The sequence below is a fragment of the Micrococcaceae bacterium Sec5.7 genome (assembly GCA_039636785.1).
GTDB lineage: Bacteria > Actinomycetota > Actinomycetes > Actinomycetales > Micrococcaceae > Arthrobacter.
The window spans coordinates 1,725,077-1,782,580 of the sequence record CP144169.1 but is presented as its reverse complement, the minus strand read 5'-3'; the positions used below and the strand labels follow the sequence as shown (position 1 = coordinate 1,782,580).

At 62.3% G+C, this 57,504-nt stretch carries 52 protein-coding genes and 2 pseudogenes (1 of these 54 running past the window's edge); 21 read left to right on the top strand and 33 right to left on the bottom strand.

Annotated elements, in window-relative coordinates; all coding sequences use genetic code 11:
- The first annotated feature begins 206 nt into the window (after positions 1-206).
- Entirely contained in the window at positions 207-1,451 is a 1,245-nt protein-coding gene (locus tag V3C33_08465; protein XAS69268.1) for a DUF4158 domain-containing protein, read from the top strand.
- A gap of 812 nt (positions 1,452-2,263) precedes the next feature.
- Here V3C33_08465 and V3C33_08460 read toward each other — a convergent pair.
- A complete protein-coding gene (locus V3C33_08460) occupies positions 2,264-3,199 on the bottom strand; it encodes an NAD(P)-dependent oxidoreductase (protein ID XAS69267.1) in 936 nt (311 codons plus the stop codon).
- Positions 3,200-3,263: 64 nt separating this feature from the next.
- Between V3C33_08460 and V3C33_08455 the strand changes: the two genes are divergently transcribed.
- Positions 3,264-3,935 (top strand): ScbR family autoregulator-binding transcription factor, encoded by a 672-nt coding sequence (locus tag V3C33_08455; protein ID XAS69266.1) that lies wholly within the window; start codon positions 3,264-3,266, stop codon positions 3,933-3,935.
- Here the strand turns inward: V3C33_08455 and V3C33_08450 are convergent.
- On the bottom strand, positions 3,838-4,842 hold the full coding sequence (locus V3C33_08450) for a ScbA/BarX family gamma-butyrolactone biosynthesis protein (protein XAS69265.1): 1,005 nt from the start codon (positions 4,840-4,842) through the stop codon (positions 3,838-3,840). The genes V3C33_08455 and V3C33_08450 overlap by 98 nt on opposite strands.
- 554 nt (positions 4,843-5,396) lie before the next feature.
- Between V3C33_08450 and V3C33_08445 the strand changes: the two genes are divergently transcribed.
- The 7 genes from V3C33_08445 (at position 5,397) to V3C33_08415 (ending at position 12,874) form a co-directional block, all read left to right on the top strand.
- Positions 5,397-5,711: a lactococcin 972 family bacteriocin gene (locus V3C33_08445; GenBank protein XAS69264.1), complete on the top strand. Its 315-nt coding sequence runs from the start codon at positions 5,397-5,399 to the stop codon at positions 5,709-5,711.
- A 91-nt stretch (positions 5,712-5,802) separates the two neighbouring features.
- The gene (locus tag V3C33_08440; GenBank protein XAS69263.1) at positions 5,803-7,803 is read left to right on the top strand and encodes a hypothetical protein; all 2,001 of its coding nucleotides are present in this window, start codon (positions 5,803-5,805) and stop codon (positions 7,801-7,803) included.
- A gap of 27 nt (positions 7,804-7,830) precedes the next feature.
- The gene (locus V3C33_08435; GenBank protein XAS69262.1) at positions 7,831-8,505 is read left to right on the top strand and encodes an ATP-binding cassette domain-containing protein; all 675 of its coding nucleotides are present in this window, start codon (positions 7,831-7,833) and stop codon (positions 8,503-8,505) included.
- A 1,033-nt stretch (positions 8,506-9,538) separates the two neighbouring features.
- The gene (locus tag V3C33_08430; protein XAS69261.1) at positions 9,539-9,814 is read left to right on the top strand and encodes a hypothetical protein; all 276 of its coding nucleotides are present in this window, start codon (positions 9,539-9,541) and stop codon (positions 9,812-9,814) included.
- 60 nt (positions 9,815-9,874) lie between these two features.
- Positions 9,875-11,431: an IS21 family transposase gene (gene istA / locus V3C33_08425; GenBank protein XAS69260.1), complete on the top strand. Its 1,557-nt coding sequence runs from the start codon at positions 9,875-9,877 to the stop codon at positions 11,429-11,431.
- Entirely contained in the window at positions 11,428-12,177 is a 750-nt protein-coding gene (locus V3C33_08420) for an ATP-binding protein (protein XAS69259.1), read from the top strand. The genes istA and V3C33_08420 overlap by 4 nt, the downstream gene beginning before the upstream one ends.
- 133 nt (positions 12,178-12,310) lie before the next feature.
- Positions 12,311-12,874, top strand: coding sequence for a hypothetical protein (locus V3C33_08415; protein XAS69258.1), 564 nt, complete (start codon positions 12,311-12,313; stop codon positions 12,872-12,874).
- Between the two features lie 270 nt (positions 12,875-13,144).
- Here V3C33_08415 and V3C33_08410 read toward each other — a convergent pair whose 3' ends face one another.
- Together V3C33_08410 and V3C33_08405 are read right to left on the bottom strand one after the other, a co-directional pair.
- The gene (locus V3C33_08410) at positions 13,145-13,282 is read right to left on the bottom strand and encodes a hypothetical protein (GenBank protein XAS69257.1); all 138 of its coding nucleotides are present in this window, start codon (positions 13,280-13,282) and stop codon (positions 13,145-13,147) included.
- A gap of 16 nt (positions 13,283-13,298) precedes the next feature.
- Positions 13,299-14,039 (bottom strand): hypothetical protein, encoded by a 741-nt coding sequence (locus V3C33_08405; GenBank protein XAS69256.1) that lies wholly within the window; start codon positions 14,037-14,039, stop codon positions 13,299-13,301.
- Between the two features lie 120 nt (positions 14,040-14,159).
- Between V3C33_08405 and V3C33_08400 the strand changes: the two are divergent.
- A pseudogene (locus V3C33_08400) lies at positions 14,160-14,532 on the top strand (transposase).
- A gap of 251 nt (positions 14,533-14,783) precedes the next feature.
- Here the strand turns inward: V3C33_08400 and V3C33_08395 are convergent.
- From V3C33_08395 to V3C33_08370, 6 genes are all read right to left on the bottom strand, one after another.
- Positions 14,784-15,083, bottom strand: a complete 300-nt coding sequence (locus tag V3C33_08395; GenBank protein ID XAS69255.1) for a hypothetical protein — start codon at positions 15,081-15,083, stop codon at positions 14,784-14,786.
- Positions 15,084-15,195: 112 nt separating this feature from the next.
- Entirely contained in the window at positions 15,196-16,077 is an 882-nt protein-coding gene (locus tag V3C33_08390) for a TniQ family protein (protein ID XAS69254.1), read from the bottom strand.
- Positions 16,074-17,102, bottom strand: coding sequence for an ATP-binding protein (locus V3C33_08385; protein ID XAS69253.1), 1,029 nt, complete (start codon positions 17,100-17,102; stop codon positions 16,074-16,076). The genes V3C33_08390 and V3C33_08385 overlap by 4 nt, the downstream gene beginning before the upstream one ends.
- Complete coding sequence (locus tag V3C33_08380) at positions 17,093-19,198, bottom strand: Mu transposase C-terminal domain-containing protein (GenBank protein XAS69252.1); 2,106 nt, start codon at positions 19,196-19,198, stop codon at positions 17,093-17,095. The genes V3C33_08385 and V3C33_08380 overlap by 10 nt, the downstream gene beginning before the upstream one ends.
- Positions 19,192-19,836, bottom strand: coding sequence for a TnsA-like heteromeric transposase endonuclease subunit (locus V3C33_08375; protein XAS69251.1), 645 nt, complete (start codon positions 19,834-19,836; stop codon positions 19,192-19,194). Before V3C33_08375 ends, V3C33_08380 begins: the two co-directional genes overlap by 7 nt.
- Before the next feature lie 443 nt (positions 19,837-20,279).
- Positions 20,280-21,062 (bottom strand): DoxX family protein, encoded by a 783-nt coding sequence (locus V3C33_08370; GenBank protein ID XAS69250.1) that lies wholly within the window; start codon positions 21,060-21,062, stop codon positions 20,280-20,282.
- A gap of 60 nt (positions 21,063-21,122) precedes the next feature.
- Between V3C33_08370 and V3C33_08365 the strand changes: the two genes are divergently transcribed.
- From V3C33_08365 to V3C33_08355, 3 genes are read left to right on the top strand one after another with little or no spacing between them, the layout of a single operon-like run.
- Positions 21,123-22,307 carry a type III polyketide synthase gene (locus tag V3C33_08365; GenBank protein ID XAS69249.1) on the top strand — a complete coding sequence of 395 codons (1,185 nt, stop codon included), beginning with the start codon at positions 21,123-21,125 and terminating at the stop codon, positions 22,305-22,307.
- A gap of 7 nt (positions 22,308-22,314) precedes the next feature.
- The gene (locus V3C33_08360; GenBank protein ID XAS69248.1) at positions 22,315-23,016 is read left to right on the top strand and encodes a class I SAM-dependent methyltransferase; all 702 of its coding nucleotides are present in this window, start codon (positions 22,315-22,317) and stop codon (positions 23,014-23,016) included.
- Positions 22,955-24,142, top strand: a complete 1,188-nt coding sequence (locus tag V3C33_08355; protein ID XAS69247.1) for an NAD(P)/FAD-dependent oxidoreductase — start codon at positions 22,955-22,957, stop codon at positions 24,140-24,142. The genes V3C33_08360 and V3C33_08355 overlap by 62 nt, the downstream gene beginning before the upstream one ends.
- 31 nt (positions 24,143-24,173) lie before the next feature.
- On the opposite strand, the gene V3C33_08350 is transcribed toward V3C33_08355, so the two are convergent.
- Positions 24,174-24,602 carry a nuclear transport factor 2 family protein gene (locus V3C33_08350; protein XAS69246.1) on the bottom strand — a complete coding sequence of 143 codons (429 nt, stop codon included), beginning with the start codon at positions 24,600-24,602 and terminating at the stop codon, positions 24,174-24,176.
- Between the two features lie 534 nt (positions 24,603-25,136).
- On the opposite strand from V3C33_08350, the gene V3C33_08345 reads away from it, so the two are divergent.
- Positions 25,137-25,349, top strand: a complete 213-nt coding sequence (locus V3C33_08345; GenBank protein XAS69245.1) for a hypothetical protein — start codon at positions 25,137-25,139, stop codon at positions 25,347-25,349.
- 9 nt (positions 25,350-25,358) lie between these two features.
- Positions 25,359-26,039: a peptide deformylase gene (locus V3C33_08340; protein ID XAS69244.1), complete on the top strand. Its 681-nt coding sequence runs from the start codon at positions 25,359-25,361 to the stop codon at positions 26,037-26,039.
- Here the strand turns inward: V3C33_08340 and V3C33_08335 are convergent.
- Positions 26,036-28,087, bottom strand: coding sequence for a S9 family peptidase (locus tag V3C33_08335; GenBank protein ID XAS69243.1), 2,052 nt, complete (start codon positions 28,085-28,087; stop codon positions 26,036-26,038). The genes V3C33_08340 and V3C33_08335 overlap by 4 nt on opposite strands.
- 106 nt (positions 28,088-28,193) lie before the next feature.
- On the opposite strand from V3C33_08335, the gene V3C33_08330 reads away from it, so the two are divergent.
- The 4 genes from V3C33_08330 to V3C33_08315 all read left to right on the top strand — a co-directional run bounded on the left by V3C33_08330 (position 28,194) and on the right by V3C33_08315 (position 31,353).
- Positions 28,194-29,066, top strand: coding sequence for a methyltransferase domain-containing protein (locus V3C33_08330; GenBank protein XAS69693.1), 873 nt, complete (start codon positions 28,194-28,196; stop codon positions 29,064-29,066).
- A 138-nt stretch (positions 29,067-29,204) separates the two neighbouring features.
- Complete coding sequence (locus tag V3C33_08325; GenBank protein XAS69242.1) at positions 29,205-29,666, top strand: NfeD family protein; 462 nt, start codon at positions 29,205-29,207, stop codon at positions 29,664-29,666.
- Between the two features lie 121 nt (positions 29,667-29,787).
- A complete protein-coding gene (locus tag V3C33_08320) occupies positions 29,788-30,735 on the top strand; it encodes an SPFH domain-containing protein (protein XAS69241.1) in 948 nt (315 codons plus the stop codon).
- A gap of 270 nt (positions 30,736-31,005) precedes the next feature.
- Complete coding sequence (locus V3C33_08315) at positions 31,006-31,353, top strand: RNA polymerase-binding protein RbpA (GenBank protein XAS69240.1); 348 nt, start codon at positions 31,006-31,008, stop codon at positions 31,351-31,353.
- Between the two features lie 297 nt (positions 31,354-31,650).
- Here the strand turns inward: V3C33_08315 and V3C33_08310 are convergent.
- From V3C33_08310 to V3C33_08220, 19 genes and pseudogenes are all read right to left on the bottom strand, one after another.
- Positions 31,651-32,860 (bottom strand): annotated as a pseudogene (locus tag V3C33_08310) (IS4 family transposase).
- 45 nt (positions 32,861-32,905) lie between these two features.
- On the bottom strand, positions 32,906-33,652 hold the full coding sequence (locus tag V3C33_08305) for a polyprenol monophosphomannose synthase (GenBank protein ID XAS69239.1): 747 nt from the start codon (positions 33,650-33,652) through the stop codon (positions 32,906-32,908).
- A 339-nt stretch (positions 33,653-33,991) separates the two neighbouring features.
- On the bottom strand, positions 33,992-35,656 hold the full coding sequence (locus V3C33_08300) for an amidohydrolase family protein (GenBank protein XAS69238.1): 1,665 nt from the start codon (positions 35,654-35,656) through the stop codon (positions 33,992-33,994).
- A 59-nt stretch (positions 35,657-35,715) separates the two neighbouring features.
- Positions 35,716-38,637 (bottom strand): DEAD/DEAH box helicase, encoded by a 2,922-nt coding sequence (locus tag V3C33_08295; GenBank protein ID XAS69237.1) that lies wholly within the window; start codon positions 38,635-38,637, stop codon positions 35,716-35,718.
- A gap of 24 nt (positions 38,638-38,661) precedes the next feature.
- A complete protein-coding gene (gene tatC, locus V3C33_08290; GenBank protein ID XAS69692.1) occupies positions 38,662-39,456 on the bottom strand; it encodes a twin-arginine translocase subunit TatC in 795 nt (264 codons plus the stop codon).
- A 48-nt stretch (positions 39,457-39,504) separates the two neighbouring features.
- The gene (tatA, locus tag V3C33_08285; protein XAS69236.1) at positions 39,505-39,783 is read right to left on the bottom strand and encodes a Sec-independent protein translocase subunit TatA; all 279 of its coding nucleotides are present in this window, start codon (positions 39,781-39,783) and stop codon (positions 39,505-39,507) included.
- A 32-nt stretch (positions 39,784-39,815) separates the two neighbouring features.
- Entirely contained in the window at positions 39,816-40,166 is a 351-nt protein-coding gene (locus V3C33_08280; protein ID XAS69235.1) for a hypothetical protein, read from the bottom strand.
- A 10-nt stretch (positions 40,167-40,176) separates the two neighbouring features.
- Positions 40,177-42,171 carry a WYL domain-containing protein gene (locus V3C33_08275; GenBank protein XAS69234.1) on the bottom strand — a complete coding sequence of 665 codons (1,995 nt, stop codon included), beginning with the start codon at positions 42,169-42,171 and terminating at the stop codon, positions 40,177-40,179.
- Positions 42,172-42,274: 103 nt separating this feature from the next.
- Positions 42,275-42,670 (bottom strand): FKBP-type peptidyl-prolyl cis-trans isomerase, encoded by a 396-nt coding sequence (locus V3C33_08270; GenBank protein XAS69233.1) that lies wholly within the window; start codon positions 42,668-42,670, stop codon positions 42,275-42,277.
- Between the two features lie 68 nt (positions 42,671-42,738).
- Positions 42,739-43,674, bottom strand: a complete 936-nt coding sequence (locus V3C33_08265; protein XAS69232.1) for an FKBP-type peptidyl-prolyl cis-trans isomerase — start codon at positions 43,672-43,674, stop codon at positions 42,739-42,741.
- A gap of 109 nt (positions 43,675-43,783) precedes the next feature.
- Complete coding sequence (pafA, locus tag V3C33_08260; GenBank protein ID XAS69231.1) at positions 43,784-45,148, bottom strand: Pup--protein ligase; 1,365 nt, start codon at positions 45,146-45,148, stop codon at positions 43,784-43,786.
- A gap of 1 nt (position 45,149) precedes the next feature.
- Entirely contained in the window at positions 45,150-45,857 is a 708-nt protein-coding gene (gene prcA, locus V3C33_08255) for a proteasome subunit alpha (GenBank protein XAS69230.1), read from the bottom strand.
- Position 45,858: 1 nt separating this feature from the next.
- Positions 45,859-46,686 carry a proteasome subunit beta gene (prcB, locus tag V3C33_08250; protein XAS69229.1) on the bottom strand — a complete coding sequence of 276 codons (828 nt, stop codon included), beginning with the start codon at positions 46,684-46,686 and terminating at the stop codon, positions 45,859-45,861.
- A gap of 89 nt (positions 46,687-46,775) precedes the next feature.
- The gene (locus tag V3C33_08245) at positions 46,776-46,979 is read right to left on the bottom strand and encodes a ubiquitin-like protein Pup (protein XAS69228.1); all 204 of its coding nucleotides are present in this window, start codon (positions 46,977-46,979) and stop codon (positions 46,776-46,778) included.
- 85 nt (positions 46,980-47,064) lie between these two features.
- Entirely contained in the window at positions 47,065-48,684 is a 1,620-nt protein-coding gene (gene dop, locus V3C33_08240; protein ID XAS69227.1) for a depupylase/deamidase Dop, read from the bottom strand.
- Between the two features lie 50 nt (positions 48,685-48,734).
- Positions 48,735-50,486, bottom strand: a complete 1,752-nt coding sequence (gene arc, locus V3C33_08235; protein XAS69226.1) for a proteasome ATPase — start codon at positions 50,484-50,486, stop codon at positions 48,735-48,737.
- 82 nt (positions 50,487-50,568) lie between these two features.
- The gene (locus tag V3C33_08230; GenBank protein XAS69225.1) at positions 50,569-51,642 is read right to left on the bottom strand and encodes a tRNA (adenine-N1)-methyltransferase; all 1,074 of its coding nucleotides are present in this window, start codon (positions 51,640-51,642) and stop codon (positions 50,569-50,571) included.
- Positions 51,643-51,721: 79 nt separating this feature from the next.
- Positions 51,722-52,909: a site-2 protease family protein gene (locus V3C33_08225; GenBank protein ID XAS69224.1), complete on the bottom strand. Its 1,188-nt coding sequence runs from the start codon at positions 52,907-52,909 to the stop codon at positions 51,722-51,724.
- Positions 52,906-53,694: an HAD family phosphatase gene (locus V3C33_08220; GenBank protein ID XAS69223.1), complete on the bottom strand. Its 789-nt coding sequence runs from the start codon at positions 53,692-53,694 to the stop codon at positions 52,906-52,908. Before V3C33_08220 ends, V3C33_08225 begins: the two co-directional genes overlap by 4 nt.
- A 152-nt stretch (positions 53,695-53,846) precedes the next feature.
- Here V3C33_08220 and V3C33_08215 point away from each other — a divergent pair, with 152 nt between their 5' ends.
- On the top strand, positions 53,847-54,752 hold the full coding sequence (locus tag V3C33_08215; protein ID XAS69222.1) for a PAC2 family protein: 906 nt from the start codon (positions 53,847-53,849) through the stop codon (positions 54,750-54,752).
- A 31-nt stretch (positions 54,753-54,783) separates the two neighbouring features.
- Here the strand turns inward: V3C33_08215 and mshC are convergent, their stop codons facing one another.
- Positions 54,784-56,061 carry a cysteine--1-D-myo-inosityl 2-amino-2-deoxy-alpha-D-glucopyranoside ligase gene (mshC, locus tag V3C33_08210; GenBank protein ID XAS69221.1) on the bottom strand — a complete coding sequence of 426 codons (1,278 nt, stop codon included), beginning with the start codon at positions 56,059-56,061 and terminating at the stop codon, positions 54,784-54,786.
- 15 nt (positions 56,062-56,076) lie between these two features.
- Positions 56,077-56,910 carry an undecaprenyl-diphosphate phosphatase gene (locus tag V3C33_08205; protein ID XAS69220.1) on the bottom strand — a complete coding sequence of 278 codons (834 nt, stop codon included), beginning with the start codon at positions 56,908-56,910 and terminating at the stop codon, positions 56,077-56,079.
- A gap of 51 nt (positions 56,911-56,961) precedes the next feature.
- Between V3C33_08205 and V3C33_08200 the strand changes: the two genes are divergently transcribed.
- Positions 56,962-57,504, top strand: the 5' portion of a protein-coding gene (locus V3C33_08200; protein ID XAS69219.1) for an aldo/keto reductase. It continues 393 nt past the right edge of the window; only the first 543 of its 936 coding nucleotides appear in the window; its start codon is at positions 56,962-56,964; its stop codon lies beyond the right edge, outside the window.

Genomic DNA, 57,504 nt, shown 5'->3' with positions numbered 1-57,504 from the left:
ACTGTTGGTGCAGAGGACTATTGAGCGGAATGCGGTTCCGTGCACGGCACTTCTGACATTTCCGTTGTCAACACTCGTCTGCACAACCCCGGAATTCCGCGGGAGCGTGTGCAGTCGACTTCTGAAAATGACAGCCGCTGTTTGGTGGCTCGTCTGGTTCTTGGTTTCCTCCGTTTTCGAGAAGAGCGTATATGCCGCGTCGGTCCGTGTTGTCACCTGTCGAGTGGGAGAACCTGCTAGCCATTCCGGTCGCGGAGGCGGACCTCGTCCGCGCCTATACGTTCACGTCGGAGGAGCTCGCCTTGATCGGGATGCGGCGTGGCGCTGCGAACAGATTGGGATTCGCGGTCCAGCTCGCTTACATGCGGCACCCCGGAGTGGCGTTGGGCATGGACGTACCCGAAGGGGCCGTTGTCGATGTCGTGGCGTCGCAGGTGAAAGTGGCGGCTACCAAGTGGGAGCAGTACGGGGCACGGGACGCAACCCGGCGGGAGCATGCGCTGGAGCTGCAGGCAGCATTGGGGTTGCGTACCTTCACGGACGAGATCAGCGGCACCCTTGTCGACAGCCTGGAAGAGATCGCAGCGCAGACCACCAAACCCGTCGTGGTAGCGACCGCAGCGGTCGGGCATCTGCGCGCTCGGGGTGTGCTCCTGCCCTCGGTGAATGTGCTCGACAGAGTTACTGCGGAAGCGATCACCCGCGGAGACCGCCGCGTGTATGCGGCATTGACGGATTCGCTGACGGCGCAGCACCGGCGCGGGCTCGATGGCCTGTTATCGGCCGCCGGCCAGGACGGTGGAACGAGATTGGGCTGGTTGCGGCAATCGCCGAAGAAGCCGGACTCGAAAGCGATGCGCGAGCACATCGAACGGCTGCAGCGCTGGCGGGATCTCGAGCTGCCCGTGGAGGTCGGGTTCGCGGTGCATCAGAACAGGTTGCTGAAGCTGGCCCGTGAAGGCGCGCAGATGACGGCCGGGGATCTGGCGAAGTTCGAGCCCCAGCGCCGTTATGCGACCTTGGCGGCGTTGGCGGTTGAGTCGCAGGCGACCGTGACTGATGAGGTCGTAGACCTCCACGACCGCATCCTGGGGAAGGTGTTCAACGCGGCGAAGAACCGTCATCGGAATCAGTTCCATGACGCCGGAAAAGACATCAACGACAAAGCCCGCCTTTACGGGCGACTTGGGGAACTGCTCGTCACGGCACGAGAGACCGGCGAGGACCCGTTCGATGCAATTGACAACATGATCGGGTGGGAAGCGTTCATCGCGAGCGTGAACGAAGCTCAAGCTCTTGCCCGCCCCAAAGACTTCGACTTCCTGCCTGGCATCAGGGAGAACTTCACCATGCTGCGCCGCTACAGCCCCCAATTTCTCGACGCGCTCGTGCTGCGGGCGGCACCTTCAGCCGAAGACCTGGGGGTCGAGGACCATTGCGCGGAAAAGTAGCGCTAAGCATCAAAAATGACCAAGTTGGAGGGGCTTCCCTTGCCGCGATGGGAGGTTCGCCTTGTTCAGCCTGAGCAGTCACCTAAACGTCCGTAGGCGTTGCGCCCGGACATGGCATGCTTTACAGCCGTACGCCAACCGACAATGGCTTGGGCGCTACTCTTCCACGAGTTGGTCCCCAAGCCCGCACCTACGCGCCGCTGTTCGTCGAAGCGGACGCGGGTCCGGCCAGGTCGAATGAAGAGTCTCCGTGAGTTCTCGGTCATCAACAGGCTCAACATCTCAGCCAAGAAAGACCGCCCGGCCGCTCGAAAAAGAACAGATGGACACCCCTGACGGCTATATCCCGGGGGCTCATGCGGTCACGAGCCGGCCTCGGTACCATGTTTGGGCCTGGGGCGCGATTTGAAAACCGGTCGACGGGATAGGGGGTCGAGGACCATTGCGCGGAAAAGTAGCGCTAAGCATCAAAAATGACCAAGTTGGAGGGGCTTCCCTTGCCGCGATGGGAGGTTCGCCTTGTTCAGCCTGAGCAGTCACCTAAACGTCCGTAGGCGTTGCGCCCGGACATGGCATGCTTTACAGCCGTACGCCAACCGACAATGGCTTGGGCGCTACTCTTCCACGAGTTGGTCCCCAAGCCCGCACCTACGCGCCGCTGTTCGTCGAAGCGGACGCGGGTCCGGCCAGGTCGAATGAAGAGTCTCCGTGAGTTCTCGGTCATCAACAGGCTCAACATCTCAGCCAAGAAAGACCGCCCGGCCGCTCGAAAAAGAACAGATGGACACCCCTGACGGCTATATCCCGGGGGCTCATGCGGTCACGAGCCGGCCTCGGTACCATGTTTGGGCCTGGGGCGCGATTTGAAAACCGGTCGACGGGATACGCGCAAGGTCCCATAGCTGCTGTGACTCGTAGTGATGGTTCATGCCCAGCATGTTTATAGTGTGAGGGCTGAATCCAGCTGGTTCCAGGGCCCGTACAGCGTCTTCAATTGTCGATGTTCCCTTGATATTCAGGGGGATGATCTGCTCGCTGATGGCTCCGAGGAGCTGGCCAAGCTCCAGCGGTGTCTGGCATGCGGCATGGTAGGCCCCAGGCGCCGCAGTCGGCTCGACCGCCGCGGCGGCCGCTAGTAGACCGAGGTCCGTAACGTCGATCGTGGAGAGCTGCGCGCGGCCGCTGTCTATGGTGGTGCCAAGGGTTTTGAACATTCGCGCTGCTCCCGGGATGAACCAGCGGTCTCCGGCGCCGTGGACGAGGTTCGGCCTAATGACGATCCCACCCGCAGCGATCACTGCCCTGTCCGCTGCCGCCCGGCTGCGGCTGGCCGGAGATTCAGGGCGGTACTCTGCGTCCCCGGGACGCAGTGAATTGTGGGGTCCGGATCCGTAGACCGCTGTGGTGCTGATCTGCACGAGTCTTCCTGCTCTCGCAATTTCACAGGCCCGGATGATGGACAGGGTGCCCAGGTGGTTCACACGGTCGGCTATGTCCCCGTCTGGTCCGACGTACGAGGCTGCGTTGATGACGGCGTCCGCATGTCTGACCGCACGGCGGACCGATGCCGGGTCCGTAACATCACCGAACAGAGCAGTCGATGAGGCCTCCAAAAGCAAGCCGGTCGGCCGTCTTGCTAGAATCGATACAAGGACATCGTCCCTTAGCTGGAGCGCCTGGAAAATTCGGCTGCCAATGAAACCAGTGGCCCCGATCAGCAAGACCCTGGTTAGATGGGGCGCCTTCATTTCCGGGCCTGCCGAGTGCTGGGGTCCGTCCAATCTACGTTCTGACTAGAGTTGAGGTTCATTTATGGTCCTTCAGGATCGTGCAAAGGCAACCCGTGAGGCGATCCTCGAAGGGGCTGCAGTCGTTTTTGAGGAGCATGGCTACGGCAGTGCCAGCCTGACCCAAGTATCCGAAGCGGCCCAGGTAACGAAAGGCGCGCTGTACTTTCATTTCCAGTCCAAGGAAGAGCTTGCAAGAGCGGTGATTGAGGAACAGCACCGCGTCGTTCTTGAGCACAGCGCAGCGATTCTGGCCGGCAATCACTCCGGCCTGACGACCATGATCCTGATGTGCCGGGCGTTCGGACTCCAGTTGATCAACGAGCCGGTGGTCAAAGCCGGCATCCGACTGACATTTGAAGCGGAGACCTTTGGCCAGCCGGTGCGAGGCCCCTATGACGACTGGATTGCCGTGATGGAACAACTCGTAATTCAGGGCAAAGAGGAAAACCAGATCCGTCCCACGGTGGACCCTGCCGTCCTTGCCAGGTATGTGGTGGCGTCCTTCACCGGGGTCCAGATGGTGTCCGACGTCCTGACCGGACGAGCGGACCTCATGCAACGCATCGAAGAGATGTGGGCGCTCCTGCTGCCGGGAATTATGCATGCAGATTCTCACGAAGATCCACATACCCTGTCTCGGCTGGTTTCCGTCGGGGACTTGGGGCCAGAACCGAATCGGGCTGCTGGTTCGTAGTGATGCTGGCGGTGGCGTGCATCCGGACCGTACCGGAGGCCTGGATATTTGCGAGCACGGTTGTTGTATCCGTATCAGCCGTCACCGACTCCAGAACCACCACGGCTTCATCTCCGAACTCGGCGATGGACATGAACCGGGCTTCGAGTGACGAGAAGTCCAGCAATGGATCCAGCAACGCCAGGCGAACTGATTGCCGCACTGCTTCGATGAGCAAGACGCCAGGAATATGATCCAGCGGGTGATCAAACAGGATCGGGTTTGAAACATCGACGCGCAGCGGCCAGCAACCTGCTGCGGAGCTCTCGCCCAGGACTACATTCCACGCGGTGGAATGCCCGACGTCGGCCGCCGGGACCGGGGGAACAATCCTGTGACGATCAGCGGCGGGGGAGCGGGAGCGGATGCGGACGTAAGCTTCGGGATCCACGATCCGCGCCCCGGCCGCACCGTCGGCAATCATCTGTCCGTCCACCCGGAATATGGCACTGGTCCGGAATGCATTGACTCCCTGTACGGAAGCCTTGACCTCGGAAACCATGACTTCGGCGGTCACTTCTGCCGGAGCAAATGGATTCCGCATCGCCCCGGATGTCATGGACACTGAGATATCGGGCATGAGGAATTGCATGCCCAGAGGAACGTGCAGCTGCGTGTGCGCTATCAGAACTGTCAGTTGGCGCAGCGTCTCGACGACGAGTGCCGAGTCGAAGCCTTGGCCGATGGAGCCAAAGAATACGTGCCACCGCGGCCACTGTGCCGAAACCGTGTAAATAGTGCTTTCATTCCTCTGAATCCCGGTCAAGAAGACTTCCGAGATCGCACGTCGGTGCACGAGCTCACGGGGCACTGGAGCGCTGAAGCGGTGCCCCGTGCGCTGGTCGTGCTGTCGAATATTATGCGTCATTGCGTTCCCCCTAGTTCCGGCAGACCAAAGCATACCGGTCGGACGGTTTCTCCACGTAGAGCACGCGGATCTGGGGACGAAGAGGCCGCGGGGAGCGTCCCGGGTCGGTCAGCCTGACGGCCCAAGCCGAAGACGGCCGGGCAAACACCACATTGTCGCGGGTCACTTGGTAAAAAGCATGTAACAAGCAGGTCGTCCGGCTTGTTTTGGGACGAGAAGCGATGTGGAATGGGAACCGCGGGACTCCGGGTTTCGTCGTTGGGGGACTCCCGCCATGCCCGCAGCGGCTGGCATGCCGTTCGAACGGTTTTCTAGTATCCGTTCTAAACCGGTCGCCCGTCTTGTTTTATACGCTGGGACGAATTACTCTATGTGACAGGTGGCCCATGACGCCTAGCAGGGGCCATGCCGAGCACTTGGGTATCTTGCCGCGGAGCGGTATTCGGGTCATCGTCCACGGGTGAGTTGTGGCTGTCCAAGAAGCGAATTTTGGGAATGCACTACTTCACTGGCATAACCAATATTGGGGGATTTCGCTTGGAAAGGCGTCCCGCATGAACACAAAAGATGGGACTCAGATGAATGTCAAGAAAGTAATGGCTGGCGTAGCACTAACCGGCGCGCTCGTTACAGCGGGCGCTGGAGCTGCCAATGCATGGACGCAGTGGCCTGTAGAAGGGGGCACATGGAACTATGGTTACAATGCCGGCGTCTATTCCGACTACATCAACAGCACTTGCCACGGTTCCTCTGTCTACACTGATTGGGGTAACAGCATCAGTGTTAACACCCCTCCCGACAAATGGGCGAACGCTTGGCACACCGGAAATACATGGACGCACAACTCGTGGTACTACCGGACCTGTTAGTTTGATCAGTCCATAAGTAATACAGTGCCACCCGGCGAAACAGTATTTTTCGTCGGGTGGTTCCACGCCTTTGTGAGGACCTGTAGTAAAAATGTTGAAATTGCTCGTGAGGATTACATCTTTAGGCATTGCTGTCTTCCTGTCGGTTTTGGGTGGAATCTATATCTCCACCGCCGAAGAAGCATTTCCCAGGGGTAGCGATTTCACTGCGAGCCTGGATTTCTCAAAGATTCAGCTGCCCAAAGACCAGGTCATCTCCCAGCTCGACGCCATGGCTGGTGAATCAGGGCTTCACCTGGCCAAAGTTGTGGCCGATCCAGAGGATTTCTTCAACGGTCGCTCGCTCTATGTGTTCGGCAACGAAGCGCCGAAGGCGGCACAGGACCTTGCGTGGTTCAAGTCCGGGATGCATGGCCAATTGCTGCCTGCTCATGAGTTGGGGCCGGCTCCCCTGAGTGGGCCTTACGTCTATTCAGGACCTAAGGTTGCCACGACGCAGCTCGTGCAATGGTTGGACGCCCATGGTGTGAAGCGTGTCATTACGGAGAAGAGTGCCTCGGCCGTGCTCAGTCAGGCGCTCTTGAGTACCGGCGCCTGGCTGACTTTTCTGACCTGTCTGGTCCTGCTTGTTACTCTCGTTATCTCTTGGTACGTCCTGCGCGCACGGGCCCGCTCACTAAAAGTCCTGTGTGGAGCTCCTGCCGGCAAGGTGGTCCTTGAGGACCTCCTTTCCCTGCTGCGGGTCGTGACTGTTCCTGCTCTCGTGGGATTAATCGGCGCCTTGGCTTTCGTGGCCTTACAGGGCAAGATCTCGTATCTAATGCCGTTTGCACTCACGAGTGCGGCGTTCATCGCCTGCGGCTTGGCGATGATGATGCTCTGCGCTTGGCTTGTGAGCATGATGACTTGGCCGTCCGTGGACGGAATAGCCTCGCGCCTGCCTCCTGAGAAGCATTTCCAACGCATTAGTGAAGTACTCAAGGCGGCAACACTGGTCCTCGTTACGGTGACCCTTCCGGTCGTGGGGGCGTCCATAACTGAGGCGACAAATCTGTCCAACCAGAATGCACAATGGGAATTCCTCAAGGACAACGTTTCGCTTCGTGACTCCATCCGCTCTGACGCTGAGTTTGAGACTCGCCTAGCCGAAAAGCACGATTTGGTGAGCGAGGCTTCAAAGGCCGGCAAATTGACGCTCTCCTACGCTGTCAAACCGGAAGATCTGGGCCTCAAGGGTGCAGCGCCATCCGACTTGGGCGGCTATGACGGCGTGATCTTCGCAAATTCGAGCTACTTGCAGGCGATCTCTCCCGTCGTAGGATCCACTCCATCGTCTGGAAACCCTCTAGGTGGGCGAGGGGAGAAGATCGCCATCAATGCTCTCCCCACCCCCCTGGTGAACTACCTATCTCAGCAGTACCCCCTCTTGAATCGGGCGGGCACAAACCTCGACGGCATCGAAGAGCGACTGGTGCCCTTCCGCTACACGGGCCAAGAAGACTTCCCCGCCCTGACTCAGGTCCTTGGCGAAATGGTGCATTTCGCCAACCCGCTCGTCATCGTCGTGGACGATCCATCGGAGACTTTCAACGATCATACGATCGGGGCCATGATGTCGACTTCGAATCTTACGTTCAGTGATTCTGAGTGGTTACGCGGCTATCTCGCAGGCCACCCGCTGGGAACCGTCGTTCTTTCCGTCGACCGAATCTCCGACGCCGCACTGTACAACAGCCAGCTACAGAACCAATCTGCAGGCATGAAGAGCCTTTCCTTCACTCTTGTCTTGCTCGCCCTCACTATGAGCACAGCCGTCTCGGCGCTCGTCTACGCCATCTCGAAGGCACGGCGCCTCCTCGTGCAGCGCACCTCCGGGTGGACGTGGCTGAAGTCCCTTGCACGTCGACTCGCGTGGGAAGGATCAATGGCTATCGTTTTGGCTGTCTCAATGGTCTTCGCTTTGGGAGCAGGCGCCCGACCCGAAGTCTGGTGGGCGCTGACCACCGTGCCGCTCTATCTAGCCGTCACGGTCATACTGCATGTCACCTCGGCAAGGGGAGTCTTCACAAGAGTTCTCGCTCGCGCGGCGTGACCAGAAAATTTTCAGGAAAGGATCTCAATGGAAATCACAGCAGAGAACGTTACTGTCGCAATCGCCCACAAGAACATCCTCGGAGGACAGAGTGTCACCGCCGTTCCCGGCCGCACACTGGCCTTGGTCGGACCTAGTGGATGCGGGAAAACGACTCTTCTCAATGTACTGGGGCTTCTCCGTCGCGCCGACGGGGGGCGGGTACTTGTCGGCGATCAAGACGCAACCCGCTGGGACGATCGGCGGCGGCGGAAGTTCTGGCAGCAGCACGCAGCCTTTGTCTTCCAGGACTACGGACTCATCGATGAGGAATCAGTTGAGTACAACGTGGCCCTATCCCAGATATCTCTCTTCGGTCTTCGTAAGCGGCAGAAGAGCCGAATTGAAATTGCGCTCGACCGGGTTGGGCTCACTGGTCGTGGTGGCGAAAAGGTCTCAACTCTCAGCGGCGGGGAGAAACAGCGTGTCGGTCTCGCCAGGGCTATGTTCAAATCCGCGGACGTGATTTTCGCCGACGAGCCTACCGCTTCCCTTGACCTATTCAACCGGAACCTCGTGACCGGTTTCCTCCAGGAAGAGGCAGCGCGCGGAGCTACCGTCGTCATCGCCACCCATGACGAGGCTCTTATGAACGCTTGTGACCTAAAGCTGCGGCTCGGCTCTGTGGTTGAACCAGTTATGGCGGGTTACGTCGCCCACTGACCCGGTGATACTACGGGCGCGCCCTTCGGGGGACGCAGATCCTCACGCTTGATATATAGGCGGCTTATCCAATTTCCCCCTTCGGCGGCCATGGGCTTCGGCCCGCGGCCGCCGGTGTCGCTTAGTACGCATTCAAGTCTCAGAAGCAACCAACCACCTATAGCGGCCGGTTGCTGGTCCGGAGACAGGGCTATTTCAAGTCCGGTGAGGACCTTCGCACAGCTCTCTCTGCAACTGCTGCCGCGAACGGAACCGGCGCTTGGGTAAGCCCGGAGCATCTGGCATTCACATGCACCGGCACGTTCGACGAGGCTCAGGCCCTCGAGGGCCCAAGCATCTCGATGATCCTTCTGAATGACCACGCCGCGCAGTCCATAACTGGAACCTACGCCCCAGTCTTCGCGTCGTGGGCCGAAGCTGGGGCTTGGAAACTCGCCCAAGATGCACGGGCATCTGTGAGTTGACTGCGCCGGGGGCCTGTGAGTAGCCCAGATCCTCGATGATTTGGGGGCTTGGGGACCAACTCGCGGAAGAGTAGCGCCCAAGCCATAGTCGGTTGGCGTCCGCTAACGTTCGTTCGCAAGACACCGTTTGAGATCCCTTCCGGCCCAAGGAATACAAGGGCCCGTCGTGTAACGGTTGCCGCGTACGCACCACCGCAACGGGTACCGGCCTTCGCGATACACCAACCCCGCGAAGGGCAACGCTTACTGGCTACGAACCGGCCCGGTTGCCAGGCAGGCCAACGGCTGATCGTTTCTGGTGAAAAATCGCTAACGTCGGATATTTCACTTTTTCACAAGCCACCCCATCTACGACCTGAACCCGACCGACGACAGCTGGGCATCGGGCGGCGTCGGCAAGATCAGCGGCGGCGGTAAGTGGGATTTCAAGTCCGTCGACATCGACCTGCACGCAGCTCTGAACGCCCCACTCCCCCCGGATCCCGCAGACGACTGACCCGCAGTACGGAAGATGCCGGAACCCACGCGGGTGCCCGGCATTTTCCGTCTCCGCCGCACACATCACAGGCATGACCACTGACACCGCAGCACGCCAGCCCAAAGGCATCCCAGTAGGCGGCCAATTCGCCGCCACCGCCCACGCCGAACCGACCGTCGGCCTCACGGACCAGGGCGTCACCTCCCCGAAGACCATCGCGGACCGTTACCTGGAGCGCGACGCCGTCCAGAACCGCCGCCGGCGCCTCCATGAATATTGGCCTTCAGGGGGTCCAGAGGTGGTGCGGGTGAGCGCCGTGGTCGGAATCCCGATTGGCGTCGGTGAGCGCCAGCGTCGGTGTGGGTGAGCGCCATCTGTAAGGCTCCTTCCACCACGTGAGGGCCACGTGGCGGAAGGATTACCGGCAATGGTACGGAAGATCAAGGCGATACTGGTTTTGCAGTTTCGCAATCAAGGCCTATCGGGCAGGGCTATCTCGTCTGCTCAGGGCATGTCTCGGCACAGCGTTCAGGCGGTGATCGAGGCTGCTGATCGGGCAGGGCTCGGCTGGGATGACGTTGCTGATTTGTCTGATGGTGAGGTTTATCTGGCGCTATTTCCCGGCCGCGGGGTGCGGGAGAGCGTGTTCGCGCAGCCGGACTGGGGCCAGGTGCACCGGGAGCTGGCCAGGGTTGGGGTGACGTTGAAGCTGCTGCACCAGGAGTATGTCGACGCATCCGGTCGGGCGGGGCAAGCGGCGATGAGTTATGACCGGTTCTGCAGGCTTTATGGCGATCACGCGATGGTCACTGGCGCCTCGTCCCGGGTCGGCCACAAGGCCGGCCGCAGCATCGAGGTCGACTGGTCTGGGCCGACGATGCAGCTGGTCGATCCGGCAACGGGAGAGGTCTCGAAGGTGTATTTGTTCGTCGCGTGTCTGCCGTTCAGCAGGTATGCGTTCGTGGAGGCGTGCCTGGATATGCGGCAGGATTCGTGGCTGCGCGCGCATGCGGAGATGTTCGCGTTCTTCGGCGGCACGGTCCCGCGGCTCGTGCCCGACAATCTCAAGACCGGGGTGATCTCTCATCCGCGCGAGGGCGAGGTCGTGCTCAACGACGCGTATCGGGAGATGGCGGCGCATTATTCAGCGGCGGTACTACCGGGCCGAGTGAGGCACCCGAAGGACAAGGCGAGCGTGGAAAACACTGTCTCGCACGTCGCCACCTGGGTGATTGCCGGGTTGAGGAAAGAGGTGTTCACGAGCCTGGCGCAGTTGCGGAGACGGATTCGGGAGCAGATCGATGCCTATAACAGGCAGCCGTTCCAGAAGCGGGAGGGCTCCCGGCTGAGCGTGTTCACCGCCGAGGAGAAGCCGGTGTTGCAACCGCTGCCGGCGGTGGCGTTCGAGATCAGCACCTGGACCTATGGGCGCAAAGTTGGGCGCAACGGCCACGTGGTCTGGGCGAAGAACTTTTACTCCGTGCCGTTCGCCCACATCGGCTCGAATGTTGATCTTCGTGTCACGGAGACCATGCTGGAGATATATCGCAGCGATGAGCGCCTCACCAGCCACCTGCTGCTGCCAGCGACGACGGCGAACCAGCATCAGACGAACGAGGCGGACCTTCCGGAGGGTCGCAGCTGGCAGGCGTGGGACCGGGCCCGGATCGATGAATGGGCGTTACGGATGGGCCCGGCAACCGTGACGGTGATCAGCAAGATCTTCGAGTCCGTGCCCGTCGAGGAGGCCGGCTACGACCCCGCGCTGGCGGTGCTGCGCCTGTCCCGCCGGTTCTCCTCGGCCCGGGTGGAAGCGGCCAGCCAGCTCGCGCTGCGGGGGCCGATACGATCGCCCCGCTACGCCCACCTGCGGCCGATCCTGGATACCGGGCAGGACAAAACCGGGATCGTCCCTGATGAGCCGGAGGGAGACGATGGCGGATACGTGCGGGGCGGCGCCTACTACGCCGGAGGGGCTCGATGAGCCGCCTGGATGCGGAGACCAAACGCAAGCTGCGCGAGATGAACGCGGGCGAGTTGCTGGAGGCCATCGATACCCAAGACGAGAGGCTGAGTATCAGCTTGCCGTTCGAGGATCGTGTCCGGCTGGTCGTCGATGACGCCTATTCGTCGTTTACGCATTCCAAGGTGACCGGCTTGATCCGGCGGGCAGGACTGCGTTATCCGAACGCGGATTTGCGCCGCATCGATCTTCTCGACGAGCGCGGTCTTGACCGGCAGCTGCTGACCCAGCTGGGCACCTGCTCGTTCGTGGGCAGGCAGCAGAACGTCGTCTTGCAGGGGTTCACCGGGTCGGGGAAGTCGTATCTGGGATGCGCGGTCGCCAAACGCGCCTGCGAGCACCGAATCCGCGCACATTACGTCCGTATGCCAGACCTCGAGGAAGAATGGGTCGCCGCGCAAGACAGGCCCGGCGGTTCCGGTAAATTCCTGCGAAAGTATGCGTCATTCACGCTGCTGGTCATCGACGAGTGGCTCCTGGACCGACCCACGGAACCGATGCGAGGCATGCTGCTGGAACTGATGGAGCGCCGCTACGGCGAGACCTCAACAGTGTTCTGCACTCAGTATTTGCAGAAGGACTGGCACCAGCGGCTCGGCTCCGGCGTCCATGCGGACGCGATCATGGACCGGATCATCCACAACACGATCTGGGTCGAGACCGGCAACTACAACATGCGCGAACACGCAGCACTCGTGAGCGCCTAATCCTGTGCCAGAGAGCGTCAGCGGCGCCAAGCCACGCGACTGCTGGCGCTCTCTGGCACGATCCCCGGCGCTCAACCGCACGAATGGGTGGCGCTCAGGGCTTCAAATACTCATCCAGGAACAATTGGACCGGGTGGACAAGATCCAGGCCGCCCACTCCCTCCGCAGCGTTGCAGCGCTCATCCAGGCCCGCTACCCGGGCGCCACGACACTGCGGATCGCCGAGGACCGCGACGGCCATGACTCGTACGAGCCCATTTCGATCGCTGACAAAGACGGCGCGCTGCTCCAGCTCGTGCTTGAGGATGATGACTGGGTGTACGAGGAGATGGTCCAGGACGGACCGAACATCCGCGAACTGGTCGAGGACCTGAGCTACCGCGACGACAGCTGGACCGAGGGCGTCGGCAATATCCATGGCACCCGCAAGCACCAGACCAAGATGGTCGACATCGACCTGGCCGCTGCCGTGAACACCCCGGACCCGTTCATCGCAAAAGAGCACGATCCCCGCACCCGAACCCTCTCCGAGGACGAGCAGACCGAACTCGTCGAGGCCGCCAACCACGGCGTGGTGGCCATGGAAGACATCCTCGATGACACCAACAGCTTCGACGAGCACCGACAGCACGAAGAAATGGCGTACCTCAAAGACCGGGTCAACACGCTCCTGACCGTGACCAAGCAGCCGGAGTAGCCACCAACGCAAAGGGGCAGTCCGGCAATTGCTGTGAGGGCCCACAGTCCTCTAAGGCATCATCGACGCGACAGCCCCGGTCAGACATGTCCGCGGGTCTGGTGCATAGTCGTTCTCCGGTATTCGCAGCGTGAAGGTCCGGGCGGAATGACCTGCAGCAGTTGAAGGAGCATTTCTCAAGAAAAAAGCAGGCCCTCCGCGAATCGTTTCGGAGGGCCTGCTTCTTCTTGAATAACTCGACACACTAAAAGGGCAACGGAGAACCGTCAGCTAGCTGTCATGCTTCGAATCCATGCCATTTTTTTGGCTTTTCCGCAAAACAGTCACCACGATCCAAGCTATGGTGCTGATGAATGCAATGGCCATGACAACGAGAAGAATCACTGTCATCCAGTTCAGTTCGCGCATGACCCCATCCTACTCATCATGGCGAGGTGTCCCACCGTGAGCCGTTTTGAGCGTAGAAGGTCAGCGATGCCGTCGTGGAGTACCAGCCCATGTTCACGCTCGTGCTCGCGCGTGCGCGCGCGGGCCCCGAGCAGCTCTGCGTCCCTTGGAGAACTTGCTGGGTGATTGTGCTTGCTGATCCGACACCGGTGTACCAGGCGCCGTAGATGTTATAGATCTTGGCTGCAAAGGTAGGTGAGCAGCTGGAGCCGCGGCGACCGTCAGATTCGAAGGCCATAGTGAACGCGAACTGGTCAGTTCGTACGTCACAGCTTCTGAACTCCCACGTGCCTACGCCACTGTAGTCCACGCAGTTACTCACGGACATGGGAGTGACGTAATCCTTCGGTCGTCCGGTCCTGTGCTCGGTGGCGTTCTGGAAGGTGGTCAGAGAGACAGAGCCATCCTCAAACTCCTTCCTGATCACCATCTTGTCCGGTTGATTCTTTGTCTTGGAGCTGATTGGAGCAGCACCCGTCATGGACTGGGGCACGATTCCCTTCTCCAGGTTGGCAATTAAGCGGTCCCTGACTGGCGGTGCAATGCCCAGTCTTTCGCTTGATTCCGTGACAAAGGCAAGGTCTGCCTCGCTTAATGGCGTTCCGACAGCAGCTTGAGCCGGCGGCGATAACAACATCGATGCTGCCACCATGGCAGCAGCAAGTAAGGCTGCTTTGACTTTCAAACTTCCCCCCGATGAGTAATGACTCGTCTTCATTGGCGAGCCTGAGGTGAAGCGTATTCTAGGGGGAGTACTTTACTCAACCGTTTTTACTTACCAATTTTCCTAACTCCCGAGGAAATGCGAAATGGGGGTCTGCCGAAAGTAGAGATAAGCATGACCGCATCACGCAAGCGATTTACCCAGGAGTTCAAGGACGAGTTGTGCCGCGAGGTGATCAACACGTCCAGGCCGATCAAGGACGTGGCCACCGCGTATGGTGTCGGCCCCGAGACGCTCCGGAACTGGCTGGTCAAGTACCGCGAGGCCAACGGCGGCACGGAGGCGGATCTGCCGGTGTCGGAACGGGCGCGGCTGAAGGAGCTCGAGCGTGAAGTTCAAGAGCTGCGGGCGGAGACTGCCTTTTTGAAAAAAAGACCAGCGCTTACTTCGCGCGGGAGCAGCGGTAGTGAGCAAGTATGAATTCATCGATTCCCAAAAAGCTGAGCCCGCCAACCTGAATTCGGTGGTGAGAATGTGCCGCTGGCTGGGGCGTTTCCGCAGGTCAAGGGAGGTTTCCCCTGTCCGGGCGATGGAGCTCCGAGCGGAATAGGTGTCCCGTCTCAATTAAGTTGAACCACATCGCCCCGGAAATGCGCGGTTGGGTCAACTAAAGTGAGACAAGTTTTCCGGTTTGTCTCACTTTAGGTGACCCAAATCATCGAATCCTGTCGTTGACTTCGCTCCAGCCGTCGTTGCCCACGCCATGCAATCACCTGCGGTTTCGCCCGCAGCAGGACTTTAGAAGTCCCGCTCATTCCTGGACTCATCCCGGTGACTCTTCGACTTCCGCCACATCACGTAATTGGCGACGGCCAGAACGAAAAACGAGACCGCGAGAACAACTTTGAAGTAATCCGTGGCCCCGATTGAATAATCCCGGATAACTTGAACCAACCACGCAATGGTTGACAACGACCAGAGGACGGTCAGGAACAGGAGAACACGCGGACTCTGTTTCTGAGGTTTCTTGCCGGGCTCGGTTAAGCCCATCATGTCGGTCATTCGCAGCCAAGCGTTGCGAGGCCTGCCATCTTCCATGGCCCGAGCCTAGTCACGCCCGTCAGCTTGCGGAAGAAAGGAGCCAAAAGCGAGTCAGTCTTGTCTGACTGCTGCGGCGGCTTTCCCGCAGCCGCCCTCTTCATGGCGCAGGTCATCGAGGGGTGGACGGACGAATCGCGTCTGACCCACGAAATCCTGGCAACCAGTCGGTGGCCATCCAGTGCCGCAGGGGGTCGAGGGCTCCGCTTGGGGACCACCCCTCGGTGACTTCAATGCTGATGCGGTCCAGGAACCGGTCCGGCCTGTGTGAGTGGGCGATTTCGGCCCAGTGCGGTGAGCTGATCGCGGCGGTGAGGGCGACGATGGCGGGGTAGAGCGAGGCCGCCACGACGGCCTGGCTGTTGGAGTGCCCTGGCTGGTCAGCCGCCAACTCGTCGTAGATTTCCGTGGTGGCAGTGAAGTGTTGGAACTGGTCGTACCAGCGCCAGTTGATGACACTGGCGATGTGAAAGGCCTTGCGCACTCCGGAGCGTCCGTGCCGGGTGATGAGATTCTTGTGATGGTGCCAGGCCGCGGTGATCTCCGGGCCGGCGTGGATGGAGAACTGATCAGAAAAACCAGTGACACCATCGCCGATCCAGAGACCATGGCGCGGGCAGATGACGTGTTCGTGGGTGCTGTAGACGTCGACGTACCGGCCGGCGCCGCGGGCAAGCGCGCAGCGGTGGCACGCGGCGGTGTGGGTTGTGCGGATGGGGCGACCGGTCAGCTTCCGTCGCAGTGAAGGGGCGGGGTCGTGCTGGCCAAGCTGGGGCATCGCGAGGATGAGAACGGCGGGGTCATAATCCGTCCAGGCGGCAAGACTGTCGATCCATGGCCGGCGGCTGCTCTTCAGGAGTGTTCTGAGCTGTCGGGGCTCGAGGGAGTTGGCGGTTTCGAGCCGGCGGATGAAGGAGGGAGTTGTCTCGTCTTTGTAGACCCGGATCGGGCGTGGCAGCGGCCGGGCCGCGATCATCTTGGCGCGGGGTGTCATCGTGCCGGTGGGGTGGTCGTGGCGGGTCGGGGTGCCAGGGATTCGGCGGCGTGGTCGATGCTGGTCTCGTTGAGCAGCCCGCGGTCTATCTTCTCGGTGCCGGTCAGGATGGCCATGATCGCGGCCTGGCGGATCAAGTGGGAGAGGCTGCTGATGCTGCCTCCGGTGCGGTAGTGCAGATGCTGGGCTTGGGCGGTGAGGGTACCGGGTTCGTGGTGGTGCAGGCGCAGGCCGTTTTCGAGGGTGGCGACCAGAGCCTGCCATTCCTCGGTGAACGGGAACGGGCCGGTGGTCTTGAGCACGGACCGTGCGGAGATCTGCCGTCCCCGGAGCCCGGTGAACAGACCGGAGTTTTCGACGTTGATGCCGGCGTGGACGAAGGTGGCGGGCATGTGTTCGGTGAAGTATTTGAGGTGATCGGACATGTCTTCGCCGGCGCTGGTGGCCAGGTTCAGGTTGTGGATCTCGTCGACGATGACGAGGTCTGTCTTGGCGTTGGTGAGGACTTGGCAGACGGCGTCGGCGATGTCGGTGACGTTTTGTCGGGGGCGTTGGGGCAGTCCGAGGAAGTTGGCGAATTCGCTGGCCAGTTTCCGCGGGGAGCCTTTCGGCGGGGTGGTGATGTAGACGACGGGGATGCGGTCTTGCTTGGGGTACTTGCGCCGGATGAGCAGTTCGTGGGTTTTGCCCAGTAGCTTGATGGCCGTGGTCTTACCCGATGCCCAGGGACCTGAGACCACCAGGCCGCGGCGGGCGCTGATCTCACGCTGGTTGAGCATCATCAACACCCGGCCCTGGTTCGTGATGGAGCGCACGGTTGAGGTTTCGACGATGACCAGTTCGGAGTGGTAGCTGATGCGTTGCTCGTCGTAGCGTTCTCGCTCGGAAGCAGTCATAGCCGCCAGTGCCGCAGTGTCGGGCGGGTCCATCTCGGGCGCGACTGAACTGACGAAGCTCCGCCAGCCCTGCAGGGTCGTGGTCGGTGCGCGGCTTGCGCTGGGAAGTTCTGCTGTTTCTACCACCATTCCTCGGCCTTTTCCTGGGGGTTGTAGATCTTCAGCGGAATGACCTTCGCCAACTGCGGGGTATCCGCTTCTTGGCCCGTGGATGGTCCGCTTACTGCGTCCGGGGTCGGGGGCGCTGCCTGCACTGGCTGATCGGTTCGCGGGCGCGGACGTCGGGCGCCCAGCGCGGCAGTGTTGCGGGCGGCGGCCCGCTGGTCTTTTCGGTTCTTCGTCCGTGGCTTGTGCGGTGGTGAGGCTTTGTCGAGGATGTTGTTCACGGCGATCCTGATCTCATCCTCCGAGGGGCTGGTGATGCCGCGTTGTGCGACGATCTGGCGTCCGTAGTCCCAGATGTCGTCCCCGAAGGGCTGGGGCGAGGCATGCAGCTGGCGCCAGTAGGCGGTGATCCAGCCGCCGTCGTGGTGGTTGCGGATCCAGACGCAACCGGCATCGTAAGGGTCGTACCTGACCTCCCACAGGTCCTTGAGTGCTTTCATCCCGGATTTCTGGCCGCGGTAGGGATTCAAATCGGCGGTGTCGTAGACCCGGTGGCGGATCTTGACCCCGTAGCTGTTGATAACCCGCGTTTCAGCGGGCAACAGTTCTAGGTAGTCCTCCGCGCCGAGCGGGACCGGGACGTATCCGCTGACCGCGAGAAGGGCCGCGTATTTCTCGTTCGGCGTCAGCACCCGGGAGGGGGTGAAGGGGTCCCGCAACCCGTCGTGGGGACGGTTTTGCCAGCCGGTGACGATCCATTCATCGAGCAGGTCCTGGATCTCCAGCAAGGAGAACACCGCCTGGTGCTCGGCGTTCTTACCGCGTCGCTCAACCGACGAACCGAGATAGCCGGTCACGTATTGGGCGAAGAGTGTGCCAATGGACTGCAGGGTCCGTTCGATGACGGGCTTGTCCGTGGGGGTGTCGGGGTGGGCTGGCTGCAGGCTGATGCCCAGGCTGCGGCAGGCGCTCTTGAAGGTGTTGGACAGATAGGCCTTGCCGTGGTCGCAGACAATAGTCTCCGGAACGATGACCGGTTTCGCAGCCGCACCGGCCAGACGTTCGTCGATGGACTTCATCGACCGGTAGGGCAGGGCCGACGCCCCCATTGATGCCGCATCGGCCCACCCGGGCCTCATCATCTCGGGAGTCAGGCAGCGAGCGAGCAGCAGGGCAGCATCCACGGCCTTCGTCGTGGGTCGGACAACCGCCGCCGGGATGCTGCGCGTCGCGATGTCAACCATCGCGGTCAGCTCGACCCGGCCGATGACGCCGTCGTCGAGTTCGACGGCGATGTCCAGGGGAGTGGAGTCGATCTGCATCAGTTCCCCGGGCCGGACCGGGTAGACGGCGGCGAAAGGTCCCTCCGGTTGTTGGGCGAGGGTGCGACGGGTGCGGGCGGAGCCGGTGGCATGCCGGCCCTCGGCGAGCCGGCCCACCAAGCGGTGAAACGTGGCGCGGGACGGCAATGAAACAGTCCCGGAACCATATTCGGTGTCCAGTTCCTTGCAAACCTGGCGCATCAGGCGGTCTGTGGTGCCGGTGGATTGGTGGGTGTTGTGCTCCAGTACCTTCACGAGGGCGTCAACGACGCGCCGGTCCGTCTGGCCTGCTACGGGGTCTCGCCGGATGAGACGCTGGTCGATGAGCCCCAGTAACCCCTGCCGCTCGTAGGCGCGGCGCAGGCGCTGAATTTTACTGAGGCTGAAGTGTTCTCCCAGCTCGTGGAGTTCCGCTATCTTGGCCAGGTCTCGCTGCCGGGGAGTAGCCAGCTGGGGGCTGTAGATTCGTTTGGCCACGTGGTTCGGATCTGCGTTGCAGGGGACGCCATCGAGGACTTCGGTGACGTGTCCTTCAAGCCACCGAGCCCTGTTTTGGACCTCCCTGGGCAGCGACTCGAACAGCTTTGATGGTCCCACGGTCCTCCGCCGCCGTGGTGGTGAGCCCATGATTTTGAAGCTCTTATCGGCGAACAGGGATCCCAATTTGATGGTGACCGGTGGCTCATCGCTGACGGCGAGCATGGCCACGTCGCCATCAAGGGCCGTGAACTGGTACCTGAGCCCGCGGAACTCAACGTCGTCGCCGAGCTTGAGCATGCCGTGACCTCCTGTCACCATGCCGCCTCCAACGACACCACAGCCTCCTTGCCAAGGCTGCAGTGGTGCAGGTCCGTGCTGAACATGCGGTTCCACAGCAGGTGGAACAGCGTCGGCAGGACAGTGACGGGGTCGCCGGCCGCGGCCATCAGGTCACGTATTGACGCCGGGCCGTTCGAGAGGATGTCCGTCAGCAACGTCGCGATGGCTTCGCGCCGACATCGTGGATGACGGTAGCCAGCGAGCCACCGCAGATTCGCCAGAAGGACCGGAGGCTGCGCTCCGAGTCGGAGGTAGCTCCAGCCGACGCGGTCGCACAGGTCCTTGGTTGCCTGGAAAACGTCCTGGTCGGCTGGTGTCACGAGGGCGTCCGGCCGGACGTCAAGCACGACGGCGGACCCGTCGCGACGGCGGATGAAGTAGTCCGGAACGTGGGAATGCTGGGGGAGTGATGAAGGCAAAGTGATGCTGAAAGGCTGGGATGAGACACCAATCACGTCAGGGTCAAAATCCAAGGACATCAGGCGATCACGTTCGCACCAAGATTCGAACCCGACATGGCGTTGGTTCGTCGCACACCACCACAAGCCGGCGAAGTTTTGTTGCCCCTTGAATGCTGCTGTTTGCCGGATCGGGAGGACGTTCTCAAATGCGACCATCCAGCAATCCGCTATGGACGCAGTTGCCGGAGCGCTACTGAATCGCGCCCTGAACGTCAGAGTGCCTGCAAGATCGTGCTGCCCGGCAAAAGTGTCGGACGCCGCCATCGAGCGTCCCATGGCACAAACCGTATTAGCTTCGGCCGGCAAACTGCGTCAACTAACGTGAGACACGCCGAATGAATGCCTCAACTAACTTGAGACAAGCCGTCAGGATGCGTCAACTAACCTGAGACAAATTTGGCTAATGCTCCAACTAAGTTGAGATTGCGTCACTTTAGGTGAGACAGGACAGCTCCGAGCGGCATAGGCGAAGGAGGGCCGATCTTGCATCAGATGCAATAATCACGACTCTACTTGACATAATGTAGATTATCGGCGTTCTGTGACGGAGTGCGGAACGGCGCGGAAGCGCGACAGTGACGCCCCGCAACCGGCATGATTCAGGCTTTCGGAGATGCGTACCCGGCGACCGCTGGCGTCGCTGGTGCGTCTGCAAGCTCTGTCTGCATTGCGCCGGACGAATTGGCGGCTGTCCGGCCCGTGTGGGTGATCAACACCAGGGCTGCGGCGATGAGAACGCTGTTTTTCGCCACGAACTCGCCGTCGGCCGTCAGCAGAAACGGATTGCCATCGCTGAACATCAATCCCGGGGCCATAGCGAACGTTGAGAACGTGCCCAGCAGATGCCCTCCCACCGCCAGCAATGCGAGGCGAAGGAATATCCCGCTAATGAGAAGGGCGCCCAGCCCCAGTTCCGCCATTCCGAGGAGAACAAGCACGAGATGGTTATCGTCGAACGGCAAAGTTTGTGCGATGAGTCCGGCCACCGGCGAACGACCGATGACCTTGAGCCAGCCAAACCATATGAACAGTATCCCGAGCAGCAGCCGTAGTACTGGCAGCGTGACCGGCCGCAGGGCATGAGCCATCGCATGGTCCAGCACCTTAGCCCTGTCAGCGACCGCATGAAAGCCTGCGATGTAGGCTCGATCAAGACGCAGTCGTGCAGGCCAAGACCATTTGATCCGGACCCGGCTCAGCCGCCGCGACGCGCGAAGGGTGCTCGTTTCGTGAATCATGGTGCCGTCTTCTTTCTTGATGCCGCCAGGCCATATTTGCCGGCGGTCCTCGCTGAATTGTGGCCCGCGCTGCTTGTGGAAACCTTGAGCTGGCCGGCCATAATTGGTGGGGTGGCGGCCGAATCGCGGGCATTCTGCGGCCATTCATCAGATGCCCCGGCGCGATCCATTGTCTTATGACGTCAATTCACTAAGAATGAACCAATGACGGTCTACCTGCGGTCACTCGAAACAGCTGTCCCTCCAACAGTCCTGGTCCAGTCTGAGGCACGTGACGTTTTTGCAGCCCAACCCGGGCTGACAAGGCTGGGCACCCGGCTGGTGAGCACGTGCTTCGATTCGGCCGCCATTGAGACGCGCTACACGGCAGTCCAGGAACTATCCATGGATTTCCGGACCGATGATCCCCAGTTTTTCAATCCGCTGACCGGCCTGCTGCTGAGCCCCAGCACAAAGGTACGCAACGACATTTTCGGCCGCGAAGCAACCAAGCTGTTCATCGAAGCAGCCCAGGCGGCCGTAACCACGTGCCCCGGAATCGATTCACTTGACATAACTCATCTCGTCACCGTTTCCTGCACCGGGTTTTTCAACCCGGGCCCCGATTACAAGATCGTCCGCGCCCTGGGTCTGAATCCCTCAGTCCAGCGATATCACCTCGGTTTTATGGGCTGTTACGCCGCATTCCCGGCGATGCGGGCCGCCAAATCCTTCTGCGAAGCGGATCCCGAAGCAGTTGTCCTGGTGGTGTGCGCAGAGCTGTGCTCCCTCCACGTCCGCACGTCGAACGATCCGGACACCATTATGGGCTCAGCACTGTTTGCGGATGGCGCGGCGGCCGCCATCATCACCGCCCGGGAAATTCCGGAGGGAACGGCGCTGCTTCAGCTGGACCACTTCGAAACCGTGCTGACGCCGGTCGGCGAGGAATCAATGGCCTGGAACATCGGCGACCATGGGTTTGAAATGGTCCTCGGAAATTACGTCCCGCACATCATTGACGAACACATTGTCGGAGCACTGGAACCGCTGCTGTCCCGTGACAGTTCTCTCCGGAATCGTCCATACCGGGACATCCGCCACTGGGCAATCCATCCCGGCGGCCGGAGCATTCTGGACAAGGTCCAGAGCCGGCTGGAACTGACTGACGAGCAGCTGTTGCCTGCCCGCGAAACGCTCCGGGACTTCGGCAACATGAGCAGCGCCACGGTGCTGTTTGTACTCAAGAGAATTCTGGCCCTGCCTGCGGAAGACGGCGATGAGCGGATCTGTTCGATGGCATTCGGTCCCGGCCTGACGGTGGAGACGGGCCTGTTCACGAAGATCCGGCAGCCCACGGAAGCGAGTCCCGCCCTTGCCCCGGAACAGGCAGAATCCTCGCTGGCCTGAACTGAACATGCGATTCCTGCGCGAACGGGCGGAAGACGCCGTTGAGATGATGGACAGTCCTGACTGTGATCCTGAACGCCTGGACCGCACCTACGCCCAGTTCTCCTTGGTCAACAGGGCCGTTTCAGGTTGGCGGCGTATTTACCGGCAAAAGCTGCGCCCCCGCCTTTCGAAGAATTCAGCCGCCACATTGCTGGATATCGGCTGCGGCGGCGGTGATGTTCCCGTCATGCTGGCCCGCTGGGCGGCGAAGGACGGGCTGCAACTCAGGATCACGGGCATTGATCCGGACGAGCGGGCCCACCGCTTCGCGATGGGCAGGGATGCCGTGGCCGGGCTGACTTTCCGGCAGGCGCTGAGCTCGGACCTCGTCCGGGAAAGCCGGATTTACGATTTTGTCATTTCCAATCACGTGCTCCATCATCTGAGCACCACCGAGCTTCAGGATTTTCTGTCCGACTCCACCGCTCTCTGTCTCCAGGCCGCGATGCACAACGACCTCCGCCGCAGCGTTGCCGCCTACGCGCTCTTCTCGGCTGGAGCACTGCCGCTGAGGGGCTCGTTCATCAGGGAAGACGGGCTCATGTCCATCCGGCGCAGCTACACAAGCGGGGAACTGGACGCCGCCATTCCCCCGCACTGGAAAGTTGAGCCCCACTCCCCTTTCCATCAGCTGGTGGTCCATGCCGCGGAGTCCGGCATTGTTTGACGTGGTGATCGTTGGCGGCGGACCTGTGGGCCTATACCTGGCAGCGCTCCTGCTCCAACAAGGACTGAGCGTTCGGATTCTGGAGCAGCGCCTCGAGCGGAATACGCATTCCCGGGCCATTGGGATCCACCCTCCCGCCCTCGCCGCGCTGGACCGCGCCGTGGCCGCTTCCACATTGGTGGCGGAGGGAATAGCCATTAGACGGGGCCTCGCGATTAGCGGCGGAAGACAGCTCGCAGAGATGTCCTTTGCCAGCGTGTCTGACCGCTTTCCCTTTGTGCTTTCAGTGCCACAGGCCCGCACGGAAGCAGTTCTGGAGCAACGCGTCAGAGACCTGGACGCCGATGCGCTGATGCGGGGTTCTCAGGTGACGGACATGCACGACGACGGCGGCAGGGTCACGTTTGACGTCACCCCCGGAGGTGTCCACCGGCAAATATCCGGGACGCTTGCTGTGGCGGCCGACGGCGCCCGGTCCACGCTGCTCGGACTTCTGGGGGTATCCACCACGGCAAAGACATATCAGGATCATTACCTGATGGGTGATTTCGCCGACTCCAGCGGGTACGGGCACGATGCCGCGCTCTTTCTGGAACCTGACGGGATTGTGGAGTCATTTCCGTTGCCCGGCGGAGTCCGGCGCTGGGTTGCCAGGCTGGGTCAGCCGCCAGGCCCTCCGGATGCTGCACGGCTGGCCGGGCTTGTCCGGGGCCGAACCGGAATTGAGGTGGAGCAGGGCACCAACACCATGCTGAGCAGCTTCGGCGTACGCTCCAACGTGGCACGACGCATGGTGGTAGGCCGGACGGCGGTTATCGGTGATGCCGCCCACGAAATCAGCCCAATCGGCGGCCAGGGCATGAACCTCGGCTGGCTCGACGCGGCGGAGCTGGCACCCCTGATTGTTGACGCCCTGAAGGGGATTCCGGTGCGGCAAAGGCTGCGCGGGTTCGAGCAGAAAAGGCGTCGCGCGGCGGGCAGGGCAGTGTGGCAGTCGGAACTGAATATGGTGCTGGGCCGCCCGCTGCCATGGGTGCTCCAGAGCATCAGGGGCAGTGCGATCGCAGGGGTTGCGTCAGTACCGTCGCTGAACAGGCTTGTGGCCAGACGGTTCACCATGCAGTGAATTTCAGAGCGCATCGACACATACTGCCGGTTCAAAGCACCTGGTCTTCGATGAAGTAGCAGTCATAGCTGTCCTGGCTGATGATCCTGCCGTCCCGAACCTCAAACACAGCTGTCGTCCTGGCGCGGATAATCTCTCCCGAGTTCCAGTACCTCAGGTCCATCTGCGATGTGGCGGACCAATCCACTTCCAGGACAACACGGCCGCCCTCACTCGTGCTTCGTCGAACATCAAAGCGCTGGTTGGCAACCACCTGGCGACTCTGATCGGCGCCCGCGAGCACCTGCTCCCGGGTCCGGGTGGATCCCTCAGGCGCCAGCACATGGGGTGCCTCGGTCAGCGTGAAGTCGTCCGACAGGTACGGACTGATTTCTTCGCGGCCGCCGCCAGCCTCCATGGTGCGGACAAAGCCGAGCACACATTCCAGGGGCGTTGAGGACTGGACAATCTGTTCAGCCATGGAAACGACACTAGCGGATGCCGCTTGCCTCCGGTGTGCAGCCGACGGGGCAGGGGCGTGACGCTGCTGAGGTCTCGGCCTGGACTCCAGTTATGGCGCACGGATTCCGGCAACAACGACGGCGGGCGTCTGCCGCCGTCGTTATTGTTGCCTTGATGGCGGGCGCGGGCGGTACAGCTGCCTGCAGTCCTTCGACAGATCAGACCGCACGTCTGAAGACGGAAGCCACTGATCCCAAACCGGCGGTCACAGCGATTAGAATGGACGCGCTGGGGGTGACGGACCCTTATGGCGTCCTGCCACGGAACAATATGGAACGTGTGTGGCGCAGGCCGCCGCTTGATCGCCGAGTTCCGGCTGCTCCCCCTTTGGCAGTGCTACCGGACGGAGGAAAGGCCTTGATGCAGCTCCCCGTCAGGCCGCTTCCGGATGCTGCGGCGGGCAAGGATGTTGTTCCCGGCAGCCTGACTATCAACAGCATTTGACGGCACAACGCTCCTGGCCGAAGTGCCTGACCGGCCGAGGCTCCGGAATGTGGTTGTGACCCGCGACGGCCAGGCGGTGGAAATGCGGGTACAGATCCGGCCCGCCCGTTGCGATCTCCACGCCGTGGCGGAGGACACGGGGACTCTCATTCCGCTCCGGATGACTGTAGGCGGCACACACGGGGTACTCAAGGTTGCGGCCGGCCCCGTCCTCAAGGGCGCCGTCCATGACTTTGCCGCAGCCGTGTGTGCTCCCCATTAGGCTTTTGGCATGAGACCAGCAGCGCCGCCCACCCCGTTCAGCCCCGCCCTTATCCGCGAGACCGTCCAGAATATCCTGGTAGCTGAGTCGCTGCCCCCGATCGTGCAGGCCGGCCATCCGGTGCTGCGGCAGTATGCCGCACCCTGCGACGGCCAGATCAGCGATGCAGAGCTCGGCCAGCTTGTCGAGGTCATGCGACGAGTCATGCACGAGGCGCCGGGCGTGGGACTGGCCGCACCGCAGCTTGGAATTCCGCTGCAGCTTGCCGTCCTCGAGGACCAGTTCGAGGTCGACGGCGAACTCGCAGCGGTGCGGAAACGCTCACCGCTGGAGTTCGTCGCCATCCTGAACCCCAGATACCGGGCGCTGGGGACCCGGACGGCTGCCTTCTACGAAGGATGTCTGTCGTTGACAGGCCTGCAGGCGGTTGTGGTGCGGCCGGACAGTGTGCGTCTGAAGTTCCTGAACCCCGACGGACACCCCGCGGAGCAGGACTTCCATGGCTGGCAGGCCCGGATTGTGCAGCATGAAACCGACCACCTGCACGGAAACCTCTACGTTGACCGTGCCGAACTGAGGTCACTCAGCAACAACGCCGAATACGGCGCCCGTTGGGCAACGCCGGGAATCGACAATGCCCGTCAGGAGCTCGGCTTTTTGGCGGACCTGGCGGACCTGCCGGAGAGCTAGCCCGCCGGGCCATTGCCTGGATTCGCCGTTGCCGGAAGGAAGCGTGCCCACCAGCTCAGGATCTGCTCGAATCTCTGCCGCCGGTGATGTGGCGTTCCGGAACGTGAAAGCTCGTGGTTCTCCCCCGGGAAAACCAGAAAGGCTGCCTCCACACCCTGCTGTTTGAGCGCCGTGAAATACCGCTGGCCCTGCTCCACTGGGCAACGGAGATCGTCCTCGCTGTGAATGATCAGAGAAGGCGTCCGCACACTCCCGATCGCCGCAATGGGGCTCTGGGCGGCAATCTGCTCGGTCGAGCCACCGGTGTATTCACCTCCGAAGAACCAGCCGATATCCGAGGACCCGGTAAAACTGACGGGGTCCAGAAATCCACGTTCCACAATCGCCGCCTTGAACCGGTGGTCCTGGCTGATGATCCAGGCAGTGAGGTAGCCACCGTACGAACCGCCCATAACCCCAAGTGCCCCGCCGTCGAGCCCGTTGAATTTCTCCAGCGCCCCGTCCAGGAACGCCAGAACATCCTGCATGTCCACGGTGCCCATCCTCTCCTTGATGGCCAGGCCGTGCTCCTGGCCATAGCCGGCCGAGCCGCGGGGATTGCACATCAGCACTGCGTACCCGGCTTCGGCATAGACCTGGGCCTCGTCGAACAGCGACGCCGTGTATTGAGCGAAAGGACCGCCGTGGATGTTGAGCAGGACCGGATGCGGTCCCTCGCCGGGCGGTTTCACCAGCCAGCCATGGACGGGGTAGCCGTCAGTGGAATCAAACGTCAGTTCCTGCGGTTCGATGATGCCCGCGCTGGTGCGCAACGCTGCAGAAAAGTCAGTCAGGAGCCGAAGCTGGCCGCTGGCCAGCGTTGCCACGTCACCGGCTGTAGCCGAGTCGCTGAAGGTGACCACCATCGAACCGCCGCCCCACGCCGCCCCTGTGACCTCCTTGTCGCCGTGGACCAGCAGCGCATGGTTGCCGGCCGCGCTGAATTCCAGGAGCTCCACGGTGCCCTGAGCGTTGTTCAGTGCCAGCGCGCCGTCCGCTCCGCGAAGTTCGATCCGCGGGCCTGGGCTGGCCACATCCATCACCTCGACGTCGCTGAGGGCCGTGGCATCGCCGCCGGCGGACGGCATGCAGTAGAAGGCGGTGTTCCTCGCGACGAAGTCCTGCCCCGATTCGCCCAGATCCTGGGCTGTGAAGAAGAGCCATTTGCCGTCGCGCGACTGGCGAACCGCGTCAACCGTCTGCCGCCCGGTGTTCGTGGGCTGCACCGGAACGGGTTCCCCTCCCCCGGCAGAAACGCGATAGATACCGGTGGCCAGGTCGCCATCGCTGCCCTCGTGCAAAGCCGCAATGAAGTACACCAAGCTTCCATCGGTGCTGAACGACTCGCCGCTGTGGTCAGCCGAAGCTGTTGTAAGTTGCCTCGCTTCGGGCACGTGTGTTCTGGCGGCCTCGGCACCATCCGGTGCCGTCGACTTGGCGGCCTTGAGCGCTCGGCCGGCCGGTGCCACCTTGGGTTCTTCACCCAGCTCCGGCACTTCAATAACAAAGAGCTGCAACGGTTTGTCGAGAGTGTAGCCGACGCCGTTCATCCTGTATTGGTATTCCGTGATCAGCCGGGCGTCCTCGCCGTCCGCCGAAACACCGTCGGTGCTCCCGTAGCGCCCTACCTCGGGCTCCCGGGAGCCGAACACAATGCGCCGGGAGTCCGGCGACCATGCGAAGGAGGACACGCCCATCCGCCTGTCAGTGATCACCTGCGGTTCACCGCCGCTGGCGTCCACCACATGTAGCTGCGGCTTTCCGCCGGCCGTGGTCCGCAAAAATGCGAGCACCAGGCCGTCCGGTGAAAAGGCCGGCGCCGTGTCCAGGAAGCCCCTCGTCACCCGGCGGGGCAGTTTTCCCGGATCCAGCGGGATATTCCACAGCTGGCCCACATAAGAGTCAGCGTCGAAGTCCGGGCGGACCACCGAAACCACCGCTCTCGTGCCATCAGGATGGACGGCAGGAACGGACACGGAATTGAGCAGCGGGAGATGTTCAGGCTTCACCCACGTGAGCCTAGCGCTTCGGACCGGGACTGTGAAACACCTCAAGGTTGGCCGCCGCCGGCGGACGCCGCGTGGGACCGCCGGCGGCGGCTCTAGGATTGTGTCCATGCTTCCCGACGCCGTCAACTTCCTGCTTTGCCCCATTTGCCGGGGGCGCCTCACGCCATCCGACGACGGCCCGGGATGTCCAGGCGCAGCGTTGCATTGCTCTGACGGCCACAGTTTCGACGCCGCCAAACAGGGCTACTTCAACCTATTGGTCGGTAAGGGAACAGTGTTTGAAGCAGATTCCGCCGAAATGGTCGCTGCCCGTTTCGACTTTCTTGAAGCAGGCCACTACCGGCCTCTCGCTGAAGCAGTCGCCGACGCCGCGGCCACTGCCCTGACCGGGCCACGTCCGTTAGTCCTGGACGCAGGCACCGGAACGGGCCACTACCTGCGTTGCCTTCTGAACGCGGTCCAGGCGGAAAATCGCACCGTTGCTGCCGCTGCCCTCGACATCTCAAAATTCGCGCTCCGGCGTGCAGCGCGGATGAATCCCGAGGCCGTGAATCTGGTCAGCGATGTGTGGCAGCCGCTTCCGGTGGCTGACGTCTCCGTTGACGTCATCACGGTGATTTTCGCGCCGCGCAACGTCGCTGAGTTCGCGCGGGTGCTCAAGCGGGGCGGCCTGCTTGTGGTGGTCACCCCCCGTCCGGGACACCTTGCGGAAATAGCAGAGGAGACGGGCATGCTTGGCATTGAACCCGCCAAGGACGAGCGGCTCGCCGAGTCCATGACCGGGCACTTTGACCTGCAGCAGGCCCAGGATTTGGACCTGCGGCTCTTATTGTCCGCATCGGATGTGGCGAAGCTGGCCTTCATGGGCCCGGCCGGGCATCACCTGGACCGCGCGTCGCTCACGGGCCGTCTGGCCGGGTTGGATGCCGAAACTCGAGTTTCGGCAAGGTTCCGGATCAACATCTTCGAGCGGTTATAGAGTCCCGGAAACGTAACGACTTGGCCACGTTCCGCACGTGTATTTAGGGAGCCCGCCCGGCCGTGCAGCTTCGGTCTAGGATGGAAGGACAGTTACTGAGGGTCTGCTCCCGCAGCCTCCGGAAACAAGGGGGAACGAATGTTTGAATGGCTTGGCCAGAACTGGTGGGCGTTGTGGCTCACGGTGTTTTTGGCGTTTGCAGTAGTCGAAATGCTGACCCTCGACCTCTTCTTCATCATGCTCGGCGGGGGTGCTCTGGCCGGGTTGCTGGCCGACTTTGCGGGCGCGGATTTCTGGCTGCAGATTGTGGTCTTCTGTGTGGTCTCACTCCTGATGATCGCATTCGTCCGGCCCGTGGCGCTCAAGCACCTGAAGAAGGGCCCCGCCGAACAGCGCACCAACGTTGACCGGCTCATCGGGGAATCCGCCCTTGTCATGGAAGCCGTCAGTTCAACGGGCGGGCTGGTAAAAATCGGTGGCGACGTCTGGACCGCCCGTTCGGATACCGGGGTCCTGACCACAGGCCAGCGCGTGGTGGTCTCAGCTATCGAAGGCGCAACGGCCGTGGTGGCACCGCAGCCTGAAACCGCCGTCCAATAACCATGTGCCCCGGATCCGGGGCACCAGATTTCCGCCTGCAGCACCAGTGGCAGCGGCGTGGAGGGCGGATCATCCGCCGCATATACAGCTTCACTAAACAACTGGGGAATGAAGGAGATGTATGGATAACTCAGGAGGAGTCGCAGTCGCAATTGTGCTGCTGGTCCTGATCGCGTTCGTAATTATTGTGCTGGTCCGTTCGGTAAGGATCGTCCCGCAGGCACGGGCAGGGGTTGTGGAACGGCTGGGTAAGTACCAGCGGACGCTCAGCCCGGGTCTGACCATCCTGATCCCGTTCGTGGACCGGTTGCTGCCGCTCCTGGACCTGCGCGAACAGGTGGTGTCCTTTCCCCCGCAGCCCGTGATCACCGAAGACAACCTGGTTGTCTCCATCGACACCGTGGTGTACTTCCAGGTCACCGATCCCCGGGCAGCAACCTACGAAATCGCCAACTACATCCAGGCGGTGGAGCAGCTGACCACCACAACGCTGCGCAACGTGGTGGGCGGCCTGAATCTGGAAGAAGCCCTGACCTCCCGCGACCAGATCAACGGCCAGCTGCGAGGCGTCCTCGATGAGGCCACCGGCCGCTGGGGTATCCGTGTATCGCGAGTGGAGCTCAAGGCCATTGATCCGCCCCACTCCATCCAGGATTCCATGGAGAAGCAGATGCGCGCCGAGCGTGACCGCCGCGCCGCCATCCTTACCGCGGAAGGCACCAAGCAGTCCGCCATTCTGACGGCCGAAGGCCAGCGCCAGGCATCCATTCTGGCAGCCGAGGGTGATGCCAAGGCGGCCATCCTGCGCGCCGACGGTGAAGCCCAGGCTATCCAGAAGGTCTTCGACGCCATCCACAAGGGCAATCCCGACCAGAAGCTCCTGGCCTACCAGTACCTGCAGACACTCCCCAAGATCGCCGAGGGTTCGTCAAACAAGCTCTGGATCATCCCAAGCGAGATTGGCGAGGCGCTCAAGGGCATCGGCAGTGCGCTGGGGGGCAAGGATCCGGATTCCAATACCGGCGGCCTGTTCGGTGATGATGCTCCGGTGAAGCAGCCGGAGTCCTGATCGACCGGGCTGAATAAGTTAGCTGCCAGACAGGAGGGGAGGCATCCGCTAAAAGCGGGAGTCTCCCCTCCTGTCTGTCCGCTTTGCGGGTGGCGTCCGGTATCCGTATAATGGGATATTTGTCCGGTCGGAAAAGTTCAACCGGAACAAGAATGCTTAGCAAAGCGTTTCATCTAGTGATGCAGCGTAGTGCACACAGTAGTCCGGTGGCGTTTTATGGCCCCGGCTAGCGCGGAGCCTGGCTCCGCGAACCGACCAGAGGGAGAAATCATGAGCGATCGCAGCCTGCGGGGTATGCGTCTTGGCGCCCAGAGCATGGAGACCGAATCCGGCGTTGAACCGGCTCCGCGTCAGCGGGTTGAGTACCGTTGCGAGGACGGTGAGCAGGTCTTCGTAACCTTCTCCTCCGAAGCCGAAATTCCCCCTGTCTGGGTTTCGAAGACCGGCAAGGAAGCATTGCTGGTTGACGGCGAACGCCCGGTGAACAGCAATGAAAAGGCTGTCCGCACTCACTGGGACATGCTGCTCGAGCGTCGCTCACTCCCTGAGCTGGAGCAGATCCTCGAAGACCGCCTGACCATCCTGAGGGAACGCCGCGGCGAACGCCGTTCGGCATAGCCGCACGGCCGTAAATACAAAAGGGCCGGGCCCGCAACGTCTTTGGACGCGGCGGGCCCGGCCCTTTATTTGGCTGTGCGGGTGGTAGGAGGCTAGGCCCAATACCGTTCAGTTAAGTGCACTGATCTGGATTTGGGGTCTGTGACTGGGCTGTGGCCAGTGGGCGTGATGCTGGCGTTTGGCCGCCCATTTGAGGACTTTGCGTTTGACGACGCGTGGGTTTGAGCGTTCCGGCGGGCCGGATTGAGGCGCCTGACCAGCCTGTGGATCGCTTGACGCCAGGCGGCTGCCGCCCGGTCAGGATGATGAGGGGGACAAAGCGCCCTGCGCAGTAGAGCGGCGGGCGATGCGGAGTGCAGCAACGAAAGAGATCCGGTCCGGGTCGTGCCCTGCATGGGCCGCGGTGTCGGCCATGAGGGTGCGGATGGCATAGTGGCAGCAGAGGTGTCCCCAGATTTCCTGTTGGACGAGGTCGGGGGATTTGGAGCGCACCACGGCCCCGGGGCCGCGCTGGTGGGTTTTGAGCTCGTCGAAGGTGTTCTCGATCTCCCACCGTTCGGCATAGACGGCCGCGAGATCCTCGGCGCCGGCGACGGCCGGATCCAGGATCGTGGTCAACAGCCGGTACTGCTCCGGGTTGTCGCGGCCATCATCGATCGTGTAGTCGATCACCCGCACGAGCAAGGGCTCCGTCGTCGCCCGGTCCGGCCCGGACGTAGGAACGATCCGGGCCAGCCAGGACCCATCCTCGAGGGTCTCCAGATACTTCGGGCGGAGATTCGCCTTCACCCGCCAGAGCAGATCCGCTCCTGTATCTGCAGCCTGCTTCCAAAGGTGGAACCCGTAGAACCCGCGATCGTTGAGCACCAGCATCCCCGGCTTCAGCCGGCCGGCCAGCTCCCGTGCCAGCTGAATCCCGGACGTGCTGCAGGGCCCGAGAACGGCGTCCAGGACCGCATGGGTTCCGCACTCCGCCAACGCCACCACACGCGCCTGCGGGAACGCGGACTTCTCCCCGGCCCGAGCCACGACGGCCGAAGAACGCCTCATTCGTCGCAGTGTCTGCCAGGTCCAGGACCGTCCCGTCGATCGCCATCAGGCGCCTGCCAGCCAACCACGACCCCGGCGTGTCCGGCCCGGCCAACGGCCGCGCAACACGCCTGAAGGGATCCCGCACCGGCTCGAACCCCAGCCGTGCCCGGGCCTGGAAAATCGCCGACTTCGACGGCGGAGACCATGTTTCCGCCCATGCCGACGACCACGACAACCCATCCGTCAACTGTTCGAACAGATCCTCATACGAGCCCTCAGAATGCAACGCCATCCCGATCGAGAAGTACGCCATCACCCGTGCAGGCAATGCCCGGTGCCGCACCTCCGTGCGGCCCGCCTCGGCGATCACCTCATCGACCACACTGGCAGGAAACACCCGCGTCAACAATCCGACCGACACCAAATCCGACAACCGGCGATCAGACTCGGGCTTTCTCCAACCGGTTCGAGGCATACCCCAACAATGCCTCAAACATCCTTAAACTGAACGGTATTGAGGCTAGGCCGGGTCGGCGGCCTGCTTTTTTCCGGTCAGCTGGTTCCAGCGGGATACCAGGCCCCACTTGGTCACGTTGATCATGGCCTCAACAACGATGTGCCCGCTCATCTTGGATGCACCCAGCTCGCGCTCCACAAAAGTAATAGGCCGCTCAACGATGGTGAGCCCCATCTTCGCCACGCGCCACGCCAGATCCACCTGGAAGCCGTAACCCACCGATTCAACCTGGTCCAGATTCAGTTTTTCCAGTGTTGTTCGGCGGAAGGCACGGTAGCCCCCCGTCACGTCCTTGATTTTGACGCCCAGCATGATGCGAACGTATGTGCTGCCGATGCGCGAGATAGCCTGCCGGTATAACGGCCAGTTCACGGTGCTGCCGCCCGGCACCCACCGCGAGCCCATGGCCAGGTCCGCGCCTTGTTCCACGGCGTCCAGCAGCAGTGGCAGCTGTTCTGGCTGGTGTGATCCGTCAGCATCCATCTCGACAAGGACGTCGTAGCCGGCAGCCAGGCCCCATTTGAAGGCGGCGATGTAGGCGGCACCCAGGCCTGCTTTGCCCGTGCGGTGCAGGACATGGACCTGGCTGTCCTCTGAGGCGATGGTGTCCGCCAACTGGCCCGTTCCGTCGGGGCTGTTGTCGTCGACAACCAGCACATCTGACGCCGGCACAGCTGCGCGCAGACGCCCAAGGGTCTTGGGCAGCGATTCCAGCTCGTTGTAGGTAGGAATGATGGTGAGGACACGCACAGGGAGGCCTTTCCTGGATGGGAGCGGTCAGTGCGCCCGGAGTGCAGCAGGATCGCTGACTTGCAGGCGCAACTCTCCATTATAGTGCGTGTTCACCGCCCGGCCCGCCGGACATATTCCGCGGGCAGGTCCACACGCTTCGGGCCGGTACCCGCCCTCCACGATGTGCGGCGACAGAACTGTTTACTGCCGCGTGGTGGAGCCGCCCCGAGGAACCACGGTCATGACCCGACCGAACTCTGGACAAACATGTGCCGGAAGCTGGACACGGGCCGACAGCGGCCGGACGGATCCTGCGGCATTTGCAACCCTCCGTTGACCCTCAAATGCTCTCCGGGCTCAACCCCGCAGTGCCGGGCTGGAGTGAAGCTCTAATCCGTCGCGTACCGTCTGCAGGCAGACCGGATCACTCCCCGTATCAAGAGCGGGAAGCAGCGGAGTCCGCGCCCGCGGATCCGTGCTCCAGGACTGGACTCTGCCATCTGCCACCTGGACCATCAGCTCTTCCACTTCCCAGACAGCAAAGCTGGCCGGGGCACCGGGCACCAGCTGTCCAGCCATCGGATCCGGATACCGGGCGGCCCGCCAACCAGCCCGGGTGTGCCCCAGGAACGCTGCACGGGCCGAGATGCGTTCAGCCGGGCTGTGGTGCTCCAGGCAGGCCCTCACGCTGGACCACGGCCGCAGAGGTGTCACCGGGCTGTCGCTGCCGAAACAGATAGGCACACCCGCCGAGTAGAACGACGCGAAGGCGTTCATTGCCATTCCGCGGCCGCCAAGGCGTTGCTCATAGAGGCGTCCGGATCCGCCCCAGGCTGCATCAAATCGAGGCTGGGCACTCACCGTGACCGAGTACTGGGCCAGCCGGGCAATCGACTCCCAGTCCGCAAGCTCGACGTGCTCGAACCGGTGGCCGGCAGCGCGGACCTTCTGCTCACCGACGTCGGCGGCAGCCTGGTCGAGGGCCTCCAGTGCCGCATCAAGGCCGGCGTCGCCTATGACATGGAACCCTGCCTGGATACCGAGCAGCGAGCACGCCGCCACATGGGCTGCGGCCTCATCTACGGACAGGTAGGTGCTGCCCCGCTCCCCCGGCGAATCGGTGTAATCCGCCCGTAGGGCGGCAGTGCGCGAGCCGATGGAGCCGTCGATGTTCAAGTCGCCGGCAAGGCCGAGCACCGGGACGCCGAGTTCAGCGACGATTGCCCGTGCGTCATCGACCGAGGCGGCAAGCTGGCCCCAGTACGGCAGAATCTCAGGTGCGGCAGCCTCTGTTTCGGAAGCCATGTTCCAAGCCGCAGCAAGTTGAAGGTCAAGGACACTTCCGATGTGGGGCGCACCCATTTCCGCCAGTGCCACATAGCCATTCGAGGCCGCTTCGCCCAGGGCACGCTGCTGGTAGCCCCGGAGCACGTCAGCCGGAAGTTTCCGGGTAGCGAGACGGGCACCCGTGTGCGCCGCCCGTTTCATCTGGCCACCGGAGGAAAATCCGTCAAGCCCTTGAATGCCGGCTGCGGCAGCCAGCGAGGCGGAAACCAGCGCCGAGTGCGCATCAATGCGGGACAGATAAACCTGTCTCCCGGCTGCCGCCCGTTCCAGTTCTTCCGTGCTGGGCAGGGTGGGATCCTCCCAGGTGGTCTCGTCCCAGCCATGGCCGAGCACGGGGCCGGAGGCTGTTGAGCCGGCTACGGCGTCCAGCAGTTCCCTCGAGGAACGGATTCCGTCCAGCCGCAGGGAATCCAGTGCAATGCCTGTTTCAGTCAGGTGGATATGCGAATCAACAAAACCAGGAGCCAGCAGGGCGCCGTGGAGATCAATGACGTCCATGGAGCCGTCTGCAATGGAGGTGGCAGCCTGTTCGGAGCCCACCCACGCAATGGTGCCGCCGTCCACCAGCATGGCTGTGGCAAAGGGGTCAGCGGCAGTGTAGACGGATCCGTTGCGGTACAGCGTCACCGTGCGCTCGGTCTGGGCGGGTGCTCCTGGCATACGTGCGTCAGTCATGGCGTGTAAAGCTCCTAGCGGCAATGAGGATGTTGGTTGCTCTGCAACGGGATGGCCGGTTAGACCACTACTGAATAAGCCACAACGCCGCGGCGCACCAGCTTGATCGCTTCGCTGCAGAGTCTGGCGAGCCGGGGATCGAGCCCGGGGATTTTGGCCAGCTGATCGAGCAGGTCAATCACCTGTTTGACCCACCGGACAAAGTCTCCGGCGGCCAGATCAGTGCCGTTCAGTGCATCCTGCAGATGCCGTCCCCTGGCCCACTTGTACATCGGCCAGACAAGGCCCAACTCAGGCTCCCCTGTCAGGGGAAGCTTGTACTGTTCTTCAACGTCTTCCACAGCGGACCATTCCCGGATAACAATGTCCACGGCCGTCTCGAGGGAAACGCTGGGCATCCTGGGCCGCAGGCCCCGGTCTTCCCGCTTGGCCTGGTAGACCAGAATACTCGCGAGTGCTGCCACCTCAACGGCATCGAGGTCCTCGAAGGCGCCCAGCCGCAGGGCCTGCGAAATGAGCAGATCCTTCTCCCCGTATATCCTGCGCAGGCGCTGGCCGTCTGCACTGATGGCCGTTTTGCCCGGTTCCGGGGTTTCCAGGTAGCCGTAGGCGCTCAACACGTCGCAGACGCGGTCGAATGTCTTGGCAATGGTGTTCGTGCGCCCCTGGATCTGACGGATCAGGCCGTCTGTTTCCCTGCGCAGCTTCCACCAGCGTTCAGACCACCGGGCATGGTCTTCGCGTTCGCTGCAGCCGTGACATGGATGTGCCCGCAGCGCCCGCCGCAGGTCCGCGATTTTCTTCTCCTGGTCCGGGAGCGCAGCGGCTAGCCCAAAGTCATTGTTGCGGCTGTTGTCCGGTGCAGGCGGGCGGTTTTCCCGCAGGGCATTGCGCATGGAGGACGCAAGATCACGCCGGGACTTGGGTACCTTGGCGTTGAACGACTTCGGGATCCGGATCCGCGTTACCGGAGAAATCGGACCCTCGAGGTCATCGGCGCCGATCCGGCGCAGCTGGTTGTCCAGCGTCAGAACTGCGGGCCGCGGCTCACGGCTGCTGTGATCCGTGCTCAGCACCACGGCCAGCCCGGGTGCGCGGCCACCGGGCACATCCACCACGTCGCCGGGCAGCAGACGGCCAAGGGAATCGTCGCTGAGCGACTTGCGTGCCCGGTCTCTATTGCGGGAGGTTGCGTTTTCGGCGTCGGAAAGCTCGCGGCGGAGTTTGGAGTACTCCGGAAAATCACCCAGATGGCATGTCATTGACTTGGCGAACCCGGCCAGGGATTCCTCCCTGCTGCGCACTTGTTTGGCCAGGCCCACCACGGAGCGGTCTGCCTGGAACTGCGCAAATGAGGATTCCAGAATCTCCCTGGCACGGGGCCGCCCGAACTGGGCGAGCAGGTTGATGCTCATGTTGTACGTTGGCCTAAAACTGGAGTTCAGCGGATAGGTCCGTCTGGAGGCCAGACCGGCTACCGCTGCCGGATCGGTGCCGGGCTGCCAGAGCACCAAGGCATGGCCCTCGACGTCAATCCCGCGGCGGCCGGCACGCCCGGTGAGCTGGGTGTACTCCCCCGCGGTGATGTCCACATGCGCTTCGCCGTTGAACTTGTCCAGCTTCTCGAGCACAACGGAGCGCGCGGGCATGTTGACGCCTAGAGCAAGGGTTTCAGTGGCGAACACGGCCTTCACGAACCCATCGACGAAGAGCTTTTCCACCACTTCCTTGAAGGTCGGCAGCATTCCGGCGTGGTGGGCTGCGATGCCCCTCAGCAGTCCGTCGCGCCAGCTCCAGAAGCCCAGCACGTCCAGGTCGTCAGATGGAATGTCCTGTCCGGCCTCGTCCACCCGTTGGGCGATGATCCGCTGTTCGTTCTCCGTTGTCAGCCACAAGCCGGACGCCACACACTGGGCCACCGCCGCGTCGCAGCCGGCCCGGGAGAAGATGAACGTGATGGCTGGCAGGAGGTCCTGCCGGTCCAGGCTGGCGATGACCTGCGGCCGGCTGGCCTTCTTGACCGCTGTGCGGGGCGCGCTCTGCGACGGCCGGTCCTCGCCGTGCTGGCCGTGCGGGCGGTGCTGCCGGCGCTGCCGGCGCTGGCTGCGCCCGCCGTGGCCGAAACGGCCACGGAAATTCAACTGGCTTTCGTTTCGTGCCATGGACAGAAGCTCGGGATTGACCTCAAAGCCACGTTTGCTGGCTTCGTCAGGAGTCGGTGTGACGGGCAGGGCCGAAGCCGTACCCGGATCTCCCTCGGGCGCTATCTCATCGAAAGCGGTTTCACCTGCAAAGAGGTCCACGATCTCCTTGCCGACCATGACGTGCTGCCACAGCGGAACCGGCCGGTGCTCGGACACGATGATGTCTGTGCGGCCCCTTACCGTATCCAGCCAGGCGCCGAATTCCTCCGCGTTGGAAACCGTGGCGCTCAGTGATGCCACCTGGACTTCGCTGGGGAGGTGGATGATCACTTCTTCCCAGACTGCTCCACGGAACCTGTCAGCCAGGTAATGGACCTCGTCCATCACCACGTAGCCGAGATCATCCAGCGAATCGGAATCGGCATAGAGCATGTTTCGGAGGACCTCGGTGGTCATCACCACTACCGGCGCATCACCATTGATGCTTGTGTCGCCCGTCAGCAGGCCCACGTTTTCGGCGCCATACTTCTCGGCCAGCTCGGCGAATTTCTGGTTGCTGAGGGCTTTGATGGGAGTGGTGTAGAAGGCTTTGAGGCCGCGTTCGAGGGCCAGATAGATGGCAAACTCGCCCACGATGGTTTTTCCGGCGCCGGTAGGTGCTGCCACCAGAACACCGCGGCCCTCCTGGAGCGAACTGCACGCCTGGCGCTGGAATTCGTCCAGTTCAAAGTCAAGGGTTCCCACGAATCCGCCAAGGTGCGTATTCGCTTCGGCAGTCCGTTCAGCACTGGCTCGATAGCTTTCAGACGGCGACTGCGGCCCGGAGATGGAGGACATGCCTCCAGCCTAGTGTGCTTGGAGCTAGAGATTCCTCAGCTCGGAGCCGGGCGTTGCGACGTCGGCGGTGGCTTCTGACTCGGCAGCCTTTTTTGCTGCCCGCTTGTCACGGCTGCGGTCATTAAGAATACACAGGGCGATGGCAGCGAAAAACAGCAGCAGCAGCGGCCCGGCGAGGAGGAACATGGACAGGGCGTCTGCGCCCGGGGCAGCTACGGCCGCCAGTACAAACACAAGGAATACGGTAATGCGCCAGGCCTTGAGAATGGTCTGTCCGCGGATGATTCCCGCCATGTTGACGCCGACCAGCACTACCGGCACCAGAAATGCCAGCCCAAGGAAGAGCACCATTCGCGTGACGAAATCAACGTAGTCGCGGGCATCGATGAGGTTTGAAAAACCGGCCGGTGTGAATTGTGTCAGCGCCCGCACAACCTGGGGAACCACCAGCCACCCCACCCATATGCCTGCAAGGAAGAGCGGGACGGCCGCTGCCATGTAACCCAGCGTGTAGTGCCGCTCCTTTTTGGTCAGCCCCGGGGTGACAAACGCCCATAGCTGGTAGATCCAGACCGGGCTGGAGATAACAGCGCCGATCAGCAAGGACAGCTGAAGCTTGAAATCAAATGGTGAGGCAATACTCGAGAAATTGACTGACGACGTCCCGCCGGTATGCTCTGCGATCCGGTCCACGGGCTCTTTGAGCGCACCCAGAACCGGATCGTAGAGAATCCATCCGCCGACGGCGCCGATAACAAGGCCGATCGCGGACTTGAGGAGCCGGTTCTTGAGCTCCCGGAGGTGATCCATCAGGGCCATCCGACCCTCAGGGTTGGATTTGCGGCCCGTCTTCTCAGCCACTAGGGATCAAACGCGGTTCGACGGCGGAACGTCGGTGCCGTCGCTCGGCTCGCCGTTCTGCGTCTTGGCCTGCTGATGGTTGACGATCCTGCCCTCAACGGGATCTGAGTCATCCTTGGCCTCAGGCTTGCCGTCGTTCTTCATTTCCTTGACCTCGGACTTGATAATCCGCATCGACTGGCCAAGGCTGCGCGCCATTGCGGGTAGCTTGGGCGCTGCAAAAAGAAGCAGAGCTACGATGATAATAATTACGATGGGCCACGGGCCCTCAAACAGTCGTCCCACTGGAAGTCCTTTCCTCTGAGTACATCCTACGTCTAACTGAATTCGATGTCGCGCAATGACTGGGGTTGGCCCCGTTCGGCCTTGCGCTGAACGCGCCGTTGGCGGCGAACTCCCCGGCGGGATGACTTGGATGTGAGGTAATCATGTCGCATCTGCCCAGAGGAGGCAAAAACAGCTGAACCGGGGGCCGTTTGTTTCTCCGGCCCCGCCGTCGCAGGGTCCGCAGGGCCGGCCGGCAAGTGTGTCAGTTGCTCACCTGCGGCGCTCAGTTCCTTCACAGTTGCCATGAAATTCCGGAAGAGCCTGATACCCAAAATGACATAAAACAGCAGGGAAAGGGCAACGAGCGCTATCCAGATCAGGATCCAAGACCACCAAGGCATGCTGAGTAGTCTAGCTTCCGTACTGGGCCAGGGCTGCGTCGATCCAGTCGCGGGCACCCGCGGCCAGTGTTGCCGGCTCAAGAATCCGCACCGCGCCCCCGTGCTGGGCGACGAACATGGGAAGCCATGCCGTGCTGCCAAAGCGGATTTCAGCCAGCAGGCCGTCACCAGGCAGGCCGGAGGTCCGTTCAGCGTAGTAGTCGTCAGCCAGCCCAGTGCCCCGGGCGGAGAGCTGCACCACCACAAGGGTGTCGTCGTCGTTAGGCGTGAAGAGCTTGACCGGGAAACCCTCCTGGGGCTTGACCTGTGAAGAAACGTTCCTGCCGTTGGGCTGCAGGATCTCGATCCGGTCAAGCCTGAAATTCCGCAGCCCTTCGGCTGTGTGGCAGTAAGCCTCAAAGTACCACGTGTTGTCCAGCGAGTAGAGCCGAAGCGGATCCACGTCCCGTTCGGAGACCGAATCGCTCTGGGTCGACAAGTACACGAGGTGAAGCTGGGATCCTGTCTCAAGAGCTTTCCGGACGGTCTCCAGCATGGCCGAGTCAGCGGGGCCGACTTCCGGGCCGGCCACCGAACCTGCACGCAGTCCCTCTTCGCCTGCGGCGGCCATCAGCTTGAGCGTCACCGATTCCAGGGCAGTCCCTTCGGCAAGCTCAGGCAGCCCGTTCAGGGTCTCCAGCCCGGTCAGCAGCGCGCAGGCCTCGTCCACGGTGAAGCGGACCGGCCTGTTGAGATCCAGATCCTGGGTGATGAAAACGTGATCGCTCTCCCATTGGATATCCAGCAGATCATCCGGATAGCCTTCCGGCAGGCCAGAACAGATGAGGATCCGCAGATCATCCTCCAGCTCCTTCCGTGTGACGCCGAAGGTGTTGGCGACCTCCTCGATGTGGAGACCCTGGTTGTGAACCAGAAACGGGACCAGCTGAAGCATTCGTTTCAGCCGGTCCTCGGACGTCCGCTTCCGGGTGCGCTTGGCAGGGCCGGCGTCCGGAAAGTCAATCGGCGGTACCGGCGCGGCAGCAAAGTCAGCGGCCCGGCGCAGCCGCCGCGTGACGGCTGTGACGAGTTCCGTCGGATACACCACCGCTGCGTTGGGTCCGTAGGAGGCAATCTCCTCGCCCAGCAGCTCAGCGTCCCGATACTGCACGCTGAGACGGTCACGGCCGGCGTCGGGCGCTCCTGCAGCGGCGGAGCCATCGGCATCGGCGGGCACGGCCCGCTTGCGCAGGCCCAGCAGCTTGCCTTCCCGCACGTCTACGACGGCGGTCCTCAAGGGCAGCTCGGGCAGGCTGCTCAGCTCAGCGCGGACGTTGAAACCCGCCGGCGGCGAGTAGGTGTCGTTCTCCAGCACAGTGACCGCCGAGGTGAACCGGGAAAGCCGGAAAAACCGCTGGGCGCCCCGCCCCCGGTCAAAGCCAGCCAGATACCACTGGCCGAACCGGCTGCCGAGGCCCCAAGGCTCAACCACCCGGTCTTCTTCCTTGCCGGTGCTGCTGGCAAGATACCTGAACCTGGCCGGATGCTGGGCGTGGATGGCGGAGATAAGATCCTCAAAGGCCTGCCCGGCCGGTTTGATGCGGGGCTGTACACCGGCAGGCAGGCCGACACCTGCCAGGCCGCCGGAGGCCTGGAGTTTGCGCATGGCGTTGAGGGCGGACGCACCGAGTGCTGCCTGCTCCCACAGCCGGGAGGCGAGCCACAATACAGTGCACTCCGCCGGCGTGAGCTTGACGTCCGGAAGCCGGTTCGATTCCTTGCCGATCCGGTATCGGGTGGTCGCAGGATCGTCCGAGCCCCAGCCTTTGTCCATAACAGCTTCGACCTCGAAGCCGAACTGCCGGAGATCACTCTTGTCGCGTTCGAACATCCGGCCGAAGGACACCTCGGTGCTGGTGGTGTCGTGATAGATCTTTTTGCGCAGCTCGCTGCGACGCAGCCCGTACTTCGTATTGAGGAGGGCGATCAGGAGATTAAGCAGACGTTCTGTACGGGATGCTGACACTCTGGCTACGTTACTAAAGTCCGTGTGGGAAACGCAGGAAGCGCGGCAACAAAGGGAAAATACCTTCCGATTGTTACCGCGCCTCCACAGTGCGAAGCTCCGGTTAGCGGACGCCCACCAGATCCACGACGAAGATCAGTGCTTCGTTGGGGCCGATTGCTCCACCGGCACCGCGGGAGCCGTAAGCCAGCTCAGACGGAATCTCCAGGCGGCGTCGGCCGCCAACCTTCATGCCCAGCAGGCCCTGGTCCCAGCCCTGGATGACCTGCCCCACGCCCACACGGAAGTCCAGCGGCGCGCCGCGGCCCCAGGAGGCGTCGAATTCTTCACCTGTTGACCAGGCCACGCCCACGTAGTGGGTGGAGACGGTATCGCCGGCTTTAGCCTCGGCGCCGTCGCCCTCGATGAGGTCGGTGATGACCAATTCGGCGGGTACTGCGCCTTCGGGGAAGTCAATTTCCGGCTTCTGGCGGTCGAAATCGCGCTGACCAAATGACATGGTTGCTCCTTCTGCTTGATTGGGCGGCTTGTTGCCTGGATTATTCAGTGCCGGGATTGCCGGCGCCGTTACTTTTTGGCTTTAATCTCGACGACGAATACGAGCGGTCCGGCGGGCTTCTGCTGGGCAGCGGCCGTCTCGCCGTATGCAAGTGCAGTCGGGATGGTGAGCAGGATTTTGGATCCGACCTTCTGATCGGTAAGCCCCAGGGTCCAGCCCTTGATGACTCCCTTGAGCGGGAAGCTGGCGGCTTCGCCCCGGTCATAGCTGGAGTCAAACTTCTTGCCGTCATCCCAGCGCCAGCCGGCGTAGTTGGCTTCGATGGTGTCGGCGGCCGTAATCTTCTCGCCGGTCCCCTCCGAGAGCACCTTGATGGACAATCCCGACGGTGCATCCGTCTTGGGAATATCCACGGTGGGAACGCCCTTGGCATCAAATGTGACCTTGGGCAGTTTTCCCTCCTTGTCCAGCTTGTTAGTCTCCTCCTGGCTCAGGGCACCGGGAAGGTCCTTCGCGGACACGATCTTGATGACCAGCAGCTGCGTGGGCTGTGCCTTGGCGCCTTCGGCGGCAGCTTTGCCCGGAACGGCAAGTGCAAGGTGTGAGCCGATCTTTGCTCCGACGAACGCGTTGTAGATGACTGCGCTGCCCGTCTTGAGCTCCTCGTTCAGCTCCAGGGCCTCCGGGGCGCTGGCGAACGTGTCTTCGAGTTTCGCACCGTCCTTACCGTTGAGCGCAAGGATTGAAATCTCGGCAACCTGGTTGGCCTTGACCCGGTCACCGCTGCCCTCGGCGATTACCTTGACAGTCGGTTCGGCCACTTCCAGGGGCTTGGTGAATTCAATACCAGGCGCCTTCTTGTCGCCGTTGTCGGTAAACTTCACGGAATCCAGCTTGGCGGTTTCACCCGCGGACTGGCTGGTGGGTTCCGGCGCTGCAGGCGATCCGCCGCAGGCGGTGAGCAGCAGCAGTCCGGGAATAAGAATTGCTAGTAGTCGGCGCACGTAAAAACTTTCGTCGGGGCAAGATGGATGCGTTACCGGTATGTAGCGCCCGGCAGCGCGGGCGGGGCCAAAGAATGGCCCCATCCAGAATAGCCCCTGAAGCTGGGTATCAGCCCATAGAGTCCAGAAGCGCATCAACGCGCTCATCCTCGTTACGGAACGGGTCCTTGCACAGGATGGTCTGGTGGGCCCGGTCATTCAGCTTCAGATGCACCCAGTCCACCGTGTAGTCACGTCCCAGTTCCTGCGCCCTGCGGACAAAGTCCCCCCGCAATTTGGCGCGGGTGGTTTGCGGTGGCGCGTCAACGGCATCCTTGACGGCGGTGTCATCCACCACCCGGCGGACAGCTCCCCTGGCCTGCAGGAGATAGTAGAGTCCCCGGGTCCGCGAGATATCGTGATAGGTCAGGTCAAGCTGGGCAATCCGGGGTGCGTCGAGTCCCAGCCCGTGGCGTTCCCGGTAACTGTCCATCAGCTTCTTTTTGATGGCCCAGTCGATTTCGGTGTCGATGCCGGTGGTGTCGCCACTTTCGATCGCCTGCAGTGTTCTTCCCCAGAGATCTAGAATCAGTGGCACATGGGGATTGTGGGCGCCATGCTCGGCCACAAAGGCCGTGACCTTTGTGAGGTATTCCTGTTGGATCTCCAATGCCGTGAGTTGCCGCCCGTTGGCGAGCCGGACCAGGGCCTTGCCGGTGAGGTCATGCGAGATCTCACGGATGCTGCGGATGGGGTTTTCCATCCGCATGTCCCGCATGATGACGCCCGCCTCGATCATCCGCAGTATCAGATCAACTGTTCCCACTTTCAGGAGCGCAGTGGTCTCGGACATATTGGAATCGCCGACTATCACGTGCAGGCGGCGGAAGAACTCGGCATCGGCATGGGGTTCATCGCGGGTGTTGATGATGGGCCGCGATCTGGTGGTCGCCGAGGAGACACCCTCCCAGATGTGGTCCGCCCGTTGCGAAAAGGCGAATGTCGCCCCGTGCGGGGTCTTGAGGATCTTGCCGGCCCCGGCAATGAGCTGGCGCGTCACCAGGAACGGAATGAGAATTTCAGCGAGCCGTGAAAATTCGCCCCGGCGCGGAATCAGGTAGTTTTCGTGGCTCCCGTAGGAATTGCCCGCCGAGTCTGTGTTGTTCTTGAACAGGTACACCGTCCCGTTGAACCCCTCGGCAGCCAGCCTCGACTGGGCCTCGTCCACAAGATCGTCCAGAATGAGTTCCCCGGCGCGGTCGTGGGCTACGAGCTGGGCCAGATCATCGCACTCCGCCGTGGCGTATTCGGGGTGGGAGCCGACGTCCAGGTACAGCCTGGACCCGTTGGTCAGGAACACATTTGAAGAACGGCCCCAGCTGACAACCTTGCGGAAAAGGTACCGCGCAACTTCCTCCGGTGCCAGCGGACGGGAATCCGGGCTCGAATAGGAAATGCCGAATTCGGTTTCAATACCGAAGATTCTCTTGTCCATTTCAGTCCTCCTCAGCAAGCAAAGCCACAACGTCGGCATCGGTAAGCCGTCTGAAAGCACGCCGGGTTCCCCGGCCGCTTTCCGAAGCACGATCCAGCACTGCCACCTCCACAGCCCGGGCAGGCAGGGCACTGGCTGCGTTGTCGGTCACCAGTCCCCTGACAGCCAGCCTGATGGCGGCAGCGAACGCGAGGTCCTGGCGCCAGCCGTCCTCAACGGCGGCCGAAACCTTTTCGGCTTGGCCACCCATCACAATGAATCCGTGCTCATCAGCGATAGAGCCATCGAATGTCAGCCGGTAGAGGTGGTCTTCTTCCTGCGTGGGCCCCACCTCAGCCACTGCGAGCTCCACTTCAAACGGCTTCTGCTCTGCTGTGAACACTGCGCCGAGGCTTTGCGCGTACACGCTGGCCAACCCACGCGCCGTCACGTCCTCGCGGTCATAGGAATAGCCGCGGATGTCCGCGTACCTCACCCCTGCCTGGCGGAGGCTTTCGAACTCGTTGTACTTGCCTACAGCTGCAAACGCAATCTTGTCGTAGATCTCACCGATCTTATGAAGCGACGGCGATGGGTTTTCGGCCACAAGAGCGATGCCGTCTTCGCAGCTGATCACCACCACGGACCTGCCCCGCGCAATGCCCTTCCGTGCAAAATCCGCACGGTCCTTCATCAGCTGCTCAGGTGAGACGTAGAACTGCTGAGTCATCTCAGGCCTCCCGCCGGGCTGCAGCCCGGGACTCGATGATGTTTCCGGCCACAGCAGCCAGATCCCGCTCCGGAATGCGCCTCGCTCCGGCCCTGTTAACCGTATAGACAACCGGCCACAGCTGCCGCACGGGGTCCGGTCCCCCGGTGGCGGAATCGTCGTCTGCAGCATCATACAGAGACTCAACGGCAACTGAAATGGCGTCATCTTCCGGCAGATTGGGGCGCCAGAGTTTCTTGAGGGCGCCCCGGGCAAATACTGAGCCAGAACCCACGGTGTGGTGTTCCTGCTCCTCGTAGCGGCCACCGGTGACGTCATAGGAGAACAGCCGGCCTACCCCCGCCGCGGTGTCGAAGCCCGCGAACAGCGGTATGACTGCAAGCCCCTGAAGTGCCATGGGCAGATTGCCGCGGATCATGGCCCCCAGCCGGTTGGCCTTGCCGTCAAGGCTCAGCAGCGTTCCTTCGATTTTCTCGTAGTGCTCCAACTCAACCTGGAACAGCCGCGTGATGTCGATTGCGATCCCGGCAGTGCCCGCTATTCCGAGCACGGAATACTGATCCGCCGGAAACACCTTCTCGATGTGCCGGCTGGCGATGACGTTGCCCATGGTGGCACGGCGGTCACCGGCCATGAGCACACCCCCGGCGTAACTCATGGCCACAATGGTGGTGGCGTGCGGTACCTGCAGCGGCTGCGAAGGGTGCGAGGCGGCCGGTGCCGGCAGTGCCCGGTTGTAGGGAAGCAGATCGGGCCGGTCACGTTGCAGGTGCTCGGTGAACGACGACGTCGCGTTGGCCGCTACCTGGTTGGCTGTTCTCTCCTGCACTGGTGCACTCCTTCAACGTGGTGGTTCAACGTCTGTACAGACCCTCGGTGTGCCGAACCTGGCTCAACGCTGGTGCGGTTCCTGCCTGCCTACTGTCCGCCCTTTTGAACGAATGCCCGCACAAACTCTTCGGCGTTGGATTCCAGGACGCCGTCGATTTCGTCGAGGAGGTCGTCCACACCCTGTGTCGAGGCTGATGCCTGCGCCTCCGGCGGTGCCGGCGGTGCCTCCGGGACGTCCTCCTCTACCTGGCTGTCGCGTGACTGCGGCTTCTGCTGCTCCTGGCCTGCCATTGTTCTCTCCTTTTGTCAGTCCCCGGATTCCCGAAGGGACATCCGATATGCCCATATTGCCACGTCGGGCGCCCGCCGGGGCTGATTACGCCGGTGGCGGGGCAGGGCTCAATCCGAGCAGTTCCGCAAGGAACGGCCCTGCCTCCCGGTGCCGGGCAAAGAGCCCGCCGGTGAGTGCTTCGGTGCCTCTCAGCGGCTCGCGGGTGGGCACGCGCTGCAGCCTCCCGTAGCCGGGGACGTCGAAGATGACCGAGTCCCAGCTGGCGCCCACCACATCCTTGCTGAAGCTGCTGACGCACCGCCCCCGGAAGAAAGCCCTTGTGTCCGACGGCGGTTGGATCACCGCGGTGGCGATGTCGGCGTCCTCGATCAGGCGCTGCATGCGGTTGCGGGCCAGAAGCCGGTAGTAGAGACCCTTTTCCGGGCGGATATCAGCCCACTGCAGATCGACCAGACCCAGCCGTGCACTGTCCCAAGCCAGTCCGTCACGCCGCCTGTAACCCTCAAGAAGCGAAAGTTTGGCCAGCCACTCCACTGAGGTGGATGCCGCAGCCTGGTCGCTGCCCAGCTGGGTCAGGGTGTTCGCCCAGCTTTCCAGGACGCCATGGGTATGGCCGTCACCGTCAACGGCATCAGCCACGCCGGTGTCCTGCGCGAGCTTGGCGGCGGCCTCGTGGTACATCCACTGCAGGTCCAGCGCTGTGACACGGCGTCCGTCGAGCAGCCGCAGCTTCGCTGTCAGCGATGTGTCGTGGCTGACGGTCTGGAGTGCAGCAACGGGCTCGTGGACTTCCACCTTGGGCGCCAGTCCGGCCTCGATGAGGCTGAGTACCATTGCCGTCGTGCCGAATTTCAGATGGTTGGACGTCTGACTCAAGTTGGCATCACCAATAATGACGTGCAGCCTGCGGTACTTGTCTGCAGTGGCGTGGGGCTCGTCGCGCGTGTTGATGATGGGCCGGCGGATGGTGGTTTCGAGTCCGACTTCCGCCTCGAAGAAGTCCGCACGCTGACTGATCTGGAAGCCCGGCCTGGAGCTGTCCTGTCCGAGGCCTACCCTTCCGGCGCCGCACATGATCTGGCGGGTAACGAAAAATGGGGTCAGTCCCCGGACAATGTCGCCGAAAGGGACCGAGCGGGGCATGAGATAGTTCTCGTGGGATCCATACGACACCGACTTGTTGTCCGTGTTGTTTTTGTACAGATTGACGGCCGGAAGCTCAGGATCGGCAGCGAGCCTACGCACCGCCGCGAGCGCCACTAGATCTCCGGCGGCGTCCCAGGCTACAGCGTTCCGTGGGTTGGTCACCTCTGGGCTCGAATATTCAGGATGGGCATGGTCAACGTAGAGACGCGCGCCGTTTCCCAGCACCATGTTCATCAGGAGGGAGCCGGATTCATCCTGGCCGTCCAGCTCCAGCTCATCACGCCCGTAGGCAAGGGCCACAGACTCTGCGTCGAGAACATGGGGCTGGTCCGTCAGCTGGCTTGGATCTGCCGCATCACGTTCGAGTGTCCAGCCCCGTGCATCGTGCAGCGGTTCCTCGTCCGTGTAATCCCAACGCGTCTCCGCGCCGCCGGCCGCCCGTTGACGGGTCAGCTGGGCATAGGCCTGGACCACCCTGGCGGACATCATGGTGGCATTGGCAGCCGGGGCGGACGGGGCATGGATTCCGTATTCCGTTTCCGACCCCATGACCCTCATGGCACCGCCTGCCGGAAGGGACTCCCCCGACGCGGCTGCCGGCCCGGCTATCACAGGTACTGGCCGGTATTGGGCATGGTCTCGATGGACTTCCCTGGCTCCTGGCCTGCCTTGCCCTGGACAATGGTGCGGATATATGTGATCCGTTCGCCCTTCTTTCCTGAGATGCGGGCCCAGTCGTCCGGGTTAGTGGTGTTCGGCATGTCCTCGTGCTCACGGAATTCGTCCACTACGGCGCGCAGCAGGTGTTCAATCCGCAGGCCCTTCTGCTCCAGTGTGAGGAGATCTTTGATGGCGTACTTCTTGGCCCGGTCCACCACGTTCTGCACCACGGCCCCCGAGTTGAAGTCCTTGAAATACAGCATCTCGGTGTCGCCGTTGGCGTAGGTCACCTCCAGATACTCATTGGACTTTTCGGTGGAGTACATGGCTTCCACCGTGCGCTGGATCATGGCATCAACGGTGGCCTGGACATCACCGTTATGCTCGGCGAGATCGATCTCATGGAACGGAAGATCCGTGGTGATGTATTTGTTGAAGATGTCCGCCGCGGCCTCGGCGTCGGGCCGCTGGACCTTAACTTTGACATCGAGCCGGCCTGGCCGAAGGATGGCGGGGTCGATCATGTCCTCACGGTTGGAGGCGCCGATGACGATGACGTTGTCCAGGCGCTCCACGCCGTCGATCTCGCTGAGCAGCTGCGGCACGATGGTGGTTTCGACGTCGGATGAAATACCCGTGCCTCGCGTGCGGAAGAGTGAATCCATCTCGTCGAAGAACACCACTACGGGGCTGCCGTCAGATGCCTTTTCGCGGGCACGGGAAAAGATCAGCCGGATGTGGCGTTCGGTTTCGCCGACATACTTGTCAAGGAGTTCGGGACCCTTGATGTTCAGGAAGTAGCTCTTCAGGTCAACGTTCCCGGAACGCTCCGCTGCCCTGGCCGCCAGGGAATTTGCCACGGCCTTGGCGATGAGGGTTTTGCCGCAGCCCGGCGGGCCATACAGCAGGATGCCCTTGGGCGCCTTCAGCCCGTGCTCGCGGTAGAGATCCGGGTGCAGGAACGGCAGCTCCACGGCGTCCCTGATCTGTTCGATCTGAGGGCCCAAGCCACCGATGTCCTCATAGGTGATGTCCGGGACTTCCTCGAGCACCAGGTTCTCCACCTCGGACCGAGGAACCTTTTCCAGGGCGTAGCCGGTCCGCGAATCAATGGACAAGGCATCGCCCACGCGGAGTTTTTCGGCCAGCAGTGCGCCGGACAGCCTGATGACGCGTTCCTCATCGGCGCGCCCCACAACGAGTGCACGGTCCGTGCCGAGCATTTCCTTCAGGGTGACGAGTTCGCCCGCCCGCTCGTAGCCGAGTCCCGCCACCACAAGAAGTGCCTCGTTCAGCAGTACTTCCTGGCCCACCGCAAGCTGGTTCATGTTGACCAGCGGGCTGATTCCGACCCGCATCTTGCGTCCGGCGTTAAAGATGTCCAGCGACTCTTCCGTTGCGGCCTGGCCACTGCCGCCGGAGGACGGCAGCCGCTTCGGGTTCAGCTGCAGGACGGTGCCGAAGCTGTACGGCGGCTGCCCTTCCTGATCAAGCGCGCTCTTCAGCCGCAGGATCTCGGCCTTGGCCGTTTCCAGCATGCTGACGAGTTTGGTGTTGTTCTGCGTGGCCGCCGCCAGCTGCCGGTCAATGTGCCGGAGCTTGTCCCTGAGAATATTCACCTGCCGGTCCGCGACGGACAGTTCGTTTGCAGCTGCCTGCTCTGCCGGTGTTAGTCCGGAGTCGTTGTTCGGAGTCTCCATGATCCATCAGCCCCTTCCTGCGCTTCTCTTAAGACCTTAGCCCCAAGATGCCGGGTACTGCTGGAGACATCCGAAATGCGGACTAGTTCGTGATCTCCGGATCGTCCTTGACGTTGGTCCCGGCGATGGCATCCCGGGCTGCGCGGCGGAGCTTTTTGTCCGAGACGAGGCGTTCGCCAACAGCGCCGGGCGTCCAGGCGTTGACGTCTTCTTCGCTAAAGCCGGTCTTTGACGGGCGACGCTTTACTGAAATTCCGGTCACGCCGTCGGCCAGTCTGCGGGTCACCAGCAGGAAACCGGTGTGCGCCACCATACGGTGGTCCGGCCGGACAGCCAGGCCTTCGAGATGCCAACCACGGACCATGGATTCCCAGGCATCCGGCTCAGTGAACCGGCCGTCTGCGCGGATAGCCTCGGCAGTACGCGAAAGCTGCGTGACGGTAGCAACGTAGTTGATCCACACGCCGCCTGGCGCCAGCACAGTGGCTACTGCATCAAGGCACTCCCACGGAGCCAGCATGTCCAGCACAACGCGGTCCACGGATCCCGGCGCCTCGCTGCGGACAACTTCCTCCTGGAAGTCGCCAAGCGAAATCTTCCAGGCCGGGTGCGGACCGCCGAAGATGGTTTCCACATTGCCGCGGGCAATGTCTGCGAATTCCTCGCGCCGCTCGAAGGAGTGCAGATATCCGTTGTCGCCCACTGCCCGGAGCAGGCTGATTGAGAGGGCCCCGGAGCCCACCCCGGCTTCCACAACATGAGCGCCCGGGAAGATGTCCGCCATGGTGACAATCTGGCCTGCGTCCTTGGGGTAGACAACGGCAGCGCCGCGGGGCATGGACAGTACGAAGTCCGAAAGGAGCGGACGAAGGGTCTGGTACTGCTGGCCTACGTTGTTCACCACCACGGAACCGTCAGCCTTGCCGATGATTTCGTCATGGTTGAGGAACCCGCGGTGTGTGTGGAAAGCTCCACCAACTTCCAGGCTGATGGTATTCATGCGGCCGCGCTCGTCCGTCAGCTGGACCCGTTCGCCTTCGCGGAAGGGGCCCCGGCGCCTTGCAGCGCCCGCTGGCTGGTCAGCAGTGGCGGCCGCGGCGGCCGTGCCGGCTGCAGTGACTGCTGTGGTTCCGATGGCGGCAGATTCGCTGCTCATGAATTTTCCTCGCTCCTGTAAATCCTGTGTGGCCGTGCGCTGTGACCGGTTGCCGATATTTCACGACCGGCAGGTAACTCTACCCGTTATGACCCTGTGGGCGCCTACTGTCGCGGACACGCTTGCCGGTCATAGCAGTCACCACGGTTGACTGCCTCAGCAGTCCCGTGACCTTCCCGTTGTGGTCCACCACCGCGTATTCCTGACCGTCGAGCTGCGCAAGGTATTGGATGAGCTCCTGTCCCTTGGACCATTCCGGCACGTATGCCCCTGTTCCCAGAGAATATGAAACGGCTGTAACCGCCGTAGTTGCCGCGGCGGACGCGGGAACAGCGGCCACGGCGGCTGTGTCCACCAGACCCTGCGGCCGGCCATCGGGTCCGCAGAGCACAATCGCCGGAGTTCCGGCCGGTGCCAGGCGGAGGATGTCATCCACCGTGGCTGTTGAAGAAACGCCGACGGCGGCTTCGGCCAGGCCCGCTGCCGTGATCAGGGGGAGCCTGCTCCGCAGGCTGCCCTGCTGTATCGAGGCCGACGCGCCCATCCAGAGAAAACCGCCAACCAGGACCGTGATCAGCAGCAGACTGATATCCGGCGTATTGCCGTTGGCCAGGGGAAGGACGACAAACCAGACGCCCAGCGCGATGACGATGATCCGTCCGGCCCAGCCAGCAGCCACAGTCCCCTTCGCCTGGCTGCCTGTTGCTTTCCAGACCGCCGATTCAACAAGCCGTCCGCCGTCGAGTGGAAGCCCCGGCAGCACATTAAAAATGCCGATCAGCAGATTGGCCCACATAAAGATGTTGGTCAGGATGCCCGCCACGCCTGTCAACCCGGCCGTTGAAATGAAGAACCAGGCGCCCGCGGCGAGGACAAAGTTTGAGGCAGGGCCTGCCAGCGCCACCAGCACCGAGCGGCCAGGGGTGGCAGTGAAGTTTTCGAACTGCGTGTGGCCACCCCAAAGGTTCAGGACGATCTTCTCAGTTGGCCAGCCGTAAATCTTTGCAGTCAGGGCGTGCGCGAGCTCATGGACGAGGACCGAAATGAGAAGCAGCACAGCGTAGGCGAATGCCACGTAGTAGACGGCTATTCCAAGCTCTGGATAGTCCTGCCGGAGTACGGGGCCATAAACGATCACGGTGAACGCCGCGATGATGAACCAGGAGTAGGCCAGAATGACCGGGATTCCGGCGATTCTGCCGAGTGGAATACCTTCGCGGCGGCCCGTTCCATTGGAAGGGTGGCCGGATGAGGCGGGTTCAGTCAATTGGCTGGCTCCTCGACGTGGCGCTGTGCGGCCGGGCCGCCTGCGTGGGCCCCTGATGGGTGGGCTGCTGTTGCGTGTGTCCCTGCAGCGCGGGCACCGTTGCGGCGGGTCACCAGGGCCTCGAGGTCGGATACGCTCCGGCCCTCCAGAGAGTCCCAGGTGGTGCGGCGGGGATCATCGGGCAGCGGGACTATGTGCGGAATGGCGACGGTGACAACACCGGAGGCAACGGCGGCGGCCACACCGGGGACGGAGTCTTCAAGGGCAACGCAGTGATCAACGGTGAGCTCCGGATCCTCCTGGCGCAGCAGGGCAACGGCCCGGAGGTATGCCTCGGGATGTGGTTTTCCGTTGGACACGGTGTCTCCGGTGACCAGGAACTCGAAATACGGTTCGGGCAGACTGGCAACAATCTCCCCGGCCAGCGGCGCCTCGGACATGGTCACGAGTGCACAGCGGATGCCGGCTTTGTAGAGGCCGTCCAGCAGCTCACGGGCACCGGGCCGCCACGGCACGCTTCGGCGCACTTTGCCAATGACCTCTGTTGTCAGGGTGTCGATGATTTCGCGGATCTCCAGCTTTACGCCGGCTTCCTGGAGGACGCCGGCAGAGAACACCAGAGACTGGCCTACCAATTGCATGGCCTTTTCATACGACCACTCTCCGCCATGGGCGGCCACGAGGGAATGTTCGGCCGCGATCCAGTACGGCTCGGTATCAACAATGGTGCCGTCCATGTCCCAGAGAGCTGCTTTGAGTAAAGGCCGGGAAGCTGAGGATTGCATGCCCTCCAGTCTACGGCGCTCCCCTCCACAGGATGTCGGGGCTACGCCCTTGGCGAATATCCGGCGGAGACCGGGCCAATGCCCTGCCAACTGGAGGACTCGTGACGCTTCATTCAATGCGTTCCGCGGGTTCTTGGAAGTAGGGTGAAGGGATGAATAGCTTCGACGGAGACACCACCGGACCGGGTACGGCACCCGAACCGGACCGGTTGCTGCAGCCAGTGGCTGACGGGCAACGGATCACGGTAATGCTGGCTGCCTTTGAGGGCTGGAATGACGCCGGGGAAGCCGCAAGTGATTCTCTGCGCTATCTCAACAAGATGTGGGGCGGAAAGAAGGTCGCCTCCATCGATGCCGACGAATACTACGACTTCCAGTTCACCAGGCCCACCGTCCGCCGCACGGCGTCGGGTGAACGGAAAATCAAGTGGCCGTCCACCCGCATCTACAAAGCCAGTGCGCCGGACACCAACGTGGACGTCATTTTTGTGCAGGGTACAGAGCCGTCCTACAAATGGCGGGCCTATACGGCGGAGATGCTGGTCCATGCGGAAGCACTGAACGTGGACTACGTGATCCTCGTAGGTGCCCTCCTTGCAGACGTGCCGCACAGCCGCCCCATTCCCGTCAGCACCTCCACCGACGACAGCCAGCTGCGGGAACGGCTTAACCTGGAGGCGTCCCAGTATGAAGGGCCCGTGGGCATCGTGGGCGTGCTGTCCGAGGTTGCGCTTCTGGCGGGGATCCCCACAATCTCGCTCTGGGCAGCCGTGCCGCACTATGTGGCGCAGGCTCCATCCCCCAAGGCCCAGCTGGCCTTGCTGCACCGCATTGAGGAGTTGCTCCAGGTTCCGCTGGACACCCACGAACTGGTGGAGGAATCCGACGCTTGGGAACGTGGCGTGGACGAACTCGCCACGGAGGATCCGGAAATCGCGGCGTACGTCCGTCAGCTCGAAGAAGCCAAGGACACCGCGGATCTGCCGGAAGCCAGCGGTGAGTCCATCGCCCGCGAATTTGAGCGTTACCTCAAGCGCCGTGGCAAGGAAAAGCCCTGAGGTTCCGAGGCCGGTCTCCCAGGAGCCGGCTTTAGAGTTCGACGCCGAGCAGGGCGTTGACGGCGTCGCTCACCAGAGCCTGGTCCCCGGCGGGGAGTGTGCCGCCGCCGGCGTGTGCCTTTTCCGCCCAGCGGTCCACAGCCAGCAACGCCTCCGGCGCATTCAGGTCGTTTGAAAGCTCCTCGCGCAGTTGGGCCACGAGGGCGCCGGCTGTGCCTTCCGGGGCAATGGCCAGGGCCTGCCGCCAGTATTCGAGTCTGCCTTTGGCCTCGGCGAATCCCGCATCCGTCCAGGACCAGTCCGAGCGGTAGTGGTGTGCCAGTATGGCGAGCCGGATGGCGGCAGGTTCCTCGCCCGCGGCCCGGAGCTTCGAAACCAGAACAAGGTTTCCCTTGGACTTGCTCATCTTGTCGCCGCCGAGACCCACCATCCCGGCGTGCGCGTAGTGGTGTGCCAGCGGTACACCGGAGAGCGAATAGGCATGCCCTGCACCCATTTCGTGGTGCGGGAAAATGAGGTCTGAGCCACCGCCCTGGACCGTCAGCGGCGCTGGAAGGTATTTCTGCGCGATGACAGTACATTCGATGTGCCAGCCTGGCCGCCCCTCGCCCAGTTCGCCGCCGCCCCACCTGGGTTCGCCGTCCCGGGCCACACGCCACAGAAGCGGATCCAGGGCCTGGCGTTTTCCGGCTCGGCCGGGGTCCCCGCCGCGTTCGGCGAAGAGTTCGAGCATCTCGGTTTCAGCGAGTCCCGAAATGGAGCCCAGCGTCCATGCATCCGCATCGACTGAGTGCTTCCCAGCGGCCTCGACGTCGTAGTAGACATCGCCGTCGGGTTCGCCGGCTGTGCCCGCCACGCGATAGGCCAGGCCGAGGCGCACCAGCCGTTCGATCTCCGGCACGATCACGGGGATCGATTCGACAGCACCCACGTAGTGGTCCGGAGCAAGCACATTAAGTGCCTCCATGTCCGTGTGGAAGAGTTCTATCTGGCCCTCCGCCAGATCCCGCCAGTCCACGCCGGTGGCAGTAGCCCGTTCCAGCAACGGGTCATCGATGTCGGTCACGTTCTGCACGTAAGAGACATGCTGCCCGCCGTCACGCCACGCACGGTTCAGGAGGTCGAACGCGACGTAACTCGCGGCATGCCCCATGTGGGTTGCGTCATAAGGGGTGATTCCGCAGACATACATCGACTGTTCGCCGTTGGCCGGAAGGGTGACTGCACCGCCTTGGGAGGTGTCAAAAAGCCGGAGGGCGGGCATGCTGCCCGGCAATTCAGGAACAGGGCGGGATATCCAGGACTTCACAGCCCAAGCCTAGTGCTAGGCACTGATGACATTGAAACCGAGGAGCAGGTACAGCGCCAGGCCCAGGAAAATGCGGTACCAGACGAACACCCGGTAGCTCCTGGTGGAGACGAACTTCAGGAACCAGCCGATGATGACATAGCCCACCACAAAAGCAATCACTGTTGCCATTGCCGTCTCCGGGAGGCCGTACGGCCCGGTCAGCCCTTCCTTGGACAACACCTTGTACAGCTGATAGAGACCGCTTCCGAACACGGCCGGAATTGCCAGGAGGAAGGAGTAACGGGCCGCGGCTTCACGCGTGTACCCCATCAGCAGACCGGCAGTGATGGTTCCGCCGGAGCGGGATACACCCGGAATGAGTGCCATGGCCTGGGCCAGTCCGTAGTAAATGCCGTGCTTGTATGTCAGCTGGGTAAGATCCCGCTGCTGCTTGCCCACGGCGTCGGCGACGGCCAGGATCAGGCCGAAGACGATCAGCGTTGTTGCCACAAGCCACAGGCTGCGCAGCACCGATTCGATCTGGTCCTGGAAGAGCAGTCCCAGAACGATGATGGGCAGGCTGCCCAGAATCACCAGCCAGCCCATCCGTGCGTCGGGGTCCTGACGGGAGACTTTGCCGCGCAAAGAGCCGGCCCAGGCCCTGACGATCCGCACGATGTCCCGCCTGAAGTAAACGATCACCGCCGTCTCGGTCCCCAGCTGCGTTATGGCGGTAAAGGCGGCACCGGGATCGGAGGCGTTCGGAAGGAACTCCCCCACGATCCGCAGATGGGCACTCGATGAAATCGGGAGAAATTCGGTCAATCCCTGTACAAAGCCCAGCAGGGCCGCTTCAAACCAGTTCACGCTAAGACCCTACGTCATGGACCCCCCGGGATTCCCCGTAAGCTTGCTGCTATGCAGCAGCGTTACGTCGGCAACAGTGGATTGCGTGTCTCCGCCCTCTCCCTCGGCACCATGTCATGGGCCCGGGAAACAGATGAACAGGATGCCTCCGACCTGCTGCGGACGTTCGTTGATGCCGGCGGAACATTGATCGACACCGCTGCCTCGTACGCCGACGGCCAGGCCGAGGCGTTGTTGGGGAACATGCTGGGCGACGCCGTCTCCCGCACTGAAGTGGTGATCTCCACGAAAGCAGGGGTCTCGACGTCGGATGGCCGGCGGACGGTGGACACCTCGCGGAACGCGATGCTCTCCGGACTGGATGCCAGCCTCGCCCGGCTTGGGACTGACTACGTGGACATCTGGTTCGCGCACGCCTGGGACTCAAACGTGCCGCTGGAAGAGACATTGTCAGCACTGGAATTTGCGCTCCGCACGGGCCGTGCGCGTTACGCGGGAATCTCCAATTTCACCGGCTGGCAGACTGCCAAAGCTGCCGCGGTGGCTGGTTTTCCTCTGGTGGCCAGCCAGTCGGAATACTCCCTGCTGCATCGG

Bases quoted from the DNA above. Each gene is read 5' to 3' on its own strand.
- V3C33_08460 (XAS69267.1), bottom strand. From the start codon at position 3,199: ATGAAGGCGCCCCATCTAACCAGGGTCTTGCTGATCGGGGCCACTGGT.
- V3C33_08370 (XAS69250.1), bottom strand. From the start codon at position 21,062: ATGGCCGCAGAATGCCCGCGATTCGGCCGCCACCCCACCAATTATGGC.
- V3C33_08450 (XAS69265.1), bottom strand. From the start codon at position 4,842: ATGACGCATAATATTCGACAGCACGACCAGCGCACGGGGCACCGCTTC.
- V3C33_08430 (XAS69261.1), top strand. From the start codon at position 9,539: ATGACCACTGACACCGCAGCACGCCAGCCCAAAGGCATCCCAGTAGGC.
- V3C33_08380 (XAS69252.1), bottom strand. From the start codon at position 19,198: ATGGTGACAGGAGGTCACGGCATGCTCAAGCTCGGCGACGACGTTGAG.
- V3C33_08365 (XAS69249.1), top strand. From the start codon at position 21,123: ATGACGGTCTACCTGCGGTCACTCGAAACAGCTGTCCCTCCAACAGTC.
- V3C33_08360 (XAS69248.1), top strand. From the start codon at position 22,315: ATGCGATTCCTGCGCGAACGGGCGGAAGACGCCGTTGAGATGATGGAC.
- pafA (XAS69231.1), bottom strand. From the start codon at position 45,148: ATGGACAAGAGAATCTTCGGTATTGAAACCGAATTCGGCATTTCCTAT.
- V3C33_08410 (XAS69257.1), bottom strand. From the start codon at position 13,282: ATGCGCGAACTGAACTGGATGACAGTGATTCTTCTCGTTGTCATGGCC.
- V3C33_08375 (XAS69251.1), bottom strand. From the start codon at position 19,836: ATGGTCGCATTTGAGAACGTCCTCCCGATCCGGCAAACAGCAGCATTC.
- V3C33_08435 (XAS69262.1), top strand. From the start codon at position 7,831: ATGGAAATCACAGCAGAGAACGTTACTGTCGCAATCGCCCACAAGAAC.
- V3C33_08330 (XAS69693.1), top strand. From the start codon at position 28,194: ATGCTTCCCGACGCCGTCAACTTCCTGCTTTGCCCCATTTGCCGGGGG.
- istA (XAS69260.1), top strand. From the start codon at position 9,875: ATGGTACGGAAGATCAAGGCGATACTGGTTTTGCAGTTTCGCAATCAA.
- V3C33_08340 (XAS69244.1), top strand. From the start codon at position 25,359: ATGAGACCAGCAGCGCCGCCCACCCCGTTCAGCCCCGCCCTTATCCGC.
- dop (XAS69227.1), bottom strand. From the start codon at position 48,684: ATGAGGGTCATGGGGTCGGAAACGGAATACGGAATCCATGCCCCGTCC.
- arc (XAS69226.1), bottom strand. From the start codon at position 50,486: ATGGAGACTCCGAACAACGACTCCGGACTAACACCGGCAGAGCAGGCA.
- V3C33_08220 (XAS69223.1), bottom strand. From the start codon at position 53,694: ATGCAATCCTCAGCTTCCCGGCCTTTACTCAAAGCAGCTCTCTGGGAC.
- V3C33_08320 (XAS69241.1), top strand. From the start codon at position 29,788: ATGGATAACTCAGGAGGAGTCGCAGTCGCAATTGTGCTGCTGGTCCTG.
- V3C33_08270 (XAS69233.1), bottom strand. From the start codon at position 42,670: ATGTCATTTGGTCAGCGCGATTTCGACCGCCAGAAGCCGGAAATTGAC.
- prcA (XAS69230.1), bottom strand. From the start codon at position 45,857: ATGACTCAGCAGTTCTACGTCTCACCTGAGCAGCTGATGAAGGACCGT.
- V3C33_08315 (XAS69240.1), top strand. From the start codon at position 31,006: ATGAGCGATCGCAGCCTGCGGGGTATGCGTCTTGGCGCCCAGAGCATG.
- V3C33_08230 (XAS69225.1), bottom strand. From the start codon at position 51,642: ATGAGCAGCGAATCTGCCGCCATCGGAACCACAGCAGTCACTGCAGCC.
- V3C33_08390 (XAS69254.1), bottom strand. From the start codon at position 16,077: ATGACACCCCGCGCCAAGATGATCGCGGCCCGGCCGCTGCCACGCCCG.
- V3C33_08440 (XAS69263.1), top strand. From the start codon at position 5,803: ATGTTGAAATTGCTCGTGAGGATTACATCTTTAGGCATTGCTGTCTTC.
- V3C33_08385 (XAS69253.1), bottom strand. From the start codon at position 17,102: ATGGTGGTAGAAACAGCAGAACTTCCCAGCGCAAGCCGCGCACCGACC.
- V3C33_08350 (XAS69246.1), bottom strand. From the start codon at position 24,602: ATGGCTGAACAGATTGTCCAGTCCTCAACGCCCCTGGAATGTGTGCTC.
- V3C33_08295 (XAS69237.1), bottom strand. From the start codon at position 38,637: ATGTCCTCCATCTCCGGGCCGCAGTCGCCGTCTGAAAGCTATCGAGCC.
- V3C33_08395 (XAS69255.1), bottom strand. From the start codon at position 15,083: ATGGAAGATGGCAGGCCTCGCAACGCTTGGCTGCGAATGACCGACATG.
- tatC (XAS69692.1), bottom strand. From the start codon at position 39,456: ATGGCCCTGATGGATCACCTCCGGGAGCTCAAGAACCGGCTCCTCAAG.
- V3C33_08215 (XAS69222.1), top strand. From the start codon at position 53,847: ATGAATAGCTTCGACGGAGACACCACCGGACCGGGTACGGCACCCGAA.
- V3C33_08280 (XAS69235.1), bottom strand. From the start codon at position 40,166: ATGCCTTGGTGGTCTTGGATCCTGATCTGGATAGCGCTCGTTGCCCTT.
- V3C33_08300 (XAS69238.1), bottom strand. From the start codon at position 35,656: ATGACTGACGCACGTATGCCAGGAGCACCCGCCCAGACCGAGCGCACG.
- V3C33_08325 (XAS69242.1), top strand. From the start codon at position 29,205: ATGTTTGAATGGCTTGGCCAGAACTGGTGGGCGTTGTGGCTCACGGTG.
- V3C33_08405 (XAS69256.1), bottom strand. From the start codon at position 14,039: ATGAAGACGAGTCATTACTCATCGGGGGGAAGTTTGAAAGTCAAAGCA.
- V3C33_08420 (XAS69259.1), top strand. From the start codon at position 11,428: ATGAGCCGCCTGGATGCGGAGACCAAACGCAAGCTGCGCGAGATGAAC.
- V3C33_08445 (XAS69264.1), top strand. From the start codon at position 5,397: ATGAACACAAAAGATGGGACTCAGATGAATGTCAAGAAAGTAATGGCT.
- V3C33_08455 (XAS69266.1), top strand. From the start codon at position 3,264: ATGGTCCTTCAGGATCGTGCAAAGGCAACCCGTGAGGCGATCCTCGAA.
- V3C33_08245 (XAS69228.1), bottom strand. From the start codon at position 46,979: ATGGCAGGCCAGGAGCAGCAGAAGCCGCAGTCACGCGACAGCCAGGTA.